This window comes from Cryobacterium sp. TMB3-10 (assembly GCF_004402305.1).
Taxonomy (GTDB): domain Bacteria; phylum Actinomycetota; class Actinomycetes; order Actinomycetales; family Microbacteriaceae; genus Cryobacterium; species Cryobacterium zongtaii.
In genome coordinates this window covers 1-57,671 of the sequence record NZ_SOGH01000030.1, presented here as the reverse complement: position 1 = coordinate 57,671, position 57,671 = coordinate 1, and the positions used below count along the sequence as shown (strand labels likewise).

The window sequence follows — 57,671 nt, the reverse complement described above, 5'->3', positions numbered from 1 at the left end:
CCGGCCCCGGGCGGCGATGTCCACGAACTGTGCGTGCAGCGTGGGAAAGGCGTCCAGCATGGTGGCGAATTCGTCGATCACGATGATCAGGCGCGACAGACGCCCGGCGCTGCGCGGGTCGGTGATGTCACGGCCGCCGGCGTCACGGAGCACCCGTTCCCGGTGCCGCAGCTCAGCGGCGAGGCTGCCCAGGGCCCTGAGCGCCTCGCGGTCGTCGAGATCGGTGATCAGCCCCACGCAGTGCGGCAGCTCCCGCACGAAGTCGAATGCCGCCCCGCCCTTGAAGTCGACGAGCAGGAAGGTGACCTGGCTCGGCGGATACCGGGCGGCCAGCGCTGCCACCCAGGTCACCAGGAGTTCGCTCTTGCCGCTGCCCGTCGTGCCGCCCACGAGGGCGTGCGGCCCATCGGCCACGAGGTCCACACTCAGGGGTCCCCGCTCCCCCACCCCGATAACGCAGGCGAGGCCGGCCGGCGTATCGAGGGGGTGGTCGGCTCCCCCATCGGGGTCAGTAGCCCACTGAGAACACAACGGTGCGAAGGCGACGGTCTCCGGCAGCGCGTCCCCCGAGTCGACCACGCCGGCCGCCTCGGCCGCACGGCGGAGCATCGCACCGAATCCGGCGGTCTGCTGTTCAGCCACCAGGTGCGGCACGAAGTGCAGCGCGGCCGGACTCCCTCCCAGCCGCACGAGTTCAGCGTCGCTCGCCCCGTCCACCCGCACGATGGTCGCGCACCCTGGCGGGAGAGCGGCGCCGGTTTCGGCGAGCGCGATCCGGAAATCGGTGTCGGATCCCCCGGACGGACCGGACTGACCGGGCCGGGCCGGGCCGGCTGGCGTGCCCCCGGTGATCGTGAGCCACCGGGCCGGGGACACCGCCGACCGGTGCGGGAGGCCGGCCGCCCAGGCCCAGTCGTCGCCGGCCGGAATCCGGACGCCCAGGGCGCGGGGGCTGAGCTGGCCGACCAGTTGCACCACCAGGCTGCGGGCCAGCGACCTGACGACCAGGCCGGGTCCGACCAGCCCGATGCTGCCGGCCGGGTCCACGGTGATGGGGGCGCCGGTCAGGACCGCCGCCCTGGCCCGCAACTCGCGCTGCTCGGCGCTGGCACCACCCTCCAGGCGCAGGCCGCTGGGGACCGGTCCGGCCCCGAGCACCAGAGCGGCCGTCGCCGGATCGGCCCAGCGGGTCGGGTCGTGGGCGTCGCCGAGCATCCGGTGCGCCGCGGGTGCGGCACGCCAGGCATCGCGCCGCAGCCGGGCGAGGCTCTGGTCGACGGTATCCTCCGCCTCGGCCATCCGGGTCGCGTAGCCGGCGGCGTCCCTGCGGCGTTGCCGAGATCCGGACCGGCGCCCGTCGACGAGCCCCGCGACGGCGATGATGGGGCTGAGGACCGCGAAGACGAGCACCAGCGCCGATCCGGTGATCGCCCAGATCAGTCCGGCGGCAATCAGGGGTGCCACGCAGGCGATGAGCGGAAAGCCGGGGCGTCCGGGTGGCACGGGCGGGGTCGGCAGCCGGATCGGGTCGATGGTAGGCGGCTCGGGGGCGACGGTCATGTCTCCAGCACACCCGAACGGCCGGCCGGGACGACCGATGCGGCGGTCCCGGTGCAGAACGCGGGAACCGACCGGGGTGTGGAGGAGCGGCGAGGCCTTAGAGCACCATGAAGAACTGGTCGCCGATCTCGACCCTGGCACCCCGGCCCACCAGATACCGCCGGCCCGGCTCGCAGCGCAGCGCCGGCGCCGGCGCCCGCCGCACGACGGTGCCGTTGCCGGAGAACCTGTCGTTGACCCAGAACTCGCCGTCGTGCTGGCCGAATTCGAGGTGGCTCTTGGACACCGACATGCCCAGGTCGGTGATTTGGATCAGGTGGTCGAACTGTTCCGACGGCTGGGGCAGCGGGCGGCGGCCGATGAGACCACTGCCGCGCACCGAAACGGTTTCGCCGGTGCTGAACTGCAGGGTGTACCGTGCGGGCTGCGACTTCTCGGCCGGTGCCGCCGCGTGAGCGCCGGCGGGGCGAACGGTCGGGGGCCCGCCATCGGCCGGCTGGTCATCGGCAGGGCCGTTACCCGCCGGCCACCACGGCACCGAGATCACCGTGGTGCGGGGTGCGAGCGGCTGGATAATGGTGGTGTCGCTGGGGCGCGGGTCGGCGCGCTTGCGGGTGATGGGGGTCGCCGAGGTCGAGCTGCCGCAGCCGCCGCAGAACATTGCGCCTTCTGGCAGGTGCGCCCCGCAAATTTGGCAGTTCACTGACCCGGTCCCTTCGTGCTCTCGCGAGCTCCCCACAGCCTGCGCCTGCGCCGGCCATCCCGCCCGGCAGTTCTCTTAGCGTAGCGACCGAATGACCGCACCGAGATGACCGCGCGCAGGCGGTCCCGACGGTTGAGTCCGGCCCGCAGGCCATTCTGCAGCTCCCGCACCGACACCCAGATGCCGTCAGGGTCGATCTCCGCCGCCCCGTCGGGAGCGAAGACGGCCCGGTCCACCTCCCGGGCCAGCCAGAGAGCGCGCACTCCGCCGACGGATCGGGCCAGCTCGGTGCGGGTCGCCAGGGGCGGCACGAACAGGCCGTGATCGGTCACGCTGTCGGCGAATTCCCGCCAGCCACCCACGATGCGGTCGATCGGCCGGTGGGCCAGACGGCGCTGTCGGCGACGCCGCCACTTGGCGACAACGATGCCGAGCAACGGTGCGGCGAGAAGGCCGAACCCGAGCAGGGACCAGGCCGCTATGCTCACGATCAGCCTGACCACAGCCCAGAACGGGTCGGCAGCGGCGGGCGGGTCGGTGGTCTGGCTTTCCGGCTGGCTGGGCTCGGGTTGTTCGGCGGTCTCCGGCACCGGCGGGGGCAGCACGGTCTGCGGGCGGGAGATCGGAGCGGGGTCGTCGGGTTGGCGGGCCGGGATCTCCCGGACGGGCGGGTTGGGATCCAGCGCCACCCAGCCGTCGGCCTGGGTCTGCACCTCGATCCACGCCGAGGCGTCGGCGCCGGTCACCGGGGCGGTAGCACCCTCCGCGGCGGGTACAAAGCCCACCACCACCCGCGCCGGAAAGCCGATCTGCCGGGCCATCAGAGCCGCCGTGACCGCGTATTGTTCGGCATCGCCGAGCATCGGCTGGTCCTGCAGCAGCTCGTCGATGCGGTCAACACCGTGCCCGGACCGGCTGACGGGTTCCCCGGCGGTGCCGTGGCTGACGTATCCGGTCGTGGCCAGGAAGTAGAGCACGGCCTGCAGGCTCTGGCCCGGCGTGTCGCCCGGCCGCAGGACACCGGCCAGGGTTCCTTCGAGGCCGTCGGGCAGCACCGCGGCGGGCGGTAGGACCGCGGAGCCGGGCCGGGCATCTGCCAGGTCACCGACGAGAGTGGGCACGACGGCGGTGCTGGTGTAGCTGTCGCCCTCCTCCAGGCCGGTGACCACGGCGGCGGTCCCACCGAGGTCGTTGTACACGAACGACTCCTGGCGGGCGGCCGCGGTGGCGCCGGTGAACTCGATCTGTTCCAGCGCTCCGACGCCGGGCACCCAGACGCCGTCGTACTCCCGGATCGACACCGACAGGGAGACCTCGTCGCCGCGCACGGCACTCTGGTCGAGACGGTAGGGCAGCCTGGTGAAGGTGCCGGAGTCCGGCCCCGCCGCATCCGCGGTGCCCACCGAATACACCACCCCGTCGTAGTCGTCGAGGGTTGCCAGCCGGATGCGCCCGCCGGCCGGGAGCCCCTCGACCTCGAAGAGCACGGTGTCGGCGAGGTCCGGCTGCTGGTAGTTGCGGAACGCGGACAGCGGACTCGGGTAGGCGCGGGCGTCGAAAGGCGCCACCACTCGGGTGCGCAGCACGTCCCTGGCCGCGGTGGGCGGCAGGGCGACGGCGGCGACGGTGCCGGCCAGGACCGCCACCGTCAGCCCGAGAGCCGCGACGACCACGGACCGGGCCGCGCCCATCCGCCGGTCGGCCGCCGGCAGCCGCGCCGCGGTCGCCGACACCAGCAGGCGACCCCGGCGGCGTTCCAGGTTCAGCCAGAGCAGCCAGAGCACCAGCACGGCGAACAGCGCGAGGCCCAGCAGTGTGGGCGCCGTGGCCTGGCTGGGGCCGAGTGCGATGCCGGCCACGAACAGCAGCACCGGCGCCAGCAGGGCCGGTTCCGCGGCCCGGCTGCGGAGGGCCACCGAGAGCCCGATGACGCTGCTGAGCAGCACCAGGATCAGCGCGGGAACCAGCAGAGCCTGGTACGACCCGACCGGCAGCACGATGGTCACGAGTTGCTTCCAGCCGAGCGCCGTGGCCGGCACCAGCTCGGCGAGGCCGGCCAAGCTCGGCAGCACCCCGTAGAGGGCCCGGCCGGGCACGGCCAGCGGAACCCCGACGAGGAGATAACCGCCGATGGTCGTGAGGCCGACCAGCCAGGCCGGCCAGCGGAACGCGGTGCCGACGAGGGCGATGCCGCAGCCGAGCACCGCGGCGACGGCGACGAGCAGCACGAAGGCGCCGGTCTGGTAAATCGGCCACAGGGCGGCGGCGGCCACACCGGTGGCAGCCAACAGGGCCACGGTGTTGCCGATGATGAAGCGCCCGCTCATGCGGCGGCCCCCCGGGCCAGGCTGTGCTGCAGGTCGTCGAGGAAGCCGATGGTGAGCAGGCTCAGTCCGCCGGCCCGGCGGAGGCCCGGGCGGGCCCCTGGCTCGCAGACGACGGCGACCACCTCGACTCCGAGCGGGAATCCCGCCGCGGAGGCGCGCAGTGCGGCCAACGGCGTCGCAGATCCGCAGAGCAGGAACGCCACCGACAGCCCGTCGACGGCGGCGGCGGCCCGCCTGGACAGTGCGCGGACGCCGTCGGCGTCTGGCGCCAGGTCGACGCCGCTCAGGTCGTCGAGCAGCCGGGTGGGGGTGAGCGTGCTGAGCTGGCGCGAGCTGGCCAGCACCGACACCGTGCGTGCATCACGGATCGCCCGGATGCCCAGCGAGCCGGCCGCGCTGACGGCGAGCTCGAATTCCTCGTCGTCGGCGAAGTCGCCCGTGGCCAGGCTCAGGGCCACGAGCAGGTGGCTGCGGCGGGTCTGCTCGTATTGGCGCACCATGAGCCGGCCGGTCTTGGCAGTGCTCTTCCAGTGGATGCTACGCCGCTCGTCGCCGCTCTGATACTCGCGCAGCGCGTGGAACGCCACGTCGCTGGCGGTGAGGTCGCGGGTGGGTTGACCCTCGAGGTCGCGCACGAAGCCCTGGCTCATGCTGGGGATGGCGATGGTGCGCGGGTGCACGTAGAGGTCGATCCGCTGGGCGAGCACCGTCTCCAGCCGCACCAACCCCACCGGATCGGCCCGCACTGTGTGCACGGGCCCGATCGGGATGATGCCCCGGCGCTCGGCGGGAACCACGAACACCTCGTTGATGCCGGCTCGGGCGGCCAGGGACGGCATCGGGAATTCGGCCAGCCCGGCGCCCACCGGTACCTGAACCGTCACGGCGGCCAGACGCCGGCCGGTCGGGTTGTGCACGTCGACCTGTCCGGGCACCCGCTCCCCCGCGACGACCCTCTCGACGGGCAGGGTCAACGTGATGTGGTGGCCGCTCTGGCCGAGCAGGTGCGCGAGCGCGCCGACCACCAGGACGGCGGCCGCCCAGCCGATCGCGGTGAGTTCGGCCCAGCCCAGGCCGTAGCCGGCGCCGAGAAGTGCCGCCGCGCATCCGGCGACGCCCCAGCCGAGCGGTGTGACGGCCTGGAGCAGCCGGGTTCGTCTAGAGGACATCCGGCCTCTGGTCCTCCCCGCTGCGCGGCGGCGGCGTCTCGACCAGGATCCGGCCGATCACGCTCGACGCGCTGACCCCGTCGAATTCGGCCTCCGCGTCCAGCAGCAGCCGGTGCGCGAGCACGGGTTCGGCGAGCGCCTTCACATCGTCGGGGGTCACGTAGTGGCGGCCCTGGGAGGCCGCGTAGGTCTTGGCGGTGCGGATGAGCGCGAGGGCACCCCGCACGCTGGCGCCCAGGCGTACCTCCGGGCTGGTGCGGGTGGCGTCGACGAGTCGGGCGACGTAGTCGTTGATGGTCGCGTCGACGAACACCGTGCGGGCCAGCGCCGCCACTTCGACGACGGACTCGGCCGAGAGCACCGGCGCCAGGCGGCCGTCGTGGGCGCGCCGGCCGGCGCCTTCCAGAATGCGCACGGTGGCCGCGTGGTCGGGGTAGCCGATCGAGGTCTTCATCAGGAACCTGTCCAGCTGGGCCTCCGGAAGCCTGTAGGTGCCGGCCTGCTCGATGGGGTTCTGGGTCGCGATCACCATGAACGGGCCCGCCACCCTGTGGGTGACACCGTCAACGGTGACCTGGCCCTCCTCCATCACCTCGAGCAGTGCGGCCTGGGTCTTGGGGCTGGCCCGGTTGATCTCGTCGGCCAGCACGATGTTGGCGAACACCGGTCCGCGGTGGAATTCGAAGGTGGCCGTTCGCTGGTCGAAGATGCTCACGCCGGTGATGTCGCCCGGCAGCAGGTCGGGAGTGAACTGCACCCGGTTGCTGGTGCCGCGCACGCTCTGCGCGATGGCACGGGCCAGTGAGGTCTTCCCGGTGCCGGGAACGTCCTCCAGGAGCAGGTGGCCCTCACTGAACAGGGCGGTGAACGCCAGCCTGATGACGTGCTGCTTGCCCAGCACGACCTCCTCGACGCCGCGCACCAGCCTGTCGAACAGGGTCGCGAACTGACCGGCTTCCTCGATGCTCATCAGGTCGGCGTCGCGGCGGGCGCCCGGCTGGCCTGGGCTCACACGATCGGGGGTCAGGGTCATGGGGTGATCGCTTTCTTCGGGATCGGGCGGGAGTAGTCGAAGGTGTGGCCGTCCACCGTCACGGTGAGCAGCACTGTGCCGGATTCGGGCAGCGGGCCGGGCAGGGTGCAGGTGGTGGCGCTGTCGGCCGGAGTCGACGCCGTTCCGGCGACCGCGCACGCGAAGGTCGCCGCGAGGGTGCCGTTCTGCGGCGCGCCGGTCCAGGAGAACCGGCCGGACGGGCCGTCGTAGGCCAGTCCGGTCACGGTGAAGGTGACGGATGCCTCCGGCGCGGTGGTGGTGCCCGACCACGGCCCGCAGGAGCCCCACACCGTGCAGGCCTGCAGCTGGAAGGCCACCGCGGAGCCGAACGGCAGGCCGAGCAGGTCGCGCGGCCAGGTGCTGCCGCCGAAGCGCTGTACCGAGCCGGAGCCATCCGCGGCCCGGATGTTGTAGTGGTCGACACCGGCTGACGGGGTCACCCCGGTGAGGTGGTAGTCCCAGGCGTCACCCTGCTGCTCCATCGCACCCTGCACCTGGCTGATCGCGCCGGGAGCGGGCCGCACCAGGACCGTGGCAACGGCGGTCGCCGCGCAGCCGGCCCGGTTGTACCCCCAGACCACGAATGAGTAACTGCCATCGTCGGCGAGCAGGCCGTCGAACACGGCGCTGCGCCCGCCGGCCGGCACACTTTTCTGGTCGAGCACCACCCCTCCGGCGCGGGGTGCCGTGACGGTGCCGGGCGCGGGGCTCGACACCGAGCAGGCCTGCGCGCCGGTGGGCTGCCCGCCGCCGCTGATCCGCTGCACGAAGTAGCCCGCGACGGCGTCGCCGCGATCGGCGAAACCGTCCCAGGTCACGGTGACGGCGCCGCTGACATCGGTCGCCGTCGCGGTGATCCCGCCGGCGACCGCCGCGCCGTACGGCGTTCCGGTGGCGGCGGTGGTGTTCCAGCTCGACAGGGCGGGGTAGGCGTCGTTGCGGGCACTGACGGTGTAGCCAATGCTGGTCCCGTTGGCCAGGCCGTCTACGCGCAGGGTGCAGCGGGCGGCCGCGCAGCGGGCTCCGGTGGCGCTCACCTCGGGTTGGGCGACCCCGGCGACACTGACCTGGTAGCCGCGGATGGCGGTGCCGCCGCCCGTCGCCGCCACGACGTCCCAGCCGAGCAGCAGGGCACCGTCTTCGGGCACGGCGGTGAGCCCGGTGGGTGCGGCCGGGATCACGTCGGACCAGACCGTGGCGGCGAGGGTGGCTGCCGTCGCTGTGCCGACGCCGTTCTGCGCGGCGACGCTGACGCGCACGGCGTTCGCCTGCCCGTTGCCGGGTGTGGCGAGGGTGCAGGAAGTGGCCGCGCACACTGTGCTGCCGAGGGGGCGGCCGGAGGCGGCGTCGAGGGTGGTCACCTGGTAGCCGGTGATGGGCGAGTTGTTGGCGGCGCCGGGGTTGAAGACCACGGTGACGCGTCCGTCGGAGAAGCCCGTGGCCCGCAGCCCGGTGACGGCGTCGGGAACGTCCTGCACCGATACCCGAACGGTGCCCCAGGTGTACCGGTCGGGGTCGTTGGTGGCGTCAGCGACCTGGTACTGCAGGGTGCTGTCGGTGGGCTGCGCGTCGGCGGACACCCGCACGGTGAGTCTGCTGTTGTCGGCGCTGGGTGTGATCGTCACCCCGGCGGGCAGCGCGGCCGCATCCAGCCCGCGTACCGCGAGCACGCGCAGTGGGACCGCGGGGAACGGGTTGGTGGCGCCGTCGTTGGCGAGCACATCGATGACGGTGCTGCGCCCGCGGGGCGCGATGGCCGCATCCGTCGCCGGCAGCGCGAGGGGTCTGGTGGAGGCCACGACCTTCAGTTCGACGCGCCCGGCCTTTCCGGTGCTGAGGTCGTCGCGCACCCCGATCGTGACCGCGCTGGTGCTGCCCTTCGGGGTGCCGTCCAGAGCGGTCACGGTGAGCAGGCTGCCGTTCAGCGTCTGCTCGAAGCCGGTCGGCACCGGGTCGAGCACAGTGTAGGCGAGTTCGTCGCGGTCCTCCGGGTAGGGGTAGGAGGTGAGCTTGGCCAGGTCGATGACTTTCTTCTGGCCGGGTTCGAAGTCGATTCCCGCCCCGTCGAATGCGGGCGGCTGGTTCTCCCGCGGTGTCACGGTGATCGGCAGCACTATCGTGGCAGTGCGTCCGGCGGGGTCGGTCGCACTGGCGCCGTCGGTCACCTCGAAGGAGATGGAGGCGGGCCCGAAATACTGGTCCGCGCTGGTGAACGCGAGCGTATGGGCACCCGTTGCGAGTTCAGCGCCGTTGGCGTGCGTGGCACGCACGGTGTTGCGGTCGGTCAGTTGCACGGGCTTGTCGCCGACGGCGACGACGTAGTCGTTGATGTCGATGTCGATGGTGGCCTCGCTGGCCACGACGAGTTTGGCGGCCCCGGCCCGCAGCTGCGGGAGGGCGTCGTCGGTTCCCGGTACCCAGACGAACGCGTAGGCGATGATCTCGGGGTCTTGGGGGTGGCTGACGCTGAACGGGATGATCTGGCTGGTCTTGGCGACGGACACGCGGATCCGGGCGGTGTCGGTGACCGTCGCCGCGCCGTCGTAGCCGGGCAGGACGGCCAGCAACAGGTCCCTGGCCGACCCTTCCGCGAAGAACACCCTGGCGAGCACGTCGACGTCGACGGTGTCGCGGCCCAGCACATCGGAGAGCCTCAACCGGGTGTCGGCGGCCTCGGGGAGGGCCCGGGGGGCGTCCGGGGTCACGACGACGGTGAGGAACGCGGAGCCGGTGCCGCCGCGCTCGTTCTGGATCTGATAGACGAAGCCGTACCGGCCGTTGACGTTCGGGGCGCGCACCACGACGAGGTCACCGTCGACGACGGCGGTGCCGGCGGCCCCGCTCGCGGCACCATCCGTCGCCTCGACCGCGGTGATGCTCAGTGCGCCGCCGTCGGGGTCGGAGTCGTTGCCGAGCACCCGCACCGACACCCGGGATCCGGGCCGCACGGTCACCTCATCCGGCACGGCGACCGGGTTGCGGGCCCCGTCCGGGCGCGGGCTGATGCCCACCCGCACGGTGCCGGTGGCACGGGCGCCGAGGGCGTCGATGACGGCGTAGCTGAAGGTGTCTGTACCCGCTGAGTAGTCGCCGGCCCGGTAGCTGAGCGAGTCGGCGTCGATGGCGGTGACGGTGCCCTTCTCGGGGTTGGTCTCCTGGCCGAGCAGCTGCACGGAGTCACCGTCGGGGTCGATCCCGGTGCGCGGGATCTGGATGCGCACGGTGTCACCCGCCAGCACCCGGGCGGTGACGGTGGGCGGCAGCGGCGGGTTGTTGGTGGCGGCGTCGGTCTCCCGCACCGAGATGCGCACCTCGGCGTTGGCGAACTGCCCGTCAGGGGCGCTCACCCTGTACACGGCGGTGAAGTTGCCGGTGCTGGCCGGGGCGAGGTAGCGCAACACCCGGCCGGAGGCGAAGAGCAGCCCGGCGCCGGCGGGCAGCGGGGTCGAGAGCACGGGGTCGAGAGTAAGCGGGTCGCCGTCGGGGTGTTCGTCGTTGACGAGCACGGGGATGTCGATGGTGTCGCCGACCCGGACCGACACCGAGTCTGCCGCCGCGACGGGCGGCTGTCTGGTGGTCGCCGCGGGGATCTCGATCACCGTGACGGTGCCGGTGGCCGAGGCAAGGCCGTTGCTCACCGTGTAGTCGAAGCTGGTCGTGCCCGACTCGAGCGGGCGGGTCAGGGTGACCCTCAGAAGGTGCTGGTCGAGGATCTCGACGGTCAGTCCGCTGCCGGCAGGCACGTTGGAGCTTCCGGTGACCAGCAGCACTCCCCCGGCCGGATCGATGTCGGTTGCGAGCACGTCGATGACGGTGGGCTGCTGCGGGCGCAGGAAGGCGGTATGCGGCACCGTGATGGGCCGGCCGGGGCTGTCAGGGGCGGGGTCGACGTCGACCCGGATCAGCCCGGTCACGGTGGTCGCGCCGTCGGTCACCGCGTAGTCCAGGTAGTGCACGCCGACGGTGTCGGTGGCGAACCTGAAGGTTCCGCCGGCGAAGTCCGCCGTGATGCTGACACCGGGCTTGTCTGGCACAGCGCCCAGGCGGAGCGGACCATTGCCGCCGCGGGCGTGCTCCAGCGGAGCGACGGTGACCTCGCTGCCCGCCGTGGTGCGCACGGCGAACGCGTCGGCGACGATGGGCACGGTCCCGGCCGCACGCACCGTCACGTCCAGGGTCCCCGCGCCGGTGAGGCTGCCGTCCGAGACGGCGAGGCCGACCTGGGCGGCGTCGCCGCCGTCGCCGGCATCCGTGAACAGCACGGCGCCGGCCGGCGCCGAGGTCGCGGTGTCCGGGGCCGCGGCGGTGGCCGCGGTGAGGTAGAACGGGTCACCGTCCGGGTCGATCCAGTCGCCGAGCACCTGGGTCTCGACGCTGCCGCCGGCCGCGACGGTGGCCCGGGTCTGGCGGGCCTGTGCGGGGGCGGAGTTTTCGTCCGGGCTGCGGACCGTGACCGTGACGGTGGCGTCGGCGGTGCCGCCGCGTCCGTCACTGACCGTGTAGTCGAAGCTGAGGCTGCCGGACGCCTCAGGGGTGAGGGTGAGCTGCAGCTGCTGGTTGCCGGCGACCAGGTCGATGCGGCCCTGCTCGGCCGGCGGCGGTTCCACACCGTCGATGACCAGCACGTCGTCGTTGGGGTCGTAGTCGTTCAGGAGCACCGGCAGGGTGACCGTGCGGCCGGGGCGGGCGCCGAACGCGTCGTCGATCGCGACCGGCGGCAGCTGGGTGTCCTCGTAGTCCGGCGGGGTGTCGTCGGTGGCGCTGGTCACCTCCTGCTGGTCGGAGACCGGGTCGATGAGGTCGTCCCAGTTGTCGATGAGTTCGTTGTCCCGCTGCACGTTCCAGGTGGCGCCGTTGCGGGCGTCGTTGAGCAGCAGCCGGGTGCCGTTCTGCCGGTATTCCAGGCGCGCGTCGCCGGCGAGTCCGGCGAGGGTTGCCGTGGTTCCAGCCGGCGAGCCGATGCCGCAGGCCTGCCAGGCGGTGCCGTCCGCCCACGCCGCGTAGGCACATCGACCGTCCTGGGCAGGCGCGGCCGGGCTGCCGGCGACAGACTGATCGGCCAGGAGTTCGGTGGCAGCCCCACGGTCGAGTGGCACGCTGAGCAGACCGCTGCGGTGCGCGATCAGAACCCTGTCGCCGGCCGTCGCCGGCTCCTGCAGTCGGGGCAGGTCAGTGAGGCTGCCGGTGAGGTCGACGGCGCGTTGGGGTAGGTGCAGGATGCCGGTAGTCGTGTTCAGCAGCACCCAGCTGCCGTTCACCTGGCTGAGCTGGTAGACGTCTGAGGGGTCCCCGGCCGATACCGTCCTCGTCTCGGCGACGGCATCCGGGTGGTCGGGGTCGATCCGCACGAGGGTCTGCGTGGCCGGGGTGAACGCGAACAGGACGCCGACCGCGTCGAGGCTGAACAGGGTCCCGGTGCCCAGCGCGAGGGCGGGATCTGTGGTGCTGTCGAAAGTCGCCAGGTCGGCGCTGTTCGCCCGCCAGAGGTCGCCGTCGGCCGAGATCGCGGCTAGGTCACCCGCCAGACGCACCTCGGGGGCATCCGGCGGCAGCGCCACACTGTCGGTGACCGTCGCGGTGGCCGGGTCGAGGATGTCCAGGGTGCCGTTGCCGGCGTCGACCACGAGCACTGTCCCACCGTGCTGCACCACGGAGGTGCGGTCGGATTCGACGGGAACCACGGTGTTCAGTTCGGCGATCTCGGTGTTGACTCTGCCCACCAGCTGCCGGGTTTCGCTGGCCACCCACACGGCTGCGTCACCCAGGTCGACTTTCTGCGCGGTGTAGCCGCCGGAGACCACCGCGACGGTGACCACCAGGGCGGTGACCAGGGTTCCGCCGGTGATCGAGGCGGCGAGGGAGCGGTGCGTGGCCAGCCAGCGGCGGATCATTGCGCTCCCGTGGCCGGGTCGACGCACTTCTCGGTGCTGGCGGCGCCGGTGCGTCCGTCGCGGTTCACGCTCACGGTGACGCAGACCGGCGTCCGGGCACCGCTCGGCGCGGTGTCGGTCTGGACCGTGAACTGGGTGCCGCGCTGGATGCTGCTCTCGCCGCTCCGCAGGCTGACCACGTAGCTGTCACTGTCGCGCAGGCCCGGGTCGGCCCAGCTGAACACAATGGTGCCATCGCCCGCTCGGCCGGTGACATCGCTGACCCGCGGCAGCGCGGAGTCCCCCGGGCTCGCGGGAGCGCCGGAGAGCACCGGGCCGAGCAGCAGGGCGCCGGCGACGACGCCGAGCCCGACCACCAGCAGGCCGCCGGCGACGACGGCCGCGAGAGTGCGCCGCCGCTGGGCGGGGCGCGGACGGTCGGCGCGGGTCGGGTCGGCGCGGGCCGGCGAAGCAGCGGTGCGGGCGGCGCCCGACTCCCGACGTTGGCGGCGGGCCGGCTGAGCGTCCACGGAGACCAGGCCGGTGATGCGGGTCTGATCGTCGGCGTCCCCGGCGGCCTGGGCTTCCCACTCGGCCGTCGCGAGCTCGAGCGGAGTCTGGGCGAGCCCGAGCTCGGCCTCTACGGCCTGCAGCTCCCGGATCAGCTCGAGCGCACTGGCCTGGCGCCGCTCGGGGCGTTTGGAGAGGGCCCGGGCCAGCACCAGCTCCAGGCGCTCCGGCACGTCGGGCCGACCGATGGGCGGCAGGGCCATCTTCTGGATGCGGGCCATCAGCTGGGCGGGCCCGTTGCGATCGCCGGGTAGTTCGAACGGCGACCGGCCGGCCAGCAGCGTGTAGAGCGTCGCCCCGAGTGACCAGACCTCGGCGGCCACCGAGCCCGGGCTCTCGTCGAACAGCACCTCGGGCGCCGACCATGGGATCGAGAGCCCGACCTGGTCGCTCTCCTCCACCTCACCGAGGGTGGCCGCAATGCCGAAGTCGGACAGCACCGGATGCCCGTACGCGGTGATCAGGATGTTCGACGGCTTGATGTCCCGGTGCAGCACGCCGGCCCGATGGGCGGTCTCCACGGCGCTGGCGATGGTCACCCCGATCCGGAGCAGTTCGGACACCGGCAGGCGGCCCGACCGGTAGCGCTGCTCGAGGGCGTTGGAGCAGTACTCCATCACCAGGAACGGGCGGCCGTCGGCGGACACCCCGGCCTGGAACACCGTGAGCACCGACGGGTGGGCTGACAGCTGAGCCATCAGGTTCGCCTCGGCCTGGAACAGACGCCTGACCGGGTCGCTGACAACCTCGGCGATGAGGACCTTGACTGCCACCTGGCGCCGCGGCAGGTTCTGTTCGTACAGGAACACATCGGCGAAGCCACCGGCACCCAACGGCCTCAGGTAGGAGAACCCCGGCAGGGCCGGGGGCGTCGACGGCAGTCTTACCGCCATGGCGCCTCCCGTGAATCGTCTCGAACGGTCGAAGGAACCGACCGGATTGCCTGCTTGCCCTGCCTGATCGCAGGATGTGGTCGTCGTCACGGGTATCGACAACCCTGCACAATTCTACGGCTGCGGGTCGTCAGGCCCCGGCAGCGGCGTCGGCCGCGTCGTCATGAACACCGGCGTCATGAACACTCTCGTCTTGACTACCGTCGAGATCGTCGACGCTGAGCACGTCCAGGACTATCGCGGTCACGTTGTCGCGGCCGCCGTTCTCCAGCGCCGCGGTCACCAGGGCCGCGACGGCGTCCTCGGCCTTCGGGTTCGACAGCAGAAAATGCCGGATGCCGTATGCGGTCAGCTCCTTGGTGAGACCGTCCGAACAGACCAGGATGCGCTGGCCCGCCGTCAGCGGCAGGATGCGATAATCGGGCACCGGTGGTTCGTGGAATCCGACGGCCCGGGTGATCACATTTCCGTGCGGATGCACATCCGCTTCCTCACGGGTGATCCGGCCCGCGTCGACGAGCTCCTGCACCACCGAATGGTCGACCGTCACCTGCTCCAGGACCCCGGAGTTGAGCTGGTAGACCCGCGAGTCGCCGATGTTGTACGCGATGAACTGCGGGGCATCCGAGACGATGGCCACGGCAACGCCGGTGACGGTGGTGCCGGTGCCCAGGTCGGTGACGCCTTCGCCGGCCTTCATGTCGTCAACGGCGAGGGCGAGGGCCCGGTTGATGGCCTCTGCCGTCGTATCAGCGTCGCTGCCCAGTTCGGCGAGCCGGGTCACCACGGCCTTGCTGGCGACATCGCCGGCGGAGTGGCCGCCCATGCCGTCGGCCACCGCAAAAATGGGTGATCGGGTTACCAGGCTGTCTTCATTGACTTCGCGGCGATGACCAACGTCGGTGAGCGCGGACCAGGCCAGGGTGACGGATTTCTTCACCGCGGGGAGCGCGATCGTGTGGCTGGGTGAGCCTTGACCTATCTGGGTCACGGGTGGTGCCTTCCGAATACAAACGTGCGGCAACGCAGCGAACGACGGTCAGTCCGCTGGCAGTATCTCGATCAGGTTACCGTCCCCGATGTCCACCGTTGTACCGGGCAGCACCGTGAGCGAGGCTCCGAAGCGCAACCGCTGGGTGCGACCGAGGGGAAAATGAACCAGTGTGCCGTTCGTCGAACCGAGGTCGGTGACGACGACGGCGTCGCCGTCCTGCCGGATTTCGAGGTGATTCGCCGAGACGAGCGCTGTCGCTGAGGCCACCACGATCAGCTCCAGCCGCTCACCGGGCTGGATGCGCCGGGGCCGGGGGCTCCGCCCGATCCGGTACACCGCGCCCAGTCGCACCACCTCGCCGGTGGCCAACCTGAACCCGTGGGGCCCCGGCCGGTCGGCGGGTTCGTCGGCGGAAGATCCGGCGGCGGATTCGCCGGCGGATGGGTCGGCCGGTTCGTCCGAGGGCTCGACGGCCGGTGCGCCGGCAGCCACGACGACAACGCGGTCACGCATCCGCCGGTCGAGCACGACGGTGTCGTCCACGATCCGCCTGGGGCGAAGTACAGTGTCAGCGGTGTCGTCCGGTCCCCCGGCGACCGACCAGAACAGGGTGTCGCCGGCGTCGATGCCCGTGCCCAGCATCCGCCCGGCAGCCAGCCGGTCGGACCGAGCGACGGCGGCCAGGGGCGAGCCGATCACCAGCCCGGTCACGGACTGGAACTCCGCCAGCAGCCAGGGCCTGATGTTGCGGTCGGTGAACCGGCGGGATCCCCCGATCGAGAAGACGTCCACGGCGATGGCTCCACGCACGACGGCGTGCACGGGGATGCCGTCTTGCGTCGGGTCGTCTCCGTTTGTCCCGTCGCCGGCGCGGCGGACGCCCGGCACGATCACCGCGAACGCGTCCGGTTCTCCAGCACCGCCAAGCGGGATCAGCGACACGAGCGCCTCGAGCGTGACGGCGGTCTCAGCGGCGAGGGCGTGCAGGGCGGCCACGACGGGGCTGGCGGTGCTGGCGGGCACAACGGCCAGGAACCCGCGGCCCACCACGAACGTCCATTCGGCGCTCTCCAACGGCGCGGTCTCGCAGCCGACCCGTCCCAGTTGCATCAGGCTCCCTCGTTCCTTTGATGCTAAACCCGACGGCCGAGTCGACTCAGCCGATGTAGCTCATCACGTGCTTGATCCGGGTGTAGTCCTCGAAGCCGTACATTGACAGGTCCTTGCCGTAGCCGGAGTGTTTGAACCCGCCGTGCGGCATCTCGGCGACGATCGGAATGTGGGTGTTGATCCAGACGCAGCCGAAGTCCAGGCGCTTGGCCATCCGCATGGCCCGCCCATGATTGGAGGTCCACACCGACGAGGCCAGCCCGTACTGCACGTCGTTGGCCCAGGCCAGGGCCTCGGCTTCATCGGTGAAGCTCTGCACGGTGATCACCGGGCCGAAGATCTCACGCTGCACCGCCTCGTCGCTCTGCCGCAGTCCGCTCACCACGGTGGCCTCGTGGAAATAGCCGGTGCTGCCCTGCCGGTGGCCGCCGAGCTCGACCACGGCGTGGTCGGGCAGCCGGTCGATGAAGCCGGTCACCTGGTCCAGCTGGTTGCGGTTGTTCACCGGTCCGAACAGGATGCCCGCCTCGCTCGGCGGCCCGGTGCGGGCGTTCTGGGCGGCGTGGGCGGCGAGCGCCGCCACGAACTCGTCGTGGATGCCGGCCTGCACGAGCACCCGGGTGGCTGCCGTGCAGTCCTGGCCGGCGTTGAAGAAGCCTGCCGCGCTGATGCCCTCAACGGCCTGCGCGATGTCGGCGTCGTCGAAGACGACGACCGGCGCCTTGCCGCCGAGCTCCAGGTGCACCCGTTTGAGGTCGGTGGCGGCGGCCCCGGCCACCTCCATGCCGGCGCGCACCGAACCGGTGATCGAGACCAGTTGCGGGATCTTGTGGTCGATCATCGCCGCTCCGGTGCTGCGATCCCCCATCACCACGTTGAACACGCCCGGCGGCAGGAACTCCGCAGCCACTTCCGCCAGCAGCAGGGTGGCGCTCGGGGTGGTGTCGGAGGGCTTGAGCACCGTGGTGTTGCCGGCGGCGAGCGCCGGGGCGAACTTCCACACCGCCATGTTCAGCGGGTAATTCCACGGTGTCACCTGACCGACGACGCCGATCGGCTCCCGGCGGATGAAAGAGGTGTGGTCCTTCATATACTCGCCGCCGCTTCTGCCCTCGAGCACCCTGGCGGCACCGGCGAAGAACCGGATCTGGTCCACCGACACCAGGATTTCGTCGTCGACGAGGGTGCTGCGCGGTTTGCCGGTGTCCCGGGATTCCGCGTCGGCGAATTCCTCTGCGCGCGCCTCGACGGCATCGGCGATGCGGAACAGGGCCAGCTGGCGTTCGGCGGGGGTGGATTCGCCCCAACCCTCGAATGCGGCCGCGGCGGCCCGGTAGGCCGAATCCACGTCGGCGGCGGTCGACACCGGGCTGGAGCCGTAGCTCTGCTCGGTGGCAGGGTCGATGAGGTCGATGGTGGTCGCTGAGGTGGACTCGACGTGGTCGCCGTTGATGAAGTTGCGTAGCGCGCTCATGCGCGTCAGCCTAGCCGCCCGGAATCCGTTGTGAAACTCGTGTTTCACGACTGATTCACTTGCCGCATAGCCCCTTCACTGTCACAATCGGGTGATGAGCAGCAATGGACGCGGCAGTGCGGGTCGGCCCGCGCAACTGGACGATGTGTCCAAGAAGATCATCGAGCAGCTGCAGGTGGACGGCCGGCGGTCCTACGCCGAGATCGGCAAGGCTGTCGGTCTGAGCGAGGCCGCGGTGCGCCAACGTGTGCAGAAACTCACCGAGGCCGGGGTCATGCAGGTCGTCGCGGTGACCGACCCCATGCAGCTGGGCTTCTACCGGCAGGCCATGATCGGCATCCGCGCCACCGGAGACACCCGGGTCCTGGCCGATCAGCTCGCCGCGATCGCCTCCGTCGACTACGTCGTGCTCACCGCAGGTTCCTTCGACATCCTGGCCGAGGTCGTCTGCGAGAACGACGACGAACTGATCGCCCTGCTCAATTCACAGATCCGCGCGCTTGAGGGGGTCGCCTCGACCGAGACCTTCGTCTACCTCAAGCTTCACAAACAGTTGTACAACTGGGGAACACGGTAACCGCGATGACCATCACAGAGCCCACCATCGGCCCGCGCGTCTACACCGACGCCGAGAACGCCGACCTGCAGCAGAAGGCGAAGGACCACCTCTGGATGCACTTCGCCCGCCAGTCGGTGCTGGAATCCGGTGCCGGTGTTCCCGTCATCACCAAGGGGCTCGGCCACCACATTTGGGACTCCACCGGCAAGCGCTACATCGACGGCCTGAGCGGGTTGTTCGTGGTGAACGCCGGTCACGGCCGCAAACGCCTCGCCCAGGCGGCCGCGACGCAGGCCGAGGAACTCGCGTTTTTCCCGCTCTGGTCCTACGCGCACCCGAGCGCCATCGAGCTCGCCGACAGGCTGGCCGAGCATGCCCCGGGCGACCTCAACCGGGTGTTCTTCTCCACCGGCGGTGGCGAGGCCGTCGAAACCGCGTTCAAGCTGGCCAAGTACTACTGGAAGTTGCAGGGCCGGCCCACCAAGCACAAGGTGATCTCCCGCTCGGTCGCCTATCACGGCACCACCCAGGGTGCCCTGGCGATCACAGGTATCCCCGCGCTCAAGGAGATGTTCGAGCCGGTCACCCCCGGCGGGTTCAGGGTGCCGAACACCAACTTCTACCGGGCCGATGAGATGGGTTCGGGGCACGGCGACGACGTGGAAGCGTTCGGTCTGTGGGCCGCGAACCGTATCGAAGAGATGATCCAGTTCGAGGGGCCGGAAACCGTGGCCGCGGTGTTCCTGGAGCCCGTGCAGAACTCCGGCGGCTGTTTCCCACCGCCGCCGGGCTACTTCAAGCGGGTGCGCGAGATCTGCGACACCTACGACGTGCTGCTGGTGGCCGATGAGGTCATCACGGCGTTCGGCCGGATCGGCAACATGTTCGCCTCGACGACCTTCGGCATCGAACCGGACATGATCACCTGCGCCAAGGGCATGACCAGCGGGTACTCTCCGATCGGCGCGACGATCATCAGCGACCGCATCTACGAACCGTTCAAGCACGGCGACACGGCGTTCTATCACGGCTACACCTTCGGCGGCCATCCGGTCTCCGCAGCGGTGGCGCTGGCCAACCTCGACATTTTCGAGGAGGAGAAGCTCAACGAGAACGTGCGGGAGAATTCGCCGGTGTTCAGGGCGGAGCTGGAGAAGCTGCTCGAACTGCCGATCGTGGGTGATGTGCGCGGCGAGGGGTACTTCTTCGGCATCGAGCTGGTCAAGGACAAGGCCACCAAGGAGACCTTCAACGACGCGGAGTCCGAGCGGTTGCTGCGCGGATACCTGTCCGGTGCGCTGTTCGAGGCGGGGCTGTACTGCCGGGCGGATGACCGGGGCGACCCCGTCGTGCAGCTCGCACCGCCGCTGACCATCGGCCCGGCCGAGATCCACGAGATCGGCGACATCCTGCACGGCGTGCTGTCGGAGGCGCCGAAGCACCTCTAGCCGGTCGCTCGGCCCGGTGCTAGCGTGAAATGGTGACTCCGCAGGAACTCGAGATTCTCGCCTGCCTGCGCCGGGCCCGGGACCTGATCGATCGGGAGTACGCGAACCCGCTCGACGTCCCCACCATGGCGCGCCGGGCGCTGATGTCGCCCGCGCACTTTTCCCGACGGTTCCGGGCGGCGTACGGCGAGACGCCGTACAGCTACCTGATGACCCGCCGGATCGAGCGGGCGATGGCGTTGCTCCGCGGTGGCGCGAGCGTCACGGATGCCTGCATGAGGGTCGGCTGCACCTCGCTGGGCTCGTTCAGCACCCGGTTCGCCGAGATCGTCGGCGAGGCTCCGAGCGCCTATCGGGCGCGCACGCACGCGTCCGTGACGGCCATGCCGGCCTGTGTCGCCCAGACTCACACCCGCCCGGTTCGGCGCCCGCCGGGCACTGCCCGCGAATCGAGCAGGATCCAAGAAGCGCGCCGGACGCTAGCGGCCTAGATTCGTCGCATGACAACGACAATCTCACTCCAGTACTGCAACATCACCGTCAACGATGTCGACGAGGCGATCGCGTTCTACCGGGACGCGCTCGGGCTCGAGGTGCGCAGCGACGTGCCGTCCGGAAAATTCCGCTGGGTCACTCTCGGCAGCGATGCCCAGCCCGGTCTCGAGATCGTGCTGTCGGAGCCGCACGCCGGCCGGTCGCCGGCCGACGGCGATGCGCTCCAGGAGCTGCTCACCAAGGGGGTCCTGCCGATGCTCGTGTTCCGCTCGGACGACGTCGACGCGACGTTCGAGACCGTGCGTGCGTCCGGCGCCGAGGTGCTCCAGGAGCCCACCGACCAGCCCTGGGGCCCACGCGACTGCGCCTTCCGGGATCCGTCCGGAAACACCGTGCGCATCGCGCAGGCCCCGGCTGCCTGAACGGGCTCAGAGGTCCGTCTCGTCGGGCACCTCGAAGGCCCACTCCGGCAGGTGGCCGCTGCCGATCAGCTGCAACAGCAGCCGCGCCATGCCGTACTCGCCGTCGATGTCCAGGGCCGTGTCGATGTAGATTCCCGCGACCGACCCTCGGCCCAGCGTCCAGCTCAGCCAGGCCAGCATGCACAGCGGCGCCGGCCTGGCCGACCGGGGTGCCATCGCCACGAGCAGCTTGAGCAGCCGGATGCCCCGGCTGACCCGTTCCGGGTCCGGCCGGTCCCGACTGAGGCCGAGCATCAGGTCCCCGGTCGTCGGCGAGTCTTCCTGCAGGGCCCGGCCGGCCGCCATGTCGGCCTCGACGACGTCGTCCATGCTCAGGCCCGTCTCCCGCTGCCGTCTGGCGTAGTGCCGGTTCAGCGCCAGGCTGCGGTGGCCCTCGGCCTCGCCGAAGGCGAACTGCAGCATCATCTGGTCGCGGGTGGCCGGACCCTGAATCAGGAAGAGCAGCGCGGCGGCCTCGTCGATGCTGAGCTCGGCGGGGTTCACGCCCAGCGCGGATTCCGCGGTGCCGACAGGGTCGAGCATGTCGCCGACCATCTCGATCAGCTCAGGGACCGGCCCCAGGTCGGGGCCGAGCCGTTGGTAGCGGGCCAGGCGCCTGGCGCAGCGTTCCCGGGTGGCGAGGTCCACCCTGGGCAACTCGGCGCCGGTGTGCAACCGGCCCAGTTCACGGCGGGCGTCGCCTGGGAATCCCTCGCTGACGCTGGAGTCCTTGATTTCGCGGAGCGGATGCCGCAGCGGTTGCTTGCGTGGCCGGCCACGGTCAGGTGCGGCGTCCAGGTAGGAGGCCCAGCCATCCGCGGCCACGCACAGGGCGTCGCGCACCAGGAAGCCGGCCTGGCCGGCGCGGGTGAGGATCGCCCGCAGGAACGCGCCCTGCGGCAGGTCGGCCACGTCGGTCGCCGGGGCGTCGCCGATCGACTCGTCGGTGTAGCTCACCGGTACGAGGGCGTCAACGCCGGGAATCTTGCACAGGGTGCCGAGCAGGGCGCCGGCGATGCGTCGGAGTTCCTGCGGACCGGCGTCGGGGCTGGGGAGGTTGAACCGCAGCGCACCGCAGGTGCGGTTGCCGCGGAACGCGACGAGCACCAGGCTTTGGGCGGGGTGGAAGCCCACAAGTTGGGGCACGAGGGCGAGGAAATCCTGGGGAGTCGGGGTCTTCACGATTGTCTTCTGCATGCCTCGACGGTGCGCCGGATCCGGCCAGGGCGACCGGACGCCGGCCGACCTGTGCAGAACCTGCCGGGCCGGTGGCCTGTGCACTACTCGGTCGGCGGGGTGGGGCCGGGTGCGGCTGATAATCTCAAAACAAATGAATCAGATCAATACGACGTGTCCGGAGGCCCCCGCGGCCTCCGCGACAGCACCCGCCGCACCCATGTCCGCAGCCCCCGCAGCCCCGTCCCACGGCCCCCTCGCCGATCCCGGCGCCCTCGGCCTGGGCGCGTTCGCGCTCACGACCTTCGTGCTCAGCATGTCCAACACCGGAATCGTTCCCTCCAGCGTCGCCGTCCTCGGCCTCGCGCTGTTCTACGGCGGCATCGCCCAGGTCATTGCCGGCATCTGGGAGCTGCGCAACGGCAACACCTTCGGCGCCACGGCGTTCACCTCGTTCGGTGCGTTCTGGCTGGCGTTCTGGTACCTGGAGAGCACCGGCGGCAACGTCGAGGCCGGTGCCGCCGGCATGGGCACCTTCCTGCTGGCCTGGGCGATCTTCACGCTCTACATGACCGTGGCCGCCAAGAAGACCAACGGCTCGATCTTCATCGTCTTCGTCGCCCTCTCGATCACCTTCGTGCTGCTGGCCATCGGCGCGTACACCGGGATCACCGCGATCCACCAGCTCGGCGGCTGGTTCGGCATCCTCACCGCACTGCTGGCCTGGTACGGCTCGTTCGCCGTGGTCTACAACTCCACCGCCGGCCGCGCCGTCCTCCCCGTCTGGCCCGCCAAGTAACCCGCTCCCTCCCCCTCGCGAACTGTGAGAAAAGCCCCAGAAACTCGACGTTTCTGGGGCTTTTCTCACAGTTCGCGGGGCCGGGGCTACTCGATGGCTGCTGCGAATTGGGAGTCGTAGAGGGACCTGTATGCGCCGTCGGCTTCGAGCAGCTCGGCGTGGCTGCCCTGCTCCACGATCTGGCCCGCCTCCATCACCAGGATCAGGTCGGCGTCGCGGATGGTCGACAGTCGGTGCGCGATCACGAAGCTGGTGCGATCGGCGCGGAGTGCCTTCATGGCGTGCTGCACGAGCACCTCGGTGCGGGTATCGACGGAGCTGGTGGCCTCGTCGAGGATCAGCACGCTGGGCCGGGCCAGGAACGCCCGCGCGATGGTGAGCAGCTGCTTCTCCCCGGCGCTGACGTTGCCGCCCTCGTCGTCGAGCACGGTGTCGTAGCCGTCCGGCAGCGAGTGCACGAACCTGTCCACGTAGGTGGCCGTCGCGGCCTCGAGGATCTGCTCCTCGGTGGCGTCCGGCCGGCCGTAGGCGATGTTGTCGTGGATGCTGCCGCCGAACAGCCAGGTGTCCTGCAGCACCATGCCCATCCGGCCGCGCAGGTCGTTGCGGGTCATCCCGGCGATATCCACACCGTCCAGGGTGATCCGGCCCCCGTCGAGCTCGTAGAAGCGCATCATCAGGTTCACCAGGGTGGTCTTGCCGGCGCCGGTAGGGCCCACGATCGCCACGGTCTGGCCGGGTTCGGCCACCAGGTTCAGGCCCTGGATGAGCGGCTTGTCGGCGCTGTAGCTGAACGACACGTCCTCGAACACCAGTCTCCCGCGGGTCTCCGCGGGCGTCTCGGCCGGGTCGGCGTCCGGGGTCTGCTCGTCGGCATCCAGCAGCTCGAAGACCCGCTCGGCGCTGGCGACGCCGGACTGCAGCAGGTTGGCCATCGAGCCCAGCTGCGCCAGCGGCTGGGTGAACTGCCGGGAGTACTGGATGAAGGCCTGCACGTCACCGAGCTGCATGGCCCCCGACGCCACCTGTAGGCCACCGACGACGGCGATGGCCACGTAGACCAGGTTGCCGATGAAGGTCATGGCGGGCATGATCATGCCGCTGACGAACTGGGCGCCGAAGCTGGCCTCGTAGAGTTCGTCGTTCTTCGCGGCGAAGCGCTGCTCCACTTCCTTCTGCCGGCCGAAGACCTTGACCAGGGCGTGCCCGGAGAAGGTCTCCTCGATCTGGCCGTTGAGCTCCCCGGTGTGGGCCCACTGCGCCACGAAGAGCCTCTGCGACCGCTTGGCGATCAGCACCGTGGTGACCAGGGTCAGCGGCACGGTGACCAGCGCGATCACGGCGAGCAGCGGCGAGAGAAGCAGCATCATCACGATCACGCCGATGACGGTGAGCAGCGACGTGACCACCTGGCTGAGCGACTGTTGCAGGCTCTGCGAGATGTTGTCGACGTCGTTGGTCACCCGGCTGAGCAGCTCACCGCGCTTGACGGTGTCGAAGTAGCCCAACGGCAGCCGGTTGATCTTGGCCTCGATTTCCTCGCGCAGCCTGAACACCGTGCGCTGCACGACGGCGTTGAGCACCAGCGCCTGCAGCCAGCTGAACACCGACGCGAGAATGTAGAGCGCCAGCACCCAGAACAACACGGCAGACAGGGCCGCGAAGTCGATGCCGAGGCCGGGGGTGAGGGTCATGGCGCTGAGCATGTCGGCCTGCGCGATGTCGCCGGATGCCCGCAGTCCGGCGATCACCTCGGCCTGAGTGGCCCCGGCCGGCAGGGCCTTGCTCACGACGCCGGAGAAGATCAGGTTGGTGCCCTCGCCGAGCAGTCGGGGGCCGATCACCGAGAATGTGACGCTGATCACGGCGAGCACCAGCACCAGCACCAGCCACACCCGCTCGGGGCGGAGCGTGCCGATCAGGCGTTTGGCGCTCGGCCCGAAGTTCATCGCCTTCTCGGCCGGCATGTTCATGCCGCCGAACGGGCCGCCGCCCCGCGGTGGGCGTGCCGGTACCTTGTCGTCGGCGGTTTCGGTGTCGCTCATGAGGTGGCCTCCGCTGCCAGCTGGGATGCCGCAATTTCCTGGTAGGTCGACGAGGTCGCGAGCAGCTGTTCGTGGGTGCCGCTCGCGACGATGCGGCCGTCTTCGACGACGAGGATCTGGTCGGCGTCGAGGATCGTGGACACCCGCTGGGCCACGATGATCATGGTGGCGTCGGCGACGTCCGCGGCCAGGGCCGCCCGCAGCCGGGCATCCGTGGCGAGGTCGAGCGCCGAGAATGAGTCATCGAAGATATATAGCTCCGGCCGTTTCACCAGCGCCCGGGCGATTGCGAGGCGTTGCCGCTGCCCGCCGGAAACGTTGGTGCCGCCCTGGGCGATGGCGGCGTCGAGGCCACCGTCGAGCCGTTCGACGAAGTCGCGGGCCTGCGCGGTCTCCAGCGCCTGCCAGATCTCGGCCTCGGTGGCATCCGGCTTGCCGTAGAGCAGGTTGCTGCGCACGGTGCCGGAGAACAGGTAGGGCTTCTGCGGAACCAGGCCGATGTGGCCCCAGAGCAGGTCGGGGTTCAGCTCGCGCACGTCGACACCGCCGAACAGCACGGTGCCGCTGGTGGCATCGAACAGGCGCGGCAGCAGGTTGACCAGGGTGGTCTTGCCCGAACCGGTGCTGCCGATGATGGCGGTGGTGAACCCGGGTCTGGCCACGAAGCTGATGTCGCTGAGCACGGGCTGTTCGGCGCCGGGGTAGGCGAAGCTCACGCCCCGAAGCTCCAGCTCGCCGTGCCCGTGCGTCTGGTTCACGGGGTTCTTTGGCGGACGCACGCTGGAGGCGGTGTCGAGCACCTCGCCGATCCGGTCGGCCGACACTGTGGCGCGGGGAATCATCACGGCCATGAAGGTCGCCATCATCACGGCCATCAGGATCTGCATCAGGTAGCTGAGGAACGCGATCAGGGTGCCCACCTGCATCGATCCGTCTTCGATGCGGAACGCGCCGAACCAAATCACGGCGACGCTGGAGACGTTGAGCACCAGCATCACCACGGGGAACATCAGCGCCATCAGCCGGCCGGCCTGCAGGGCGGTGTGGGTGACGTCGGTGTTGGCCTGGCCGAAGCGGCGGGTCTCCACGTCTTCGCGCACGAATGCGCGAATGACCCGGATGCCGGTGAGCTGTTCGCGCAGCACCCGGTTGACGGTGTCGATGCGCACCTGCATCACCCTGAACAGCGGCACCATGCGCACGATGATCAGCCCGACGGCCACGAGCAGCACGGGCACGCTGACGGCGATCAGCCAGGACAGTTCGAGGTCCTGGCGCATCGCCATGATCACCCCGCCGATGCAGAGGATGGGCGCTGAGACCAGCAGGGTGCAGGTGGTGAGCACGAGCATCTGCACCTGTTGCACGTCGTTGGTGGAGCGGGTGATCAGCGAGGGGGCGCCGAATCGGCTGACCTCCTGCTCGGAGAATTCGCCGACCCTGGTGAAGACCGCCCCGCGCAGGTCACGGCCGAGGGCCATGGCCGCCTTGGCGCCGAAGTAGACGGCGATGATGGCGCAGATGATCTGGCCGAGGGTGATCATCAGCATGATCCCGCCGACGCGGAGGATGTAGCCGGTGTCGCCGGTGGCCACGCCCTCGTCGATGATGTCGGCGTTCAACGATGGCAGGTAGAGCGACGCGATCGACTGCGCCAGCTGGAAGACGACGACGGCCACCAGCAGGCGCCAGTGCGGCCGGAGGTAGCGAACGAGCAGGGTCCAGAGCATCAGGCGAAGAGGGCGGAGATGTAGGCGACGTCTTCAGCCGTGGGCCGCCAGGTGGTGGCGGCCTCGGCGTTCTGCACGATCTGCTCCGGCTTGGTGGCGCCGGCGATCACGCTGGTGAGACCGGGCTGGGCCAGGAGCCAGGCCAGGGTCGCGGCCAGCATGCTCACGCCGCGGTCGTCGCAGAACTGCTGGTAACGCTCGATGGTGTCCCAGGGGGCGTCGTCGAGCAGGTGCCGGCGGATGGTCATGATGCGGCTGTCCGCCGGGCCGCCCTCACGACTGAACTTGCCGGTGAACAGCCCGTTGTAGAGCGGAAAGAACGGCAGGAAGCCCAGGCCGTAGGCGTTCACGGCGGGCAGGACCTCGTCTTCGGCGTCGCGCACGAGCAGGCTGTACTCGTTCTGTGCCGAGATGAAGGCCGGGTGATGGTTGATCCTGGCGGTGAATTCGGCTTCGGCGATCTGCCAGCCGGCCAGGTTGGAGTGGCCGATGTAGCGGATCTTGCCCTCACGGATGAGGTCGTCCAGGGTCTCGAGGGTCTCCTCGATGGGGGTGTTGGCGTCGGGCCGGTGCAGTTGGTACAGGTCGATCCAGTCGGTCTGCAGCCGGGTGAGCGACGCTTCGACGGCCAGACGGATGTAGCGGCGGGAGCCGCGGGCGTCCCAGTCGGGGCCGTTCGCGCCGGCCATGTCCATGCCGAACTTGGTGGCGAGCACGATCTGGTCGCGCTTGCCGCGCAGGGCGTTGCCCATCAGGGTTTCGCTGAGTCCGCGTTCCGCGCCGTAAATGTCCGCGGTGTCGAACAGGGTCACACCGGTGTCGATGGCCGCATCGATCACCAGGGAGGTACCCGCCTGGGTCTCGGTGCTGGTGCCGTTACGGCCGAAGTTATTGCAGCCCAGACCGATCGTCGAGACGACGAGGCCGGAGTTGCCGAGAGTGCGATAGTCGATCTGAGCCATTGCTACAGACTATTCCTGTGCGGCGATGATGTGACCACCTACGGCCCCTCCTCCACAGGCCCCTGACCGGCCGGATATTCCCCTGTCCGAAAACCGCCGGAACCGTTCGGGACCGCCGACTACAGTCACACTATGACCAGCGCAGCCCCCACTCCCCCGAACCTGATCCGCGTGCAGAGTCCCCTCGGCGACCTCGAGCTCACGGGCGATGACACCGAGGTCTGGTCCCTGGCCATCGTCAGGGACGGCCACCTCCCCCTGGAAGGCCTGCCGGAGGCTCCCAACGCGCTGCTTGGACGCGCCGCCGCTGAACTCGGCGAGTACTTCGCCGGCGCGAGGGTCACCTTCGATGTGCCGGTGCGGTTGAACCGCGGCACCGAGTTCCAGCAGAGCGTCTGGCGGGGTCTGGCCGCCATCCCCTTCGGCGATCATCTTTCCTACGGTGAGCTGGGCCGTTCGATCGGCAGGAGCGGCGCCGGCCGGGCGATCGGCGGCGCCGTCGGCGCGAACCCGGCGCCGATCCTGGTGGGCTGCCATCGGGTGCTCGCCTCTAACGGGCGCATCACCGGTTTCAGCGCCGGCGAGGGCATCCCCACCAAACAGTGGCTGTTGCGGCACGAGGGCATCGAGTACGTCGGATGACAACCGAGGAAACCGTGATTCCGCGGCCATCCGTCGTCGTCGGTGACGACGGAGTCGCCCGGTGCGGCTGGGCCGCGAACGACGCCGAGTACCGGCGCTACCACGACGAGGAGTGGGGCCGGCCGCTGCGCGATGAGCAGCGCCTGTTCGAGAAGCTGTGCCTGGAGGGATTCCAGGCGGGGCTGTCCTGGATCACGATCCTCCGGCGCCGGCCGGCGTTCCGGGCCGCGTTCGCCGGTTTCAACGTCGATGCCGTCGCCGCGTTCACCGAGGCGGATGTGGAGCGGCTGCTCACCGATGAGCGCATCATCCGGCACCGGGGCAAGATCACCGCCACCATCGACAACGCCCGAACCACCCTGGCCCTGGGCGAGAGCCTGACCGAGCTGATCTGGAGCTTCGCACCAGCACCGCGGAGCACGCCGCTCACTGATCTGGCCGAGGTGCCGGCGATCACGCCGGAGTCCACCGCGCTCAGCACGACACTCAGAGCCCGCGGCTACAGGTTCGTGGGCCCGACCACCATGTACGCGCTGATGCAGTCGAGCGGGCTCGTGAACGACCACGTGCTCGGCTGCCACCTGGCGCCGGCGCCGGCCTAGGCGGATTCTCGCGGGCCGAGCAGCCCCAGGGCACCGACGGCGGCGCGCTCCGCCTGCAGTTCGGCCACCGAGGTGTTGATCCGCGCGCGGGAGAAGTCGTCAACAGCCAGCCCCGGCTCGATCGCCCAACGGCCGCCCAGGGAGCGCACGGGGTAGGACGACACCAGGCCGGCCGGCACGCCGTATGACCCGTCGGAGAACACTCCGGCGCTGGTCCAGTCGTGACCGGTGCCGTTCACCCAGTCGTAGACATGGTCGACCGTGGCGCTGGCGGCAGACCCCATCGAGGACGCTCCGCGCACGGCGATGATCTCGGCGCCGCGGTTGGCGACCCGCGGGATGAACTCGTTCACCAGCCAGGCCTCGTCGACGAGCTCCCGCACCGGGCGTCCGTCGATGGTGGCGTGGGACACGTCGGGGTACTGCAGAGCCGAGTGGTTGCCCCAGATAGCCACGCCCCTCACCGAGGTGACCGGCACCGACAGGTGCGCCGCGAGCTGGGCGACCGCGCGGTTGTGGTCGAGCCTGGTCAGGGCGGTGAAACGGTCGGCGGGTACATCCGGCGCGTGGCTGGCCGTGACCAGGGCATTGGTGTTGGCCGGGTTGCCCACCACGACCACCCTGATGTCGTCGGCGGCGCCGGCGTTGATGGCGGCGCCCTGCGGGCCGAAGATGCGGGCGTTGCCCTCGAGCAGGTCCGCACGCTGCTGGCCGGGTCCGCGGGGCCGCGAGCCCACGAGGATGGCCACGTTGGCGCCGTCGAAGGCCTGCACCGGGTCATCCGTCACGAGCACCTCACGCAGCAGCGGGAAGGCGCTGTCCTGCAGTTCGAAGGCGCTGCCCTCCGCGGCCCGGAGACCGCTGGGGATCTCGAGCAGGCGGAGCGCGACGGGAACGTCAGGTCCGAGCAATTGGCCCGAGGCGATGCGGAACATCAGCGCATAGCCGATGTTGCCTCCGGCGCCGGTGACGGTGACGTTTACTCGTTGTCTCTGCACGAATTCATACTAGAGGTGACCGGCGACGACGAGTTCGAGTTCGCCGACAGCGCCGGGCCGCAGGGCGAATCCGGCCGTCGGCGCCCAGGCGAGGAGCGCGTCGACGGTGTCGAAGGCCTGGCCGTGCTGCAGCAGCGCCCTGGTGAAGTCGCCCTTGGCCTTTTTGTTGAAGTGGTTGAGGGCGCGGGTGCGACCGTCGGCGCTCTCGGTCACCACCCGCAGGTAGAACCGCCGCGGATGCCCCGCCGCAGGTCCCAGCGACACGTACCCTTCCGAGCGCAGGTCGAGCAGCAGCCCGCCCGAACCATCGGACGCGGTGGCCTCGAGCGCCGCGGACACGTCGGCAGCCCAGTGCTTCTTGAGGGGCAGGCCCGGCAGCCGGGAGTCGTGCGAGAGCCTGTAGGCGGGTACGAGGTCGAGCCCCCCGACGGGTCCGAGCAGCGCGGAGTGCACCAGCAGGTGCCTGCCTGCGAAGTCGCGGGCCGCCGGCGACAGGGTGTCGGCGGCCAACGCGTCATAGAGCACCCCGGTGTACCTGTCGATGACCGGGGTCGTCGGGGAGGACAGCAGGGCGGCGTTGCGGTCGATCTCGGCGAGTTGGGTGCGGCCGAGCTTGAGGGCGCGCACGGTGGCGTCCTGATCGGCGGCCAGCGCGGCCAGGGCGGTAGTGAGCACGTGGCGGCGACCGGTCAGCGCCGGGAAGGCCAGGGAGTCAATCGCCAGGGGCATGCAAACGCCGCCGGAGCGTTTCGTCTCCGACGGCGGTAGCAATACAAACACGAGGATCCTAAATCAGGCGGCGCCTAAACGAGTGCGGCCCGGCGGGCGACAATGGAGATGATGTCGTTGTCCACGGACAGGAACCCGTCGTCAGCCTCGGCGACGACCTTGGTTCCGTCCAGCAGCGTGATGCGAACCTCGCCGCTGGACAGGATGGCCAGCAACGGCTCGTGGCCGACAAGAATACCGATCTCGCCTTCCACCGTGCGCGCGACAACCATGGACGCCTCGCCGGACCAGACCTGCTGGTCCGCCGAGACGAGAGTCACGGTGAGCGAAGCCGAAGCCATGCTTAGCCGTTCTCCTTCTGGATCTGAGCCCACTTCTCTTCGACGTCGTTGATGCCACCGACGTTGAAGAATGCCTGCTCCGACACGTGGTCGAAGTCACCGTTGGCGATGGCCGTGAACGACTCGATGGTGTCCTTGAGCGACACCGTCGAACCCTCGACGCCCGTGAACTTCTTCGCCATGTAGGTGTTCTGCGACAGGAACTGCTGGATGCGCCGGGCGCGGGCCACGGTCACCTTGTCCTCTTCAGAGAGCTCGTCAACACCGAGGATCGCGATGATCTCCTGGAGTTCCTTGTTCTTCTGCAGGATCGCCTTGACGCGAACGGCCGTGTTGTAGTGGTCGGCGCCCAAGTAGCGGGGGTCGAGGATACGGCTGGACGAGGTGAGCGGGTCGACGGCCGGGTACAGGCCCTTCGACGCGATCTCACGCGACAGCTCTGTGGTGGCGTCGAGGTGCGCGAACGTGGTCGCCGGAGCCGGGTCGGTGTAGTCGTCGGCAGGCACGTAAATGGCCTGAAGCGAGGTGATCGAGTGGCCACGGGTCGACGTGATGCGCTCCTGCAGGATGCCCATCTCGTCGGCCAGGTTCGGCTGGTAACCCACGGCGGACGGCATGCGGCCCAGCAGGGTCGACACCTCGGATCCGGCCTGGGTGAAGCGGAAGATGTTGTCGATGAAGAGCAACACGTCCTGCTTGGCGACGTCACGGAAGTACTCGGCCATGGTCAGCGCGGAGAGCGCGACACGCAGACGCGTTCCCGGCGGCTCGTCCATCTGGCCGAACACGAGGGCGGTCTTGTCGAAGACGCCCGCCTCTTCCATTTCGCCGATGAGGTCGTTGCCCTCACGGGTACGCTCGCCGACACCGGCGAACACCGACACACCACCGTGGTCCTGCGCAACGCGCTGAATCATTTCCTGGATCAGGACGGTCTTGCCGACACCGGCACCACCGAAGAGGCCGATCTTTCCACCGAGCACGTACGGCGTGAGCAGGTCGATGACCTTGATGCCGGTCTCGAACAGCTGGGTCTTGGACTCCAGCTGGTCGAAGGGCGGCGGCTTGCGGTGGATGGGCCAGCGCTCGGTGATCTCGATCTTCTCACCGGGCTTGGCGTTGAGGACCTCGCCGATGACGTTGAAGACGCGGCCCTTGGTGACGTTGCCGACCGGAACCATGATGGGCGAGCCGGTGTCCCGCACCTCCTGGCCGCGGACGAGGCCGTCGGTCGGGTTCAGGGCGATGGCGCGAACCAGGTCGTCACCGAGGTGCAGGGCGACCTCGAGGGTGATCTCGGTCGACTCGTCGCCGATGACGATGGTCGTCTTGAGCGCGTTGTACATGCCAGGGATCGAGTCGTGCGGGAACTCGATGTCCACGACGGGGCCCGTGACGCGTGCGATGCGGCCCACAGCGCCGGCTGTGCCCTCTTCGAGGACTGGCGCGATTGCGGTGTCAGTCATTGCTCTCTCTTCTCTGGATTAGTTCTTGGCGGATGAGAGCGCGTCGGCTCCACCCACGATCTCGGAAATCTGCTGCGTGATCTCGGTCTGGCGCGCATTGTTCGACAGCCGGGTGAAGTCCTTGATGAGCTTGTCGGCATTGTCGCTGGCCGACTTCATCGCCTTCTGGCGGCTGGCGTGCTCCGAGGCCGCGGACTGCAACATGGCGTTGAAGATGCGGCTTTCGATGTAGACCGGCAGCAGGGCGTCGAGCACGGTCTCGGGGTCCGGTTCGAATTCGTAGAGCGGCAGCGTGGCGGGCACGTCGCCGGCTTCACCCTCGACGACCTCCAGGGGCAGAAGGCGCACAACCTGGGGAACCTGGGTGACCATGCTCACGAAGCGGTTGTAGACGATGTGGATCTCGTCGACGCCACCGTCATCGGCTTCGCGCAGGAAGGCCGACAGAAGTGCGTCGCCGATCTCCTGGGCGGTGTCGAACTCGGGACGGTCGGTTCCGCCGGTCCACGACTGCTCGGACACACGACGGCGGAAGCTGAAGTACGCCAGGGCCTTGCGGCCGACGAGGTAATAGACGACGTCCTTGCCCTGGTTGCGCAGCAGCTCGCTGAGCTGTTCAGCCTCACGCAGTACCTGCGAGCTGAACGCGCCCGCGAGTCCACGGTCCGAGGCGAAGATGACGACCGCGGCACGGTTGATGACCTCGGGTTCGGTAGTCAGCACGTGCTCGACGTTCGAGTAGGTGGCGACGGCCGACACCGCCTGCGTGATCGCACGCGAATACGGGGTGGAAGCCGCGACTCGCGCCTGCGCCTTCTGGATGCGCGAAGCGGAGATCAACTCCATGGCCCGAGTGATCTTCTTGGTCGTCTGGGCAGACTTGATCTTCTGCCGGTAGACCCGAAGTTGCGCTCCCATGTGTCTCCTGTGCTTGCTTAGATATCGTGTCGATGAGTGTCAAGTACCCGGTCCGAGCCGCCTGCGGCGGCTCGAACCGGATGCGCGGTCAGCGCTTGTGCTTGACGATCTTTTCCTGGTTGACGTCTTCTGCCTTGGTTGCGACGAACTCTTCACGGCCGACGGAAGCCAGGGGCTTGCCCTCACCGGTCTGGAATTCGCGCTTGAAGGTGTCAACCGCGGTGGTCAGTTCGGCGACGGTGTCGTCGCTGAGCACGTTGGTGTCGCGGAGCGTCGTGAGGATGCTGGTGGTGCGACCGAGGAAGTCGAGCAGTTCGCGTTCGAAACGCAGGATGTCCTCGAGGGGAACCTCGTCCAGCTTGCCGTTCGTGCCGGCCCAGATCGAAACGACCTGGTCTTCCACGGGGTACGGCGAGTACTGCGGCTGCTTGAGCAGCTCGGTGAGACGGGCGCCACGAGCAAGCTGGCGACGGCTGGCCGGGTCGAGGTCAGATGCGAACATCGAGAACGCTTCGAGAGAACGGTACTGGGCCAGTTCGAGCTTGAGGGTACCGGAGACCTTCTTGATCGACTTGACCTGGGCGTCGCCACCAACACGCGAAACCGAGATTCCCACGTCGACCGCGGGGCGCTGGTTGGCGTTGAAGAGGTCGGACTGCAGGAAGATCTGGCCGTCGGTGATCGAGATCACGTTGGTCGGGATGTAGGCGGCAACGTCGTTGGCCTTGGTCTCGATGATCGGCAGGCCGGTCATCGATCCGGCACCGAGCTCGTCGGAGAGCTTGGCACAACGCTCGAGCAGACGGGAGTGCAGGTAGAACACGTCGCCGGGGTACGCTTCGCGTCCCGGCGGGCGACGCAGCAGCAGCGACACCGCACGGTAGGCCTCGGCCTGCTTGGACAGGTCGTCGAAGATGATGAGAACGTGCTTGCCGGCGTACATCCAGTGCTGGCCGATGGCCGAGCCGGTGTACGGCGCGAGGTACTTGAAGCCGGCCGGGTCGGACGCGGGAGCCGCGACGATGGTCGTGTACTCCATCGCTCCGGCATCCTCGAGCGCACCCTTCACCGAAGCGATGGTGGAGCCCTTCTGGCCGATGGCGACGTAGATGCAGCGAACCTGCTTGTTGGAGTCGCCGGACTCCCAGTTGGCCTTCTGGTTGATGATGGTGTCCACCGCGATGGCGGTCTTGCCGGTCTGGCGGTCACCGATGATCAGCTGGCGCTGGCCACGGCCGATCGGGATCATCGCGTCGATGGCCTTGATGCCGGTCTGCATCGGCTCGTGCACGCTCTTGCGGTGCATGACGCCGGGAGCCTGCAGCTCGAGGGCGCGGCGACCGTCCGTGGCGATCTCACCGAGACCGTCGATCGGGGCGCCGAGCGGGTCGACGACACGGCCGAGGTAACCGTCGCCGACGGGAACGGAGAGGACCTCGCCGGTGCGGTACACCTCCATGCCTTCGACGATGCCGGCGAACTCGCCGAGGACGACAACACCGATCTCGTCTTCGTCGAGGTTCAGCGCAAGGCCGAGGGTGCCGTCCGCGAACTTGATGAGCTCGTTGGCCATCACGCCGGGGAGACCCTGCACGTGGGCGATGCCATCGCCCGCGGTGGTGACGTAGCCGACCTCGGTCGTTGCGGCCTTGTTCGGCTCATAGGACTTGACGAAGTCCTGGAGAGCGTCACGGATCTCATCGGGGCTGATCGTTAGTTCTGCCATCATCTTCCCTTTTCTGTACAGCAGTACAGGCTTTGTCTTTTCGACACGTTACCGTCTCGAGATATGTGTGTTCTGGCAACCCGAAGGTTAGCCAGCAAGCTGCAGTCTCAAGTCCTTGAGACGGGTGGAGACGCTGCCGTCAATGACGTCATCGCCGATCTGTACCTTGAGGCCACCGATGACGGATGCGTCGATGACCTGGTTGAGGGCGACGTTGCGTCCGTACCGGGCCGAGAGCGTCGCGGCGAGGCGGTCCAACTGCCCCTGCTGCAGCGCTGCCGCCACGGTGACCGTCGCAAGGATGCTGTCGGCCTGATCGGCGACGATGGTGGCCGCATCCGTGAGAAGCTCGCCGATACGGCGGCCGCGAGGCTGCTGCACCAGGTGGCGAACGATGACGAGGGTCTGGGGCGACACCTTGTCGGCGAGGAGCGCCTGGATGAGTCCGACCTTGGCTGAGGACTTACCCAGCTTGCTGGTCAGGGCCAACTCGAGTTCGGCATCCGAGGACACCGCCGCACCGAACTGGAACAGTTCGGATCGGATCGACACGTTCGGCTCGGCCGAATCCGCCGTCACCCGCAACGCCAGCTCTTCGAGCGCGGCCAGCAGATCCTGGTGGCTCGACCAGCGGCCGACAGCCACGCTCAGCAGCAATTCGAGAGCGGCGGGCGTGACGGTGGCACCGAAGACCGCACGAACGAGCGCGATCTTGTGTGACTCCTCCGCAGACGAATCGCCGAGAGCGGCGAGAAGCTGAGACGACTCACCGATGACCCGGCCGGCGTCGAACAGGTTCTCACCCGTCGCCAGATCAGCCCACTCGGCGTGGGCGGCGAGTGCCGCCCGCGACGTGGCCAAGGCTTCTCTGGTGGCGCTTCCCATGTGTCTTAGTTCTTTCCGGCCGAAGGGGCCGTGTTCTCGGTGGCTTCGATGTCAGCGAGGAACCGCTCGACCATGGCGCTTGCACGCGCATCGTCGTTCAGGCTCTCCCCGATCACGCCGGAGGCGAGGTCGATGGCGAGGGATCCGACTTCACTGCGCAGCGACTGGACAGCGGACTGACGCTCGGCCTCAATCTGTGCCTTCGCAGTTGCCGTGATGCGGTTGGCCTCTGACGTGGCCTGTTCCCGCAGCTCGGCGAGAATGCGCTGACCGTCGGCGCGTGCCTGCTCGCGGATCTGGCCGGCTTCGACGCGGGCAACGGCCAGCTGGGCGGTGTACTGCTCGAGAGCAGCTTCGGCCTTGCGCTGGGCGTCGTCTGCCTTGGCGATGTTCCCTTCGATGGCCTCCGCACGGTCGTCAAGGATCTGACGGAAACGCGGGATCGCGAAGCGTACAAAGAAGACCATGACAACCAGGAGGACGACAAGCGACCAGGTGATGTCGTAGATGGCAGGAAGAAACGGGTTGGTTTCCGCTTCCGCTGCGAGAACAAGCTCAGGCATTGTGGTAATCCCTAGACGAAGATGAAGAATACGGCAACACCGATGAACGCGAGGAGCTCGGTGAACGCGATGCCGAGGAACATGGTGACCTGGAGACGGCCGGCGAGCTCGGGCTGGCGAGCCATGGCTTCAACGGTCTTTCCGGCGACGATACCGATGCCGATACCGGGGCCGATCGCGGCAAGGCCGTAACCGACGGTCGCGATGTTGCCGGTGATCTCGGCGAGGATGGTGGGTTCCACTAGGTGTTTCCTTTCAATCGAAAAACGACGTCGGTCGACGTAGCCAGTTCAGTTGTGTCAGTGCTCTTCAGCCACGGCTTGTTGCACGTACACGGCGGTCAGAAGGGTGAAGATGTACGCCTGGAGGATGTAGACGGCGAATTCAACAAAGGTGAAGATGAACCCGAACGCGAGTGTTCCAACGCCGAAGAGTCCGACCCATCCACCGGCAGTGAAGAAGAAGAAGTTCGTGGCACTGAAGCACAGCACGAGCAGCAGGTGCCCGACCATCATATTGAGTAGGAGTCGCAGGGCCAGCGAGAGCGGCCGGACGATGAAGATGTTGATGAACTCGATCGGCGCGAGCAGGATGTAGATCGGCCACGGCACACCGGCGGGGAAGAGCGAGTTCTTGAAGAACTTGCCCGGGCCCAACGCCTTGATGCCGGCGTAGATGAACACGACGTAGGCGACGAGGCCGAGCAGCAGCGGCATCGCGATGATCGATGTTCCCGAGATGTTCATGAACGGCACCACACCGGTGATGTTCATCGCCAGGATGCCGAAGAACAGCCCGGCCAGGAGGGGCAGGTAACGCCGGCCCATGTCCTTGCCCAGGATCTGGTCTGCGATCTGCACCTGGACGAAGCCGAGGGCGAGCTCCGCGATGCTCTGGTTGCGACCTGGGACCCGGGTGGGCTTGCGCAGTGCGAACCAGAACAGGAACAGCATGAGCGCGATGGCCAGCAGTCGAACCAGGATGATGCGGTTGATCTCGAAGGGCGTGTCTGCGAAGAACAGCGCGGGGAGGCCCAGGAATTCGCCAATCCCCGGAGCGTGGAATTCGCCCTCCTCGGATGCCATGGGAATCAGCAAGTACGCAGCGTTAGACAACAGCGCTATCTCCTGTTTCTGTGCGGACGCACATAGGCGACAGTGGGGGAATTCGGTCTACGGCTCGGGGGCGCACACTGCCACCTGAGAGTGTTTTCACTTTACCAACAATCGCTCTTGGGGACTAATCGACGTGACCGGTGCGCGGTCAGCGCGCGGTCTCATCCGGTGCGCTCGGAAGCATGACATTGCTCGCGTAGCCCAGGCGTGATTTGAAGACCACGATCACGTCGATGAGCATGGTGCCGACGGCCCCGGCGATCACCGTGAGGAAGAGCACCATCGTCTGCACGAAGGGGGCATCGCGCAGCAGGGCCAGGATGACGATGAAGACGACGATCTTCAGCAGCCAGGCACCCATGACGATTCCGAAGAACGCCGCGATGTCGAACCTCATCGCCCCGATGATGCTGGCGGCGGTGATGGACGCGAACAGAACAGCCAGCGCGGTGCCGATGAGGGCGCTGATGAGGCCCTCCGTTCCGGCGAACAGGTAGCCGAGGCCGCCGCCGATCACGGCGATCGCGATGGCCAGTAGTCCGGTGTACTTGAGGACCTCGGTGAGGATCTTCTTGGCATCCACCGGCGTCGTCCTGGTCGGTGTGGCTGGCGCGCCTGCGGAGTCGGGGGAATCGGGTGCGGGGGTCATACGGGCTCCTTGGCGTCAGACGCTTCGTCGAGGGGATCAAGCCGGGCAATGGTGGGGACGCCGATGGCGCCGGTCGCCGGGGCGAGCTGGCTGGCGGCCTCGATGGCCTTGCGGCGGCTCAGCGGGGCGAGGGTGACAACCGTGCAGATAACCAGGGCGCTCACCAGGAAGACGGTGGCCCACCAGGTGGGCAGACCGAAGAACACCGGGAGCAGGTAGTAGAGCAGGCAGCCCACCGATGCGGCTGCGGTCCAGGCGTAGAAGATCAGCACGGCGTGCAAGTGCGAGTGCCCCATGTCCAGGAGCCGGTGGTGCAGGTGCTTGCGGTCGGCGCTGAACGGCGACTTTCCGGCGCGAACCCGCCTGAACACCGCCAGGCCGAAGTCGAGCAGCGGGATGATGAGGATCGCCACCGGCAGGATCAGCGGGATGAAGGCCGGGAACAGCTGGGACCGGTTGACGGCCGTTGGGTCGACCTGGCCGGTGATCGCGATGGCCGAGGTGGCCATCAGCAGCCCGACGAGGAGGGCGCCGGCGTCGCCCATGAACATCTTGGCGGGGCGCCAGTTCACCGGCAGGAACCCCACGCAGGCGCCGACCAGGATCGCGGCGATCAGGGAGGCGAGGTTGAAGTAGTTGGTGGGCGAGGTGTCGCGCACCAGCAGGTAGCTGTAGATGAAGAACACACCGTTGGCGATGAGCGCGACCCCGGCGACCAGCCCGTCGAGCCCGTCGATGAAGTTGATCATGTTCATCACGATGACGATGGCCATGACCGTGATCACGATCGACATCCAGGACGATCCGACGGTGAGTCCGCCGATCGGCAGGGAGAAGACCTGCACGCCCTGCCAGGCCACCAGGCCGGCGGCGATGAACTGGCCAAGCAGCTTGGTCATCCAGTCGAGATCCCAGATGTCGTCCGCGACACCGAGCAGCACGATGAGCAGGGCCGCGCCGAGGATGGCCATGATCTGGTGCGGGTCGGCGAAGATCAACCGAAGCGGCGCGAACTGGGAAGCCACCAGGTAGGACACCCCGAAGGCGACCAGGATGCCCAGGAACATGGCGATGCCGCCCAGCCGCGGGGTGGGCCGGGTGTGCACATCACGTTCACGGATCTTGGGGTACAGCCGGTACTTGTGGGTGAGCTTGAGCACCACGATCGACATGACGAAAGTCACGACCGCCGACACCACAGCCAACAGGAAGAAAAGGGTCATTACACGTCCACTGGGGCGAGAGCGTCGCCGATGACGGCCTCGATCGCGGCCCGGGAGATCACACCGTTCCGCACGATGACCAACTTGCCGCCGTTGGTGGCGAAGCCGGTGGCATCCACGATTGTGGAGGAGGTGTCGCCGGCGCGGTCGCCGATCGGCTCGTAGTCCAGTCCCGCGACTCCCCCGTCGAGGTAGACGGCGACACTGATGCCGAGCATCTCTTCTGCGCCGATGACGTCGATGGCCGAGGGCAGGCCGCTGGTGTTGGCGCTCGAGACGGCGAGTGGGCCGGTCTCGGCCAGCAGGTCCAGGGCCACCTGGTTGCGGGGCATCCGCAGGGCGACGGTGCCTTGGGTCTCGCCCAGGTCCCAGACCAGGGAGGACTGCGCGGTGAGCACCACGGTGAGACCGCCGGGCCAGAACTCGGCGACCAGGGCGCGCACGGGCTCTGGCACGTCCTGGGCGAGGGCGTCGAGGGTGGGGATGCCCGGGATGAGCACCGGCGGGGGCGACTGGCGGCCCCGGCCCTTGGCGTCGAGCAGTTTTTGCACGGCCTCGGGGTTGAATGCGTCCGCGGCGAGGCCGTAGACGGTGTCGGTGGGGATGACGACGAGCGCACCGCGGCCGATCGCCGAGCGTGCCAGTCTCATGCCCGTCGAGCGTTCCTCATCGACCGAGCAGTCATAGATACGTGTCATCGGGCACGATTCTAGTGCAGCCAGCCTGTGAGGGCCCGTCGACGGAGCCGGGGCGGGCTCTAGGCGCCGCGAACTGTGAGTCAAGGCCCGGTTTCGGCGGGTTTTGGGTGCTTTGCTCTCAGGTCGCGGGGTCGGTGAGGTGTTTTTCCATCACGATCTTCGTGGGCGCGTACGCCAGGGATGCGTAGAGGGCCCGGGCCGTGGCATTGCGCGCGAAGACGTTCAGGGTGAGCTTGGCCGCACCGTGCCTGGCGGCTTCGGTCTCGGCCAGCTGCATCGCCAGGCGGCCGTGTCCACGGCCCCGAAACTGCTCGAAGACTACGACGTCCAGGATCCACCAGTTGGTGGGGTCATCCGCCGGCCCTGCAGAAAGCCAGATCACGCCAACCTGCTCGCCCGCCACCGTGATGGCGTAGACGTGCTGACCGGCGGCGGGCACTCCACCCGGGAATTCGCGCCGGGAGGATTCGTTGGCCTTGTTCTCGGCCGCAGCCCGGCTGAGCCCGCCTGCCTCCAGGTCGTTGACGTAGTCGGCGGTGCTCGAGAGTAGCCAGCCCGCGAGTTGCTCCTTACCGAGGAGCGCGAGTTCGCCCGTCGTGTGCACGCTCACGGGCGCAGGGCCGTGGTGCTGCGGTCTCGGGTGGTGAGGTCGCGGTGGGTAGCGGTGGCCCGCCAGCCGTCGGCGTCGAGGAGGGCACGGATCTCGGCGCCCTGCAGTTCGCCGTGCTCGATCACGAGCACTCCCCCGGCGCGCAGCAGGCGCAGGCCCGTCTGGGACACCAGGCGCACGATGTCGAGGCCGTCCGGCCCGCCGAAGAGGGCGTGGGCCGGGTCGAACAGCCGCACCTCGGGGTCGCGGGGGATGGCGTCGACCGGGATGTAGGGCGGGTTGGACACCACCACGGAGACGGTGCCGTTCAACTCGGTGAAGGCGCCCGCGAGGTCGGCGAAGACCAGGGTGGCGTTCTCGGCGGCCACCTCGGTGAAGTTGCGGCTGGTCCACGGAAACGCGTCGGCCGAGTTCTCGCAGGCATAGACGCGGGCGTGCGGCACCTCGGTGGCCAGGGCCAGGGCGATGGCGCCGCTGCCGGTGCCCAGGTCCACCCCGATCGGCTCGGGGTCGGCCATCGAACGCAGGGCGTCGATGGCCAGCTGGGCGACCCCCTCTGTTTCGGGGCGCGGCACGAAGACCCCCGGTCCCACGTTGAGTTCGAGACCGCGGAACGGCGCCCGACCGGTGATGTGCTGCAGGGGTTCGCGCTTCTCACGCCGCTGAACGAGGGCGACGATGGCTGCCGCATCGGTGTCGCTGAGGACGGTGCCCATAATGGCGCCGGCCTGAACCTGCCCGCGGCTCTGACCGAGGACGTGACCGATCAATAGGTCGGCGTCAATCTCGGCGCCTTCGATTCCCGCTCCGGTCAGGGCCGAGGTGGCGAAGGCCCGCATCCGCTCGATCGTCGTTGGAATATCGGACAGGGAGCCGGAGTTGCTAGGGGAAGGCGTCACAAACTGGAATCTTACGCAACTCCGGGGCACCCACTGGGTATCGTCGGGGCTCTAGGCTGAACGAGGCGCGCCAGAGCACGGCTTTCGTTACGGCACCACCCACCTGCGGAGCATCCGCACCAGTCGGCTCCAGGAGAGCCCCAGGAAAGGTCTACCGATGTCCGCACGGATTTACTCAGACATTACCGAAACTGTCGGCGGCACCCCGCTGGTGAAGCTCAACCGCCTGCCCGGCACCTCCACTGCGACGGTGCTCGCGAAGCTCGAGTTCTACAACCCGTCCAGCAGCGTCAAGGACCGCATCGGCATCGCCATCGTCGACGCCGCCGAAGCCTCCGGTGAGCTCAAGCCCGGCGGCACCATCGTGGAGGGCACCAGCGGCAACACCGGCATCGCCCTGGCCATGGTCGGCGCCGCCCGCGGCTATTCGGTCATCCTGGCGATGCCGGAGACCATGAGCAAGGAGCGCAAGATCCTGCTGCGCGCCTACGGCGCCGAGCTTGTGCTCACGCCCGGCTCAGAGGGCATGCGCGGCGCGGTGGAGAAGGCCAAGGAAATCGTCGCGGCCACCCCCGGCGCCATTTGGGCCCGTCAGTTCGACAACCCGGCGAACCCGGCCATCCACAAGGCCACCACCGGGGTGGAGATCTGGGACGACACCGACGGCGCCGTGGACCTGCTCGTGGCGGGAATCGGAACCGGCGGCACCATTACCGGCGCCGGCCAGCTGCTCAAGGAGCGGAAGCCGTCCGTCCGCGTGATCGGTGTAGAGCCCAAGGACTCCCCTATCCTCACCGGCGGCGCCCCCGGCCCGCACAAGATCCAGGGCATCGGCGCCAACTTCGTGCCGAGCGTCCTCGACACCCACGTCTACGACGAGGTCACCGATGTGACCCTCGCCGACTCCGTCGCCACGGCCCGCGCCCTGGCCACCGAAGAGGGCATCCTCGCCGGAATCTCGGGAGGCGCCGCAGTGTGGGCCGCTCTGGAGCAGGCCAAGCTGCCCGAGAACGCCGGCAAGACCATCGTCGTGATCGTGCCCGGTTTCGGCGAGCGGTACATCAGCACAGTCCTGTACGAAGACCTCGTCGACTAGGCACCATCCGCTGCTCGATCGACTACAGACAGGTGCCCGGCATGGGAGTGTTCGCACGCGTTCGCGAGGATATCGCGATGGCGCAGAGGCACGACCCTGCCGCGCACAGCAAGGCGGAGGTCGTGCTCGCGTACAGCGGCGTGCACGCCGTGTGGGCCTACCGGATCACACATCGGCTGTGGCTGGCAGGCCTGCGCCTGCCGGCCCGGCTGTTGTCGCAGTTCACCAGGTTCCTCACCGGCGTGGAGATCCACCCCGGGGCGACCATCGGCCGGCGACTGTTCATCGACCACGGCATGGGCGTCGTGATCGGTGAGACCGCCGTGGTCGGGGACGACGTGATGCTGTACCACGGGGTCACCCTGGGCGGGAAGAGCCGGCACGGGGTTGTTGTCGGCGCCCGGCGGCATCCCCATCTGCACGACGGGGTCACCGTGGGCGCAGGCGCCAAGATCCTCGGCCCCATCACGCTGGGCGAATGGAGCACCGTGGGTGCCAACGCCGTCGTCACCAAGGACGCCCCGGCCCGGTCGATCCTGCTCGGAATCCCCGCGCGCGCGCAGCACGGCTCCGCCGAGGAAATCAAGGCAGCGCGGGGCCTGCTCAAATCCGGCAACTGAACCCGGCTCGCCGAGGTTTTCTGCGAACACGGGCGTCACCGCGGACGTTCACCCGCAGATTCTTCGACCTCGGCAATCCGGTGTAACACCGGCCTGAATTCGTTTGGTTGTTGGCAGAATAGTTGTCATGACAACCTCAGCCGCCGCACCGACGCTCCCGATCCTTGACTTGTCCCGCCTCGACGCCGGAGCGGAGGAAGCCGAGGCCTTCCGCGCCCAGTTGCGCGAAGTCACCCACGAGTACGGGTTTTTCTACCTCACCGGGCATGGTGTGCCGGCCGATCTCATCGAGCGGGTGATGACCACCTCACGGGCTTTCTTCAACCTGCCCGAGGACGACAAGATGGCCATTGAGAACCTGCAGAGCCCCCACTTCCGCGGCTACACCCGGGTGGGCGGCGAACTCACCCAGGGCAAGGTGGACTGGCGCGAGCAGATCGACATCGGACCGGAGCGCCCCGCCCTGGAGCTCACCCCGGACAGCGCCGACTATCTCCGCCTGGAGGGCCCCAACCAGTGGCCGGTGAACCTGCCCGCGCTGGAAGAGGTCATGACCTCCTGGCGTGAGGAGCTCAACGCCGTGGCGCTGCGCCTGATGCAGGCCTGGGCCCTCTCCCTCGGAGCCGACGAGCACGTCTTCGACGAGGCGTTCGCGGTGAAGCCGTCCACGCTGATCAAGATCGTGCGTTACCCCGGCAAGTCAGACCCCACCCCGCGGCAGGGCGTAGGCGCCCACAAGGACTCCGGCGTGCTGACGCTGCTGTTCGTCGAGCCGGGCAAGGGCGGGCTGCAGGTGGAGAAAGACGGCGAGTGGATCGACGCTCCCCCGCTCGACGGCGCCTTCGTGGTGAACATCGGCGAGCTGCTCGAGGTCGCAACCGACGGTTACCTCAAGGCGACGGTGCACAGGGTGATCTCGCCGCTGATCGGCGACGACCGCATCTCGATCCCGTTCTTCTACAGCCCGGCGCTGGATGCCACCATCCCGGTGCTCACCCTGCCGGAGGAACTGCACGCCCCCGGCATCACCGTGGACCCGGAGAACCCGATCTTCACCACCTACGGCGAGAACTCGTTGAAGAGCCGGATGCGCGCGCACCCGGACGTCGCGGCCATCCACCACGCCGACCTGCTCAAGTAGGCAGCGGTCAGCGCAGGTCCTTCGCGAACCAGTGCTCGGCGTAGGGTTCGGTGTTGAACGGAGCGACCTCCGCGTAGCCGGCTCTGGCATACAGGCGCCGGGCCTCGATGAGGTCTGTGCGCACCGTGAGCCGAAGTTGGGTGAGGCCGGCATCCACCGCCAGCTCGCTCAGATGATCGAGGAGCGCGGCCCCGGTGCCGGTCCCCCGCGCCTGTGCGGCCACGTAGACGCGAGTCAGCTCGCCGATGCCGGCGCCGACGAACCGCACACCGCCGCACGCGACCGGGACGCGGTCCAGCATCCCGAGCACGAGCAGACCGGTGCCGCCCTGCAGGTCGTGGCTCGGCTCATCCGCCATCGCGGACTCGACCTCAGCGGGCAGCGCGAGCCGCCCCCAATATCGGCCGACGATGTCCTCATAGTAGGCCCACAACATGGCGGCGGCAGCGGCTGAACCCGGGTCGGTAGTGACAAAGGTCGGCCCAGGCATGATTGAGATCCTAGCGCTCCCCGACCGCACCGCTTTCTTAGGGCGGCGGGCCACCATAAAAAAGGGCGCCCCGGCCGAAGCAGGGGCGCCCTTTCTGGTGCAGCAGGTGTTAGTCGTGATCGCCGATCTCGGCGAGGCGCGTGGCCTCGTCGGCGGTGATGCACGAGTCGATAACGGCATCCAGGGCGCCGTTCATCACGGTGTCCAGGTTGTATGCCTTGTACCCGGTGCGGTGATCCGCGATGCGGTTCTCCGGGAAGTTGTACGTGCGGATGCGCTCTGACCGGTCCATGGTGCGGATCTGGCCCTTGCGCACCAGCGAGGCGGCCTCGTCGATCTCTTCCTGCTGCCGGGCGAGGACGCGGGCGCGGAGGACCCGCATACCCGCTTCCTTGTTCTGCAGCTGGCTCTTCTCGTTCTGCATGGCCACCACGATCCCGGTGGGAAGGTGGGTGATCCGTACGGCGGAGTCGGTGGTGTTCACCGATTGGCCGCCGGGGCCGCTGGAACGATAGACGTCGATCTTGAGGTCGTTGGGGTGCAGCTCGACCTCTTCGGGCTCATCGACCTCGGGGAAGACGAGAACGCCCGCCGCCGAGGTGTGGATGCGTCCCTGCGACTCGGTGGCCGGCACCCTCTGAACGCGGTGCACGCCACCCTCGTACTTCAGGTGCGCCCAGACACCCTCGGCGGGGTCAGCCGAATTGCCCTTGATGGCCAACTGGATGTCCTTGATTCCGCCGAGGTCGCTGGTGGTCTGCTCGATGATCTCGGTTTTCCAACGCTTGGACTCCGCGTAGTGCAGGTACATGCGTAGGAGATCGGCGGCGAACAGCGCGGATTCCGCACCGCCCTCCCCCATCTTGATCTCCATGATCACGTCGCGGGCGTCCAGCGGGTCACGCGGGATCAGCAGGCGACGCAGCTTCTCGGCTGCCTCCTCCAGCTGGTCGGTGAGACCGGGGATCTCGTCGGCGAACGATTCATCCTCGTCGGCGAGTTCCCGAGCGGCCTCGAGATTGTCGCCAATCTCTTTCCACTCGTTCCACGCCGCGATGATACGGCTGAGCTCGGCGTAACGACGGTTGACCTTTTTGGAACGGGCCGGATTCGCGTGCAATTCCGGGTCCGCCAGCTGGGACTGCAGTTCGTCGTGCTCAGCCTGCAGAGTCAGGACAGAATCGAACATCAGTGATCCTTGTCTGACCCGTTCGGGGTCGGCATCGACTTCTGAACCTGCATCAGGAACTCGACGTTGGACGAGGTCTCCTTCAGCCGGCCCAGGATGACCTCGAGAGCCTGCTGCTGTTCGAGTCCGGCCAGCGCACGGCGCAGCTTCCAGGTGATCTTGACCTCATCGGCGCTCATCAGCATTTCTTCGCGGCGGGTGCCGGATGCGTTGACGTCGACGGCCGGGAAGATCCGCTTGTCGGCCAGGTGGCGCGACAGGCGCAGCTCCATGTTGCCGGTGCCCTTGAACTCCTCGAAGATGACCTCGTCCATCTTGGACCCGGTCTCCACCAGTGCGGAGGCGAGGATGGTGAGCGAGCCACCGTTCTCGATGTTGCGGGCAGCGCCGAAGAAACGCTTGGGCGGGTACAGCGCGGATGCGTCGACACCGCCGGAGAGGATCCGGCCGCTCGGCGGGGCCGTCAGGTTGTAGGCACGGCCCAGACGGGTGATCGAGTCGAGCAGCACGACAACGTCGTGACCCAGCTCGACGAGACGCTTGGCGCGCTCGATGGCCAGTTCGGCGACCGTGGTGTGGTCCTCGGCGGGACGGTCGAAGGTGGAGGCGATGACCTCACCCTTCACCGTGCGCTGCATGTCGGTGACCTCTTCGGGGCGCTCGTCGACCAGGACGACCATGAGGTGGACCTCGGGGTTGTTCGTGGCGATGGCGTTGGCGATCTGCTGCATGACGATGGTCTTGCCGGCCTTGGGCGGCGCGACGATCAGGCCGCGCTGGCCCTTACCGATCGGGGCGACGAGGTCGATGATGCGCTGGGTCAGCTTGCCCGGCTCGGTCTCGAGGCGCAGACGCTCCTGCGGGTAGAGCGGGGTGAGCTTCTGGAACTCGACGCGGCTGGCGGCTTCCTCGACGGTCAGGCCGTTGATGGAGTCGACCTTGACGATCGCGTTGTACTTCTGGCGACCGTTCTGGTCACCCTCGTGCGGCTGACGGATCGAGCCGACGACGGCGTCGCCCTTGCGCAGGTTGTACTTCTTGACCTGGCCGAGCGAGACGTAGACGTCGCTGGCACCCGGCAGGTAGCCGGAGGTGCGCACGAAGGCGTAGTTGTCGAGCACGTCGAGGATGCCGGCGACCGGGATGAGCACGTCATCGTCGGTCAGCTCGGGCTCGAAGTCGTCGTTGGCGGTGGCGCCGCGACGCTTGCGGTCACGGAAACGGCTGCGGTTGTTGCGACCGTTCAGCTCGTCCTCCGGGCCGGAGTTGCGGTCCAGGCCCTGGTTGCGGTCCTGGCCCTGGCGTTCCTGCTGGGCGCGATCGCTCTGCTGGCGGTCGCCCTGGCGGTCCTGCTGCTGGCGATCCTGCTGCTGGCGGTCCTGGCCGCGGTTGCCGGCCTGGCGCTGGTTCTGCTGGCGGTCGTCGCCACGCTCGGCACCACGGTCATCCGACGTCTGCGGGGCACGGTCACCCTGGGCACGGTCAGCCTGGCCACGGTCGCCCTGGTTGCGGTCGCCCTGCTGGTTGCGGTCGCCGCCGCGGCTGCGGTTGCGGCTGCGTCCCTGGCGGGGCTGCTCGGCCTGCTCGTCGGACTGCTCGGTGGAGCTGCTGTCGGACTGCTCGGCCGGTTCGACCTGCTCGGCCGGTTCAACCTGCTCGGTCGGTTCGGCCTGCTCGGTCTGCTCGGCGCGTGCACCGCGCTGGTTGCGCTGGCGTCCGCCACGCTCGGAGCGTTCGGCGCGCACGACGCCCTCCGGACGCTGGATGCGCGACTCGGTGCTCTCGGCGGAGTCGGCCGAGTCGGTCGCAGCCGGTGCGGCTTCGAGTTCTTCAGGAGCCTCGTAGCCGTCTTCGGCGTTCTGGGCGTCGATCATGCTGCGCGCATCGAAGGCGTTGCGGGCAGTGGCGGCGCTGTTGTTGTTGTTGCGGTTGTTGCCGCCGTTGCGTCCGCCGTTGCGCGATTCGTTGCGGTTTTCGTTCCGCGATTCGTTGCGGTTCTCGTTGCGACCGTTGCCGCGACGGTTGCGGCCGGAACCGGCCTGCGTCTCGGTGGCGGGCTCTGCGGCTTGGGCGGCGACGACTGCGGTGGTCTCTACGACCGGAGCAGCGGCCTCGGCGGCGTTCGCGGTTGCGACGGCCTCGGCGATGGCGGCCTCGGTGATGGTGGCGGTGCTGGCGCGCTTGCGGGCCTGGCGGACCGGCTTCTCCACGACGGGTGCGTCGGCGACGATGTTGTCGGTGGCACCGGCATAGGTGGTGGGGGCCGTGGTCTTGCGGGTCTTCGCGGTCTCCGGGACGATCAGGCCGAGGCCCAGATCTCCGTCGGCGTTGACGTGGGCGACGGCGGGAGCCGACGTGGCGGTGCTCACCCGGCGGGAGACCCGCTTCTTGGGCGCGGTCTCGGCGGGGGCGTCGGTGACGACAGCAGCGGCCTCTACCGGGGCAGCCTGCACGGGTACGTCAGTGACGGCGGTGTCGATGACGGCGGCGTCGGTAGCTGCAGCCGACTCGGTCGTGTGGGACTGGTTCGCGGTGATTGCGTCCACGAGCTCTCCTTTACGAAGTTTGGATGCGCCCTGGATACCCAGTTCGCCCGCCAGAGCCTGAAGCTCGGCGACGCGAAGGGTGGTCAGGCGTGAGATGTCCACGCCGTTGGCGTGGAGGTTGACGTTGGTCACGAAGTTTTATCCTTCCCCCTGGCTCTTACGAATTGGCCAGAGAAGATGTTGCAGCGCCGGTGGGCTGCGGGTGATCCAGTCCCACACAGTGGCGGACTGGAGTGAACACACACAGCCACGCACAAAAACGCGATAGCAGTGAGTTACAGGGAATACACCAGAGAACAGATCCGCGGTGGCGGTTTCTATCGGGTGCGCAACCACTCTAGCAGGTTCGGTCGGCAGCGCGCGTGCGTCGACACGCGAGAAGAGCCCCTTCCCGTCAGGCGGGAAAGGGCTCTGGTCTCGGCCGAAGCTAGGCGTCGGTGCGGATGACCGTGGCACCCTTGAAGTCGACGGCCAGCATCAACGTCTCCCAGGGCGTCTCGCTCGTCCGGGCCACCAGGTCGGCGGCCACCAGGCGCTGGCCGGGGTCGCTGGCCAGGACCAGGATCGACGGGCCGGCGCCGGAGACGACGGCCGCGAAACCGTGCTCGCGCAACAGGGTGATCAGACGGTTGGTCTCCGGCATCGCCGCGGCCCGGTAGCTCTGGTGCAGCTTGTCCTCGGTTGCGGCGAGCAGCAGCTCCGGGCTCTGAATGAGCGCGGCGATGAGCAGCGCCGAGCGCGACAGGTTGAAGACGGCGTCCTCGTGCGGCACCGACTCCGGCTGCAGGCTGCGGGCCAGAGCGGTGGACATGGCGTGCACGGGCACGAAGACCATCGGCGAGACGCCGCGGTGCACCATCAGTTTCTTGTGCTTGGGGCCCTCCGGCGTCATCCAGGCGATGGTCAGGCCGCCGAACAGGGCGGGCGCCACGTTGTCCGGGTGCCCCTCCATCTCGGTGGCCAGCACGAGCAGCGCGTCGGAGTCGATCTCCACGATGCCCTCGAGCAGGCCTTTGGCGGCCATGATGCCCGAAACGATGGCGGCACCGGATGACCCCATGCCACGCCCGTGCGGGATCACGTTCTCGGCGACCAACTTGAGCCCCGGCAACGGGATCCCGTAGGCGGCGAAGGTGTGCGCGATGGCGCGCACCACGAGGTTGGTCTCGTCGGTGGGCACCTCCCCGGCGCCGACGCCGTGCACCTCGACGAACACGCCGGACTCGTCGGTCACCTCGACCTGCAGGTGGTCGTAGTGCGCCAGGGCCAGGCCGAGGGTGTCGAAGCCTGGGCCGAGGTTCGCGGTGGTGGCCGGAACCTTCACGACGACCGAACGGCCCGCCAGCGCATTGCGTCCCACGACGGGGAGCGCCGTGGTCATTTCTGGCCCAGACCCAGCAGCTCGGCGATGGCGACGGTGTCGACGGGAACGATCGTGGGCTTCACGTCGCTGCCGTCCGCGGTGCGAAGTGCCCACTGCGGGTCCTTCAGGCCGTGGCCGGTGACGGTGAGCACCACGGTGGCGCCCTGGGGGATCTGGCCGGCGTCGGCACGTTCGAGCAGACCGGCGACGCTGATCGCGGAGGCCGGCTCCACGAAGATGCCCACCTCGGCGGAGAGGATGCGGTACGCCTCAAGGATCTTCTCGTCGCTGATCGCGCCGAAGTAGCCGTCGCTGACCTCGCGGGCGTTCAGGGCGAGGTCCCACGACGCCGGGTTGCCGATGCGGATGGCGCTGGCGATGGTCTCCGGGTGCTCCACGCGGTGACCCAGCACGATCGGGGCGCTGCCCGCAGCCTGGAACCCGAACATCCGGGGCAGTTTGGTGGTGGCGCCGCGAGCGAGTTCTTCGCTGTAGCCGCGGAAGTAGGCGGTGTAGTTGCCGGCGTTGCCGACCGGGACGATGTGGATGTCCGGGGCGTCTTCGAGTACCTCGACGACCTCGAACGCGGCGGTCTTCTGGCCCTCGATGCGGTCGGGGTTGACCGAGTTGACCAGGTGCACGGGGTAGTTCTTGGCGAGGTCGCGGGCGATGTCGAGGCAGTCGTCGAAGTTGCCCTGCACCTGCAGCAGCTGTGCGTTGTGTGCGATGGCCTGGCTGAGCTTGCCCATGGCGATCTTGCCCTCCGGCACCAGCACGACGGCCTTGATGCCGGCGTGGGTGGCGTAGGCGGCGGCCGACGCTGAGGTGTTGCCGGTGGAGGCGCAGATGACGGCCTTGGCACCGTCTTCGACGGCCTTGGAGATGGCCATCGTCATGCCACGGTCCTTGAACGACCCTGTGGGGTTCATGCCCTCGTACTTGACCCAGACCTTGGCGCCGGTGCGCGCGGAGAGCGCGGCGGCGGGGATCAGCGGGGTGCCGCCTTCGCCGAGCGTGATGATCGGGGTGGCGTCGCTGACGTTCAACCTGTCGGCATACTCGCGCAGCACACCGCGCCACTGACGGGACGGGGTCTTGACCATTTGGTGCTGACCGGTCTCTCGTTCGCTGGACATCAGACTCCTTCAACTCTCAAAACGGATGCGACATTGGTGACGACACTGTTCGCGGCAAGGTCGTTCACGGTCGCGGCAAGCGCAGCCTCCGTGGCCTCGTGCGTTCCAATGACTAGGGTAGCTGTGCCCGACACGGGCTCGTGACTGGCGGTTCCGGGCTGCTCGAGCGTCATCGACTGTTCGACTTGCGCGAGCGAGACGTGGTTTTTGCTGAACACTCCGGCGATCGTGGCGAGCACGCCGGGCTCATCCGTCACCTCGAGGGTGACGGCGTATCGGGTGGTGACCTTGCCGATGTCGAGCACCGGCAGGTCGGCGTGGCTGGAGGCCGCGTAGCCAGGGCCGCCCATCACGTGGCGGCGGGCGACGGAGACGAGGTCGCCGAGCACGGCGGATGCGGTCTGCACTCCCCCGGCCCCGGCGCCGTAGAACATCAGCGGGCCGGCGGCCTCGGCCTCGACGAAGACGGCGTTGTTCGCGCCGTGCACCGAAGCGAGCGGGTGGCCGCGGTGCACCATGGCCGGGTAGACGCGGGCAGAGACACCCTGTTCGCCGGTCTCCGGGTCGGTGAGGCGTTCGCAGATCGCGAGCAGCTTCACGACGTAGCCGGCCTTCCGTGCCGACTCCATCTGCTGCGGGGTGACCTGGGTGATGCCCTCCCGGTAGACCTTCTCGAGGGGCACGTTGGTGTGGAACGCCAGGCTGGCCAGTAGGGCTGCCTTCTGCGCGGCGTCGTAACCTTCGATGTCGGCGGTGGGGTCGGCTTCGGCGTAGCCGAGTTCGGTCGCGGTGGCCAGGGCTTCTTCGAGGCTGTCGCCGGCCACATCCATCCGGTCGAGGATGAAGTTAGTGGTGCCGTTCACGATGCCGAGAATCCGGTTGACGGTGTCACCGGCGAGGCTGTCTCGCAGCGGCCGCACGATAGGGATGGCGCCGGCGACGGCGGCTTCATAGTTGAGCTGGGCGCCCACCTGGTCGGCGGCTTCGAACAGTTCGGCGCCGTGCTGGGCGAGCAACGCCTTATTGGCGGTGACGACGTCGGCGCCGGAGTTGATCGCCGTGAGGATGTAGCTGCGGGCGGGCTCGATGCCGCCCATCAGCTCGATGACGATGTCGGCGCCGAGGATCAGCGAGTCCGCGTCGGTGGTGAACAGCTCACGGGGCAGGTCGACGGTGCGTGGGGCGTCGAGATCGCGCACCAGGATGCCGACGAGTTCGAGGCTCGCGCCCACCCGGTTGGCGAGCTCGTCGCGGTGCTCGAGCAGCAGGCGGGCCACCTGGGCACCGACCGAACCACCGCCGAGCAGGGCGACACGCAGATTGCGGTATTCGATCATCGGGTAGTTTCCTTCATTTGATTGGTCGAGCTTGTCGCCCCAGTTCCGTTGGTCGAGCTTGTCGTGACCTTGTGAGTCGACCTCGCTAGACCTGCGTCCCGCGCCAGTAAGTCGTCAATCGTCTCCCCGCGCACGATGACCCTGGCCTTTCCGTCTACGACGGCCACAACGGCCGGCCGTCCCAGATAGTTGTAGTTGCTCGCCAACGACCAGCAGTACGCTCCGGTCGCGGGCACCATCACCAAATCTCCCGGCGCCACATCCCCGGGCAGGTAGTCGGCGTCCACGACGATGTCGCCGCTTTCGCAGTGCTTGCCGGCGATGCGTACCAGCGCGGGCTCGGCATCCGACACCCGGTCGGCGAGCCGCACCGAGAACTCGGCGCCGTAGAGCGCGGGGCGGGCGTTGTCGCTCATGCCGCCGTCGATGCTCACGTAGAGCCGGGTGTTCTCGCCGATGCGCACGGGCTTGGTGGTACCCACCTCGTAGAGGGTGACGCCGGCCGGTCCGATGACGACCCGGCCCGGTTCGATGGCGATCACCGGCACCGCGATGCCGCGGCGCGCGCATTCGGCGGCGACGATGTCGGCCAGGCCGGCGGCCAAGTCGGCGATCGGGCTGGGATCGTCGGTGCTCGTGTAGGCGATGCCGAAGCCGCCGCCGAGGTTGAGCTCGGGTACCGGGCCGTCGGTCAGCAGCTCGGCGTGCAGGCTGAGCAGGCGCGACGCCGACTCGGCGAAGCCTTCGACGCCGAAGATCTGTGAGCCGATGTGGCAGTGCAGGCCGAGGAAGTTCAGGCTCGGTTCGGCGCGGATCGCCGCGACCAGGGCCGGGGCGTCCTCGAAGACCACACCGAACTTCTGGTCTTCGTGCGAGGTGGCCAGGAATTCGTGGGTGTGCGCGTGCACGCCGCTGTTCACGCGGAGGCGCACGTTCTGCACGACCCCGTGCCGGGCGGCCGCCGCGGCGACCCTGTTTATCTCGACCGGGCTGTCGATGATGATCGTGCCCACACCCAGGCGGGTGGCGTCGTCGATCTCGGCGCGCGACTTGTTGTTGCCGTGAAAGCCGATCCGGCCGGGTTCAACACCGGCGGCCAGGGCAACGGCGAGTTCGCCGCCGCTGCAGACGTCGATGTTCAGGCCGGCGTCCACCATCCAGCGGGCGACCTCGGTGGAGAGAAACGCCTTGGCGGCGTAGTACACCTTGACGGTGGTGCCGATGCGGGCGAACTCGGTGTCGAACGCTGCGCGCAGCTCCGCGGCGCGGGTGCGGGCATCCGTCTCGTCGATCACGTACAGCGGGGTGCCGAATTGGGCCGCCAGCTCGGGGGCGCTGACGCCGCCGATCGTGATCGCACCGGCGTCGGAGCGGTGCGCGGAGGAGGGCCAGAGGCCGTCGGCGAGCGTGTTGGCATCAGCTGGAGAGCTGAGCCACTCGGGGGCGAGTGGATTATGGGCCACGGGTGAAAACCTCACAGGAGTCAAGTGGGTGTCTCACGAAGTGGCGAGCGAACCCGGATTGGTCCCTGAAGCCAGCGAAGAGACGCGCCGAAAGAGGCGCGGGAATCTACCGGAATTCTAGCGACTGCGAGTTGCGCGCGCCGAATCAAGCGGTGGAACAGCTGCCCAGGGTGGTGAGCGACTGTTCGGTGAGCGTCAATGTGCTCGACTCCAGCGTAATGCGTGCGCGCTCCGCTGTGGTCTGCACATCGCTGAGTGTGACGCCCTGCGGCAGGTAACCGGCCAGGCACACGCTGATCGGCTCGTTGCCGAGCACCAGGTCCAGCAGTCCGCTCACGTCCAGGCCACCGGCACCGGAGGTCACCCGCGCGTCGGTCGGGGTGAGCACGAGTGAGTCGTCGGTGACGCTGGGGGTCGCGGTGGCCTGGTAGCCGACGGCCAGGCCGAACACGCTCAGCTCGCCGGTGTAGGTGACCTGGTCGGTGCCGAGCTCGAGTTCCGCGTTGCGCGCGGCAGGGGCGGCATCCGCCTCGGCCAGTGCGGACTGCAGCAACGTGTTGAGGGCGGCCTGGTCGAGGTCGATGGTGCCGTTGACATGGTCGATGGGCTGGGTCGTGTCGGTGGGCACGCCGGTGGCGACGATCGATACGGATGCCGGCACGCCGTTGACGGAAAGGGTCGGCGCGGTGAGCACCACACGTTCGAAACTGCCGGTGAGGTACTGCGCGATCACCGAGGTGCCACCGATCGCCGCCTCGACGTCGCCGGTGACACCGGCGGGCAGGCCGGCATCGATCTCGTTGGCGATGCGGTCTTGCGCGTAGCCGCGGAGGCCCGCGTCGGCGGCGAAGTAGATGCCCACCAGCGCGAGCACCACCACCAGCGTCACCAGCAGCCGGCGAGCGGGCCGGCGGCGTTTGGGCAGTGTCGAGCTCGTCACGAAGGAGCGCTCCGGCCTACATGCGCTCCGGCGCGGAGACGCCGAGCAGACCCAGGCCGTTGCGGATGACCTGGCCGGTGGCGTCGTTCAGCCACAGCCGGGTGCGGTGCAGGTCGGTGACCGGCTCGTCGCCGAGCGGGATGACCCGGCAGTTGTCGTACCAGCGGTGGTAGTAGCCGGCGACCTCTTCGATGTAGCGGGCCACGCGGTGGGGCTCGCGTAGTTCGGCCGCCTGGGCCACCACGCGCGGGTACTCCTGCAGCACACCGAGAAGCGCGGACTCGCTGTCGTGGGTGAGCAGTTCGGGGGCGAACGCACTGCGGTCCACGCCGGAGTCGGCGGCATTGCGGCCGACGGAGCAGGTGCGGGCGTGCGCGTACTGCACGTAGAAGACCGGGTTCTCGTTGGTGCGCTTGCCGAGCAGGTCCAGGTCGATGTCCAGCTGGGAGTCGCTCGAGGAACGCACCAGCGAGTAACGGCCGGCGTCCACGCCAACCGCGTCGACGAGGTCGTCGAGGGTGACGATGGTGCCGTTGCGCTTGGACATCCGCACGGGCTCGCCGCCCTTGAGCAGGTTGACCATCTGGCCGATGAGGATCTGCAGGTTCACGCCGGGCACGTCACCGAACGCCTCGACCATGGCCATCATGCGGCCGATGTAGCCGTGGTGGTCGGCGCCGAGCATGATCAGGTTCTGGTCGAAGCCGCGCTCGCGCTTGTCGAGGTAATAGCCCAGGTCGCCGGAGATGTACGCCGGTTCGCCGTTCGAGCGGATGATGACTCGGTCGCGGTCGTCGCCGAAGGTGGTGGTGCGCAGCCAGATGGCGCCATCTTCCTCGAAGATGTGGCCGAGTTCGCGCAGGCGCTCGATGGCGCGGTTGACGGCGCCGGATTCGTGCAGGGAGTCTTCGTGGAAGAACACGTCGAAGTCCACGCCGAAGCCGTGCAGCTTCTCCTTGATCTCGGTGAACATGAGGTCCACGCCGATGGAGCGGAAGATTTCCTGCTGTTCGTCGCGGGGCAGGACGGCGATGTCACCCTCGTAGATCTCGACGACCTTGTCGGCGATGTCACCGATATACGCTCCGCCGTAGCCGTCTTCGGGGGTGGGCTCACCCAGGTAGGCGGCCAGCACGCTGCGGGCGAACCTGTCGATCTGCGAGCCGTGGTCGTTGAAGTAATACTCGCGCGTCACATCCGCGCCCTCGGCGATCAGCACGCGGGCGAGGCTGTCGCCGACGGCTGCCCAGCGCACGCCACCCATGTGGATGGGGCCGGTGGGGTTGGCCGAGACGAACTCGAGGTTGATCTTGATGCCGTCGTACAGGTGGCCGGTGCCGTAGACCGGGCCGGCGTTGACGATGGTCTGCGCGAGTGCGCCGGCGGCGGATGCCTCGAGGCGGATGTTGATGAAGCCGGGGCCGGCGATCTCCACGGAGGCGACCTCTGGCATGGCTTCGAGGCCGGCGGCGAGTTCGGCGGCCACGGCGCGCGGGTTGGTGCCCAGCGGCTTGGCGATCTTCATCGAGACGCTCGAGGCCCAGTCACCGTGGTCGCGGTTGCGCGGGCGCTCCAGCGACATGTCGGCTGCGACCAGACCGAGATCTGCGATCTCCGCCCCTTCGCCTCGTCGGCGCTCGACCAGGGAGTTGACGAGGTCGAGCAGGGACTGGGAGAGTTCGGCAGGGGTCACGGCGAACAAGCTTACCCGCCGTCCCGGTTGGTAAGGTCAACGAGTGACCCACTCCAGCTCGTCCTCCTTCGCCACCGGCCGCCGACTGCGCGCCGCACTCGCCCTCACCGGCGCTTCGCTCGCTCTGATCGCCCTGGCCGGATGCGCACCGGCAGGCGACACGGAGCCCACCGCGTCAGCCACGGCAAAGCCGACCAGCACTGCCACGTCGGAGCCCACCGCCACGGCGGAACCCACGGTGTCGGCCACGGCGTCGGCCACCCCTGCGCCGGCAGCCGAAGGCACCGCCGTGGACAAGAGCTGCGACCAGGTCCTCACGGCGGACGACGTCTACGAGATCAACCCCAATGTGAGTGTCGACCCGGGATATTCAGCGTCGAGTGACACTGCCGTGACCGCGACCACTTATAACGGAATCGCCTGCGGCTGGATCAACAATTCCAGCGGCGAGGTCATCGAGGTGTCAGTGGCGATGCCGAACGAGGCGCTCGCCAACACCTTGAAGGATGCGGCCCTGGCCGGCGGCGAAGTCGTGCCGACCTACGGCAGCGCTCCCGACGTAGAGGGCTACTTCAGTGCCGATACCGGCACCGCTCAGGTCTTCACCGGTGGGTACTGGGTGGCGGTCTCCTCCCCCGCCATGATCGAGCCCGGCGATGCCGAGCGCGTCATGAGCACGGTTATCGGCAACCTGTAGGGCTCTTCGGGAGGATCGCTCCTCCTCCACAGGCCGGTTTTTCTGGACCTTTCCACAGCTTGGTTTCTGGGCCTGGGAGTGTCGGTGGTGNTTCCACAGCTTGGTTTCTGGGCCTGGGAGTGTCGGTGGTGGGTGCTTCACTGTGCCTATGGCCACCTCAGCTGCCACACCCGATCACACCCCCGATGACCCTGCGGACCCCGCGGTGGATCCTGTCGCGGCGGCGATCAGCGCGGTCATCGACCCGCTGATCTTGAACGAGAAAGTGATCGCGGCCGGCTACGCCGAGCGCAGTCGACTGCTGACCGAGCTGGACCGGCTGGGCCATGAACCGCGCATCCTCGCGGGTCTGTGTGGTGACCCTGTCGAGTCCGGTCGGAACGACCCCGACACCGGCGCGCACGGCCCGGCCTGGGACGACGAGGAGCTCGCCCGCCGCAGCATGGCCGCCGAGGCCGCCGGGGCGCTACGGCTGACGGCCACCACGGCGGGCATGA

At 68.6% G+C, this 57,671-nt stretch carries 50 protein-coding genes (1 of these 50 running past the window's edge); 12 read left to right on the top strand and 38 right to left on the bottom strand.

Annotated features, from left to right (window positions below):
- From E3T22_RS15695 to E3T22_RS15650, 10 genes are all read right to left on the bottom strand, one after another.
- Positions 1–1,560 carry the 5' portion of an FtsK/SpoIIIE domain-containing protein gene (locus E3T22_RS15695; RefSeq protein ID WP_134479854.1) on the bottom strand. It extends 1,401 nt beyond the left edge of the window, so the window shows 1,560 of its 2,961 coding nt (coding positions 1–1,560); it begins with the start codon at positions 1,558–1,560; the stop codon falls past the left edge of the window.
- 97 nt (positions 1,561–1,657) lie between these two features.
- Positions 1,658–2,221: an FHA domain-containing protein gene (locus E3T22_RS15690; RefSeq protein ID WP_241983706.1), complete on the bottom strand. Its 564-nt coding sequence runs from the start codon at positions 2,219–2,221 to the stop codon at positions 1,658–1,660.
- 38 nt (positions 2,222–2,259) lie between these two features.
- Positions 2,260–4,590 (bottom strand): transglutaminase domain-containing protein, encoded by a 2,331-nt coding sequence (locus E3T22_RS15685; RefSeq protein WP_134479856.1) that lies wholly within the window; start codon positions 4,588–4,590, stop codon positions 2,260–2,262.
- Positions 4,587–5,759: a DUF58 domain-containing protein gene (locus E3T22_RS15680; RefSeq protein ID WP_103459619.1), complete on the bottom strand. Its 1,173-nt coding sequence runs from the start codon at positions 5,757–5,759 to the stop codon at positions 4,587–4,589. Before E3T22_RS15680 ends, E3T22_RS15685 begins: the two co-directional genes overlap by 4 nt.
- Positions 5,749–6,729: a MoxR family ATPase gene (locus E3T22_RS15675; protein ID WP_103459661.1), complete on the bottom strand. Its 981-nt coding sequence runs from the start codon at positions 6,727–6,729 to the stop codon at positions 5,749–5,751. Before E3T22_RS15675 ends, E3T22_RS15680 begins: the two co-directional genes overlap by 11 nt.
- A 59-nt stretch (positions 6,730–6,788) precedes the next feature.
- Positions 6,789–12,704, bottom strand: a complete 5,916-nt coding sequence (locus E3T22_RS15670; RefSeq protein ID WP_134479858.1) for an Ig-like domain-containing protein — start codon at positions 12,702–12,704, stop codon at positions 6,789–6,791.
- The gene (locus E3T22_RS15665; RefSeq protein ID WP_088455468.1) at positions 12,701–14,146 is read right to left on the bottom strand and encodes a serine/threonine-protein kinase; all 1,446 of its coding nucleotides are present in this window, start codon (positions 14,144–14,146) and stop codon (positions 12,701–12,703) included. The genes E3T22_RS15670 and E3T22_RS15665 overlap by 4 nt, the downstream gene beginning before the upstream one ends.
- Before the next feature lie 130 nt (positions 14,147–14,276).
- Complete coding sequence (locus tag E3T22_RS15660) at positions 14,277–15,137, bottom strand: PP2C family serine/threonine-protein phosphatase (protein ID WP_134480619.1); 861 nt, start codon at positions 15,135–15,137, stop codon at positions 14,277–14,279.
- Between the two features lie 48 nt (positions 15,138–15,185).
- Positions 15,186–16,250 carry an FHA domain-containing protein gene (locus E3T22_RS15655; RefSeq protein ID WP_134480618.1) on the bottom strand — a complete coding sequence of 355 codons (1,065 nt, stop codon included), beginning with the start codon at positions 16,248–16,250 and terminating at the stop codon, positions 15,186–15,188.
- A gap of 46 nt (positions 16,251–16,296) precedes the next feature.
- Positions 16,297–17,724, bottom strand: coding sequence for a gamma-aminobutyraldehyde dehydrogenase (locus E3T22_RS15650; RefSeq protein WP_134480617.1), 1,428 nt, complete (start codon positions 17,722–17,724; stop codon positions 16,297–16,299).
- Between the two features lie 94 nt (positions 17,725–17,818).
- Between E3T22_RS15650 and E3T22_RS15645 the strand changes: the two genes are divergently transcribed.
- Genes E3T22_RS15645 through E3T22_RS15630 form a run of 4 tightly spaced genes read left to right on the top strand, consistent with a single transcriptional unit; the run spans position 17,819 to position 20,648 of the window.
- Positions 17,819–18,301, top strand: coding sequence for an Lrp/AsnC family transcriptional regulator (locus tag E3T22_RS15645; protein ID WP_134480616.1), 483 nt, complete (start codon positions 17,819–17,821; stop codon positions 18,299–18,301).
- Positions 18,302–18,306: 5 nt separating this feature from the next.
- Positions 18,307–19,731, top strand: coding sequence for an aspartate aminotransferase family protein (locus E3T22_RS15640; protein ID WP_134408540.1), 1,425 nt, complete (start codon positions 18,307–18,309; stop codon positions 19,729–19,731).
- A gap of 32 nt (positions 19,732–19,763) precedes the next feature.
- Positions 19,764–20,222, top strand: coding sequence for a helix-turn-helix transcriptional regulator (locus E3T22_RS15635; protein ID WP_088457897.1), 459 nt, complete (start codon positions 19,764–19,766; stop codon positions 20,220–20,222).
- A gap of 9 nt (positions 20,223–20,231) precedes the next feature.
- The gene (locus tag E3T22_RS15630) at positions 20,232–20,648 is read left to right on the top strand and encodes a VOC family protein (protein WP_088455462.1); all 417 of its coding nucleotides are present in this window, start codon (positions 20,232–20,234) and stop codon (positions 20,646–20,648) included.
- Positions 20,649–20,654: 6 nt separating this feature from the next.
- On the opposite strand, the gene E3T22_RS15625 is transcribed toward E3T22_RS15630, so the two are convergent.
- On the bottom strand, positions 20,655–21,884 hold the full coding sequence (locus E3T22_RS15625; RefSeq protein ID WP_134408541.1) for a DUF4192 family protein: 1,230 nt from the start codon (positions 21,882–21,884) through the stop codon (positions 20,655–20,657).
- A gap of 133 nt (positions 21,885–22,017) precedes the next feature.
- On the opposite strand from E3T22_RS15625, the gene E3T22_RS15620 reads away from it, so the two are divergent.
- Positions 22,018–22,662 (top strand): acetate uptake transporter, encoded by a 645-nt coding sequence (locus E3T22_RS15620; protein ID WP_241983705.1) that lies wholly within the window; start codon positions 22,018–22,020, stop codon positions 22,660–22,662.
- An 86-nt stretch (positions 22,663–22,748) separates the two neighbouring features.
- Here the strand turns inward: E3T22_RS15620 and E3T22_RS15615 are convergent, their stop codons facing one another.
- Genes E3T22_RS15615 through E3T22_RS15605 form a run of 3 tightly spaced genes read right to left on the bottom strand, consistent with a single transcriptional unit; the run spans position 22,749 to position 27,399 of the window.
- Positions 22,749–24,707 carry an ABC transporter ATP-binding protein gene (locus tag E3T22_RS15615; protein WP_134480615.1) on the bottom strand — a complete coding sequence of 653 codons (1,959 nt, stop codon included), beginning with the start codon at positions 24,705–24,707 and terminating at the stop codon, positions 22,749–22,751.
- Positions 24,704–26,437, bottom strand: a complete 1,734-nt coding sequence (locus E3T22_RS15610) for an ABC transporter ATP-binding protein (protein ID WP_103459631.1) — start codon at positions 26,435–26,437, stop codon at positions 24,704–24,706. The genes E3T22_RS15615 and E3T22_RS15610 overlap by 4 nt, the downstream gene beginning before the upstream one ends.
- Positions 26,437–27,399, bottom strand: a complete 963-nt coding sequence (locus E3T22_RS15605) for an aldo/keto reductase (RefSeq protein WP_088455458.1) — start codon at positions 27,397–27,399, stop codon at positions 26,437–26,439. Before E3T22_RS15605 ends, E3T22_RS15610 begins: the two co-directional genes overlap by 1 nt.
- Before the next feature lie 132 nt (positions 27,400–27,531).
- Between E3T22_RS15605 and E3T22_RS15600 the strand changes: the two genes are divergently transcribed.
- Positions 27,532–28,041, top strand: coding sequence for a methylated-DNA--[protein]-cysteine S-methyltransferase (locus tag E3T22_RS15600; RefSeq protein WP_088455457.1), 510 nt, complete (start codon positions 27,532–27,534; stop codon positions 28,039–28,041).
- Positions 28,038–28,643, top strand: a complete 606-nt coding sequence (locus E3T22_RS15595) for a DNA-3-methyladenine glycosylase I (RefSeq protein ID WP_103478790.1) — start codon at positions 28,038–28,040, stop codon at positions 28,641–28,643. Before E3T22_RS15600 ends, E3T22_RS15595 begins: the two co-directional genes overlap by 4 nt.
- Here the strand turns inward: E3T22_RS15595 and E3T22_RS15590 are convergent.
- The 15 genes from E3T22_RS15590 to prmC form a co-directional block, all read right to left on the bottom strand.
- The gene (locus E3T22_RS15590; protein WP_134480614.1) at positions 28,640–29,641 is read right to left on the bottom strand and encodes a malate dehydrogenase; all 1,002 of its coding nucleotides are present in this window, start codon (positions 29,639–29,641) and stop codon (positions 28,640–28,642) included. The two genes, E3T22_RS15595 and E3T22_RS15590, sit on opposite strands and share 4 nt — an antisense overlap.
- A 9-nt stretch (positions 29,642–29,650) precedes the next feature.
- Positions 29,651–30,421: a YaaA family protein gene (locus tag E3T22_RS15585; RefSeq protein ID WP_088455454.1), complete on the bottom strand. Its 771-nt coding sequence runs from the start codon at positions 30,419–30,421 to the stop codon at positions 29,651–29,653.
- A gap of 23 nt (positions 30,422–30,444) precedes the next feature.
- Positions 30,445–30,711 carry a F0F1 ATP synthase subunit epsilon gene (locus E3T22_RS15580; RefSeq protein WP_088455453.1) on the bottom strand — a complete coding sequence of 89 codons (267 nt, stop codon included), beginning with the start codon at positions 30,709–30,711 and terminating at the stop codon, positions 30,445–30,447.
- Positions 30,712–30,713: 2 nt separating this feature from the next.
- A complete protein-coding gene (gene atpD, locus E3T22_RS15575) occupies positions 30,714–32,177 on the bottom strand; it encodes a F0F1 ATP synthase subunit beta (protein ID WP_088455452.1) in 1,464 nt (487 codons plus the stop codon).
- 18 nt (positions 32,178–32,195) lie between these two features.
- A complete protein-coding gene (locus tag E3T22_RS15570) occupies positions 32,196–33,095 on the bottom strand; it encodes a F0F1 ATP synthase subunit gamma (RefSeq protein ID WP_088455451.1) in 900 nt (299 codons plus the stop codon).
- A gap of 88 nt (positions 33,096–33,183) precedes the next feature.
- Positions 33,184–34,821 carry a F0F1 ATP synthase subunit alpha gene (gene atpA / locus E3T22_RS15565; protein WP_103459663.1) on the bottom strand — a complete coding sequence of 546 codons (1,638 nt, stop codon included), beginning with the start codon at positions 34,819–34,821 and terminating at the stop codon, positions 33,184–33,186.
- Between the two features lie 87 nt (positions 34,822–34,908).
- Positions 34,909–35,706 (bottom strand): F0F1 ATP synthase subunit delta, encoded by a 798-nt coding sequence (locus E3T22_RS15560; protein ID WP_088455450.1) that lies wholly within the window; start codon positions 35,704–35,706, stop codon positions 34,909–34,911.
- A 5-nt stretch (positions 35,707–35,711) separates the two neighbouring features.
- On the bottom strand, positions 35,712–36,269 hold the full coding sequence (locus E3T22_RS15555; protein ID WP_088455449.1) for a F0F1 ATP synthase subunit B: 558 nt from the start codon (positions 36,267–36,269) through the stop codon (positions 35,712–35,714).
- An 11-nt stretch (positions 36,270–36,280) separates the two neighbouring features.
- Complete coding sequence (gene atpE, locus E3T22_RS15550) at positions 36,281–36,511, bottom strand: ATP synthase F0 subunit C (RefSeq protein ID WP_088455448.1); 231 nt, start codon at positions 36,509–36,511, stop codon at positions 36,281–36,283.
- A 57-nt stretch (positions 36,512–36,568) separates the two neighbouring features.
- The gene (gene atpB, locus E3T22_RS15545) at positions 36,569–37,354 is read right to left on the bottom strand and encodes a F0F1 ATP synthase subunit A (RefSeq protein ID WP_088455447.1); all 786 of its coding nucleotides are present in this window, start codon (positions 37,352–37,354) and stop codon (positions 36,569–36,571) included.
- 178 nt (positions 37,355–37,532) lie between these two features.
- Positions 37,533–38,033: a hypothetical protein gene (locus E3T22_RS15540; protein WP_088455446.1), complete on the bottom strand. Its 501-nt coding sequence runs from the start codon at positions 38,031–38,033 to the stop codon at positions 37,533–37,535.
- Positions 38,030–39,256 (bottom strand): MraY family glycosyltransferase, encoded by a 1,227-nt coding sequence (locus tag E3T22_RS15535; RefSeq protein WP_088455445.1) that lies wholly within the window; start codon positions 39,254–39,256, stop codon positions 38,030–38,032. The genes E3T22_RS15540 and E3T22_RS15535 overlap by 4 nt, the downstream gene beginning before the upstream one ends.
- Positions 39,256–39,954 (bottom strand): L-threonylcarbamoyladenylate synthase, encoded by a 699-nt coding sequence (locus tag E3T22_RS15530; RefSeq protein WP_103431192.1) that lies wholly within the window; start codon positions 39,952–39,954, stop codon positions 39,256–39,258. Before E3T22_RS15530 ends, E3T22_RS15535 begins: the two co-directional genes overlap by 1 nt.
- A gap of 118 nt (positions 39,955–40,072) precedes the next feature.
- Entirely contained in the window at positions 40,073–40,564 is a 492-nt protein-coding gene (locus E3T22_RS15525) for an N-acetyltransferase (RefSeq protein WP_166788831.1), read from the bottom strand.
- Positions 40,561–41,403 carry a peptide chain release factor N(5)-glutamine methyltransferase gene (gene prmC / locus E3T22_RS15520; RefSeq protein WP_134480621.1) on the bottom strand — a complete coding sequence of 281 codons (843 nt, stop codon included), beginning with the start codon at positions 41,401–41,403 and terminating at the stop codon, positions 40,561–40,563. Before prmC ends, E3T22_RS15525 begins: the two co-directional genes overlap by 4 nt.
- 217 nt (positions 41,404–41,620) lie before the next feature.
- On the opposite strand from prmC, the gene cysK reads away from it, so the two are divergent.
- From cysK to E3T22_RS15505, 3 genes are all read left to right on the top strand, one after another.
- The gene (gene cysK / locus E3T22_RS15515; RefSeq protein WP_088455442.1) at positions 41,621–42,559 is read left to right on the top strand and encodes a cysteine synthase A; all 939 of its coding nucleotides are present in this window, start codon (positions 41,621–41,623) and stop codon (positions 42,557–42,559) included.
- Between the two features lie 41 nt (positions 42,560–42,600).
- Complete coding sequence (epsC, locus tag E3T22_RS15510; RefSeq protein WP_088455441.1) at positions 42,601–43,179, top strand: serine O-acetyltransferase EpsC; 579 nt, start codon at positions 42,601–42,603, stop codon at positions 43,177–43,179.
- Positions 43,180–43,306: 127 nt separating this feature from the next.
- The gene (locus E3T22_RS15505) at positions 43,307–44,320 is read left to right on the top strand and encodes an isopenicillin N synthase family oxygenase (RefSeq protein ID WP_088455440.1); all 1,014 of its coding nucleotides are present in this window, start codon (positions 43,307–43,309) and stop codon (positions 44,318–44,320) included.
- 7 nt (positions 44,321–44,327) lie between these two features.
- On the opposite strand, the gene E3T22_RS15500 is transcribed toward E3T22_RS15505, so the two are convergent.
- From E3T22_RS15500 to argS, 9 genes are all read right to left on the bottom strand, one after another.
- Positions 44,328–44,810 (bottom strand): GNAT family N-acetyltransferase, encoded by a 483-nt coding sequence (locus E3T22_RS15500; RefSeq protein ID WP_103459637.1) that lies wholly within the window; start codon positions 44,808–44,810, stop codon positions 44,328–44,330.
- Between the two features lie 109 nt (positions 44,811–44,919).
- Entirely contained in the window at positions 44,920–45,999 is a 1,080-nt protein-coding gene (gene prfA / locus E3T22_RS15495; protein ID WP_134480612.1) for a peptide chain release factor 1, read from the bottom strand.
- Positions 45,999–48,647: a transcription termination factor Rho gene (rho, locus tag E3T22_RS15490; protein WP_370291478.1), complete on the bottom strand. Its 2,649-nt coding sequence runs from the start codon at positions 48,645–48,647 to the stop codon at positions 45,999–46,001. Before rho ends, prfA begins: the two co-directional genes overlap by 1 nt.
- Before the next feature lie 325 nt (positions 48,648–48,972).
- Positions 48,973–49,926: a homoserine kinase gene (gene thrB / locus E3T22_RS15480; protein ID WP_088455437.1), complete on the bottom strand. Its 954-nt coding sequence runs from the start codon at positions 49,924–49,926 to the stop codon at positions 48,973–48,975.
- Positions 49,923–51,044 carry a threonine synthase gene (gene thrC, locus E3T22_RS15475; RefSeq protein ID WP_370028224.1) on the bottom strand — a complete coding sequence of 374 codons (1,122 nt, stop codon included), beginning with the start codon at positions 51,042–51,044 and terminating at the stop codon, positions 49,923–49,925. Before thrC ends, thrB begins: the two co-directional genes overlap by 4 nt.
- Positions 51,044–52,381 (bottom strand): homoserine dehydrogenase, encoded by a 1,338-nt coding sequence (locus E3T22_RS15470; RefSeq protein WP_088455436.1) that lies wholly within the window; start codon positions 52,379–52,381, stop codon positions 51,044–51,046. The genes thrC and E3T22_RS15470 overlap by 1 nt, the downstream gene beginning before the upstream one ends.
- Positions 52,378–53,844 (bottom strand): diaminopimelate decarboxylase, encoded by a 1,467-nt coding sequence (lysA, locus tag E3T22_RS15465; protein ID WP_134480611.1) that lies wholly within the window; start codon positions 53,842–53,844, stop codon positions 52,378–52,380. The genes E3T22_RS15470 and lysA overlap by 4 nt, the downstream gene beginning before the upstream one ends.
- A gap of 145 nt (positions 53,845–53,989) precedes the next feature.
- Positions 53,990–54,784, bottom strand: a complete 795-nt coding sequence (locus E3T22_RS15460; RefSeq protein ID WP_134480610.1) for a DUF2993 domain-containing protein — start codon at positions 54,782–54,784, stop codon at positions 53,990–53,992.
- 16 nt (positions 54,785–54,800) lie between these two features.
- Complete coding sequence (argS, locus tag E3T22_RS15455) at positions 54,801–56,477, bottom strand: arginine--tRNA ligase (protein WP_103431210.1); 1,677 nt, start codon at positions 56,475–56,477, stop codon at positions 54,801–54,803.
- 43 nt (positions 56,478–56,520) lie between these two features.
- On the opposite strand from argS, the gene E3T22_RS15450 reads away from it, so the two are divergent.
- Both E3T22_RS15450 and E3T22_RS15445 read left to right on the top strand, forming a co-directional pair.
- On the top strand, positions 56,521–57,174 hold the full coding sequence (locus tag E3T22_RS15450) for an iron ABC transporter ATP-binding protein (protein WP_134408550.1): 654 nt from the start codon (positions 56,521–56,523) through the stop codon (positions 57,172–57,174).
- A gap of 148 nt (positions 57,175–57,322) precedes the next feature.
- Positions 57,323–57,671: hypothetical protein (locus tag E3T22_RS15445; RefSeq protein ID WP_134493540.1), on the top strand; the 349-nt coding region annotated here is incomplete at its 3' end.

Coding starts and splice junctions, on each gene's coding strand:
- E3T22_RS15630 (WP_088455462.1), top strand. CDS start 20,232: ATGACAACGACAATCTCACTCCAGTACTGCAACATCACCGTCAACGAT.
- E3T22_RS15500 (WP_103459637.1), bottom strand. CDS start 44,810: ATGCCTGGGCCGACCTTTGTCACTACCGACCCGGGTTCAGCCGCTGCC.
- prmC (WP_134480621.1), bottom strand. CDS start 41,403: ATGCGGGCCTTCGCCACCTCGGCCCTGACCGGAGCGGGAATCGAAGGC.
- thrB (WP_088455437.1), bottom strand. CDS start 49,926: ATGACCACGGCGCTCCCCGTCGTGGGACGCAATGCGCTGGCGGGCCGT.
- E3T22_RS15670 (WP_134479858.1), bottom strand. CDS start 12,704: ATGATCCGCCGCTGGCTGGCCACGCACCGCTCCCTCGCCGCCTCGATC.
- E3T22_RS15540 (WP_088455446.1), bottom strand. CDS start 38,033: ATGACCCCCGCACCCGATTCCCCCGACTCCGCAGGCGCGCCAGCCACA.
- prfA (WP_134480612.1), bottom strand. CDS start 45,999: ATGTTCGATTCTGTCCTGACTCTGCAGGCTGAGCACGACGAACTGCAG.
- E3T22_RS15560 (WP_088455450.1), bottom strand. CDS start 35,706: ATGGGAAGCGCCACCAGAGAAGCCTTGGCCACGTCGCGGGCGGCACTC.
- E3T22_RS15600 (WP_088455457.1), top strand. CDS start 27,532: ATGACCAGCGCAGCCCCCACTCCCCCGAACCTGATCCGCGTGCAGAGT.
- atpB (WP_088455447.1), bottom strand. CDS start 37,354: ATGGCATCCGAGGAGGGCGAATTCCACGCTCCGGGGATTGGCGAATTC.
- E3T22_RS15530 (WP_103431192.1), bottom strand. CDS start 39,954: ATGACACGTATCTATGACTGCTCGGTCGATGAGGAACGCTCGACGGGC.
- E3T22_RS15605 (WP_088455458.1), bottom strand. CDS start 27,399: ATGGCTCAGATCGACTATCGCACTCTCGGCAACTCCGGCCTCGTCGTC.
- E3T22_RS15580 (WP_088455453.1), bottom strand. CDS start 30,711: ATGGCTTCGGCTTCGCTCACCGTGACTCTCGTCTCGGCGGACCAGCAG.
- E3T22_RS15615 (WP_134480615.1), bottom strand. CDS start 24,707: ATGAGCGACACCGAAACCGCCGACGACAAGGTACCGGCACGCCCACCG.
- E3T22_RS15685 (WP_134479856.1), bottom strand. CDS start 4,590: ATGAGCGGGCGCTTCATCATCGGCAACACCGTGGCCCTGTTGGCTGCC.
- E3T22_RS15675 (WP_103459661.1), bottom strand. CDS start 6,729: ATGAGCATCGAGGAAGCCGGTCAGTTCGCGACCCTGTTCGACAGGCTG.
- atpA (WP_103459663.1), bottom strand. CDS start 34,821: ATGGCAGAACTAACGATCAGCCCCGATGAGATCCGTGACGCTCTCCAG.
- E3T22_RS15610 (WP_103459631.1), bottom strand. CDS start 26,437: ATGCTCTGGACCCTGCTCGTTCGCTACCTCCGGCCGCACTGGCGCCTG.
- E3T22_RS15650 (WP_134480617.1), bottom strand. CDS start 17,724: ATGAGCGCGCTACGCAACTTCATCAACGGCGACCACGTCGAGTCCACC.
- cysK (WP_088455442.1), top strand. CDS start 41,621: ATGTCCGCACGGATTTACTCAGACATTACCGAAACTGTCGGCGGCACC.
- E3T22_RS15640 (WP_134408540.1), top strand. CDS start 18,307: ATGACCATCACAGAGCCCACCATCGGCCCGCGCGTCTACACCGACGCC.
- E3T22_RS15595 (WP_103478790.1), top strand. CDS start 28,038: ATGACAACCGAGGAAACCGTGATTCCGCGGCCATCCGTCGTCGTCGGT.
- E3T22_RS15620 (WP_241983705.1), top strand. CDS start 22,018: ATGAATCAGATCAATACGACGTGTCCGGAGGCCCCCGCGGCCTCCGCG.
- E3T22_RS15470 (WP_088455436.1), bottom strand. CDS start 52,381: ATGATCGAATACCGCAATCTGCGTGTCGCCCTGCTCGGCGGTGGTTCG.
- E3T22_RS15645 (WP_134480616.1), top strand. CDS start 17,819: ATGAGCAGCAATGGACGCGGCAGTGCGGGTCGGCCCGCGCAACTGGAC.
- E3T22_RS15570 (WP_088455451.1), bottom strand. CDS start 33,095: ATGGGAGCGCAACTTCGGGTCTACCGGCAGAAGATCAAGTCTGCCCAG.
- E3T22_RS15680 (WP_103459619.1), bottom strand. CDS start 5,759: ATGTCCTCTAGACGAACCCGGCTGCTCCAGGCCGTCACACCGCTCGGC.
- atpD (WP_088455452.1), bottom strand. CDS start 32,177: ATGACTGACACCGCAATCGCGCCAGTCCTCGAAGAGGGCACAGCCGGC.
- epsC (WP_088455441.1), top strand. CDS start 42,601: ATGGGAGTGTTCGCACGCGTTCGCGAGGATATCGCGATGGCGCAGAGG.
- E3T22_RS15535 (WP_088455445.1), bottom strand. CDS start 39,256: ATGACCCTTTTCTTCCTGTTGGCTGTGGTGTCGGCGGTCGTGACTTTC.
- E3T22_RS15655 (WP_134480618.1), bottom strand. CDS start 16,250: ATGCAACTGGGACGGGTCGGCTGCGAGACCGCGCCGTTGGAGAGCGCC.
- E3T22_RS15665 (WP_088455468.1), bottom strand. CDS start 14,146: ATGGCGGTAAGACTGCCGTCGACGCCCCCGGCCCTGCCGGGGTTCTCC.
- E3T22_RS15690 (WP_241983706.1), bottom strand. CDS start 2,221: ATGTTCTGCGGCGGCTGCGGCAGCTCGACCTCGGCGACCCCCATCACC.
- E3T22_RS15555 (WP_088455449.1), bottom strand. CDS start 36,269: ATGCCTGAGCTTGTTCTCGCAGCGGAAGCGGAAACCAACCCGTTTCTT.
- E3T22_RS15505 (WP_088455440.1), top strand. CDS start 43,307: ATGACAACCTCAGCCGCCGCACCGACGCTCCCGATCCTTGACTTGTCC.
- thrC (WP_370028224.1), bottom strand. CDS start 51,044: ATGTCCAGCGAACGAGAGACCGGTCAGCACCAAATGGTCAAGACCCCG.
- E3T22_RS15625 (WP_134408541.1), bottom strand. CDS start 21,884: ATGCAGAAGACAATCGTGAAGACCCCGACTCCCCAGGATTTCCTCGCC.